Below are 56021 nucleotides of genomic sequence, written 5' to 3'. Positions count from 1 at the left end.
ATCCCGTCCGAGAGCGGCGACGAGGCACACCTCGCCGACGCCGTGGAGGCCGCCCTGCGCGCGTGCGCGCATCTGACGGTCGAACGCATCGGCAACTCCGTCGTGGCCCGCACCGAATCGGGCCGTGCCGAGCGGGTGGTCATCGCCGGCCACCTGGACACCGTCCCGGCCGCCGGGAACCTGCCGTCCCGGCTGGACGGGGAGCTGCTGTACGGGCTCGGGACGTGCGACATGAAGGGCGGCGTCGCCGTCGCCCTGCGCCTTGCGGCCACCCTCACCGCACCGGTACGCGACGTCAGTTACGTGTTCTACGAGTGCGAGGAGGTCTCCGGCGACCGCAACGGCCTGAACCGTATCGCCGCCGAACGCCCCGATCTGCTCGAGGCGGACCTCGCGATCCTCATGGAGCCGTCCGACGCGGGCGTCGAGGCGGGCTGCCAGGGCGTCCTGAACGCGGACATCACGGTGCGCGGCGAGCGGGCGCACACCGCCCGCTCCTGGATGGGCGTCAACGCCGCGCACCGAGCGGCCACCGTGCTCCAGCGTCTCGACGACCACACCGCCGAGCGGATCGTCATCGACGGCCTGGAGTACCGCGAGGGGCTGAACGCGGTCGCCGTCCGCGCAGGAGTGGCCGAGAACGTCGTCCCCGACACCTGCGTGATCACGGTCAACCTGCGCTTTGCACCGAGCCGTTCGGCCGGGCAGGCCGAGGCGTATCTGCGCGGCCTCTTTCCCGAGTACGAGGTCGAGGTCACCGAGGTCGTGCCGGGCGCGCTGCCGGGGCTCGGCCAGGGCCCGGTCGCCTCGCTCGTCGAGTTCCTGGGCGCGGCCCCCCGTCCCAAGCTGGGCTGGACCGACGTCGCCCGCTTCGCCGCGCTCGGCACGCCCGCGCTCAACTACGGACCCGGTGACCCGACCCTCGCGCACACCGCCGGGGAGTACGTGCCCGTCGGTCAGCTGCGCGAGTGCGAGGCCCGGCTCGCGGCCTGGCTGAGCGGCTGAGGGCCCGCGGGTCAGGCCCGGTCCGCGCCCCGCAGCCCGGCGAGGGTGCGCAGCTGCAGCCACAGCACCAACCGCTCGTCCGGGTCGTCCAGGTCGATACCGAGGTGCTGCTGTGCCTGCCTGAGGCGGTACCGGCAGGTGTTGGGGTGCACGGCGAGCAGCTTCGCCGCCCGCGCCATGTCGCATCCGGCGTCCAGCCAGCACACCAGGGTCCTGGCGTAGTCGGTGCCGTGCTCGGCGTCGTACGCCAGGACCTCCCGCCAGGCACCCGCCCTCAACTCCCGCTGCTCGCCGATGAGTTCACGCAGCCGAAGCAGGGTGACACGGGCGCGCACCTCGGTCACGGCGGCGACGTCCTCGTCCGGGCCGAGCACCCGCAGGACGAGGTCGGCGTCGTCCCGTGAGCCGCGCACGGCCGCCAGGTCCGGGACGATGTCGCCCAGCCCGGCCCGCACCGGCACCCGCAGTGCCCGGCCCGCACGCCGCACGATGTCCTCGGCGAGCCGCTTGTGCCGCTTCCCACCGTGTTCACCGGTCACCGGCAGCAGCGCGTACACGCTCCCGTCCACCAGCACGCACGCGTGCCGCCCGTACCGCGCCTCGCACTGGAGCCGTACCAGGTCGAGCAGCCGCAAGGCGGTCTGTTCCCCGTCGGGCGTTGACGCCGCGCCGTCGAGGGCGAAGGCCACGACACGGACCGGGGCGTCGGCGGCGAGGCCGAGGCGGTGCGCGGCGCCGGCGGGATCGGCGGTGCCGTCGAGGAGGCGGCGCAGCAAGTCGCTCGTCAGATGCCGGGACAGTTCCTCGCTCGCCCGGGCCCGCAGCAGGAGCAGGGCGGCCGTGGACGCGCCCTGCCGGAGGGCGTCCTCGGCGTCGGGGCCGAGGTGCCCGTCGTCGACGACCCACACCGACCCGAGCGTCTCGCCGCCCGCGCGGATCGCGACGGCGAGCCGCGGCAGCTCGTCGCCGTCGAGTGCGGCGAGGCGTACGGGTCCGGGGGCGGCGAACAGGAGGCGGTACTGCTCGGTGTTCTCGGGGCTGCTCGGCACCTGGCGGCCCAGGATGCCCTGCCGCCGGGCCTCGTCGACGACCTGCCCGGTGACGGTGGAGTAGGCCAGGATCCGCTGGCGGGCGTCCTCGACGACGGTCGCGCCGCCCACGGCCGCGGCCACCGCGTTGGCGAGCGCGAACAGGTCGCCGAAGGCGGCCCCGCCGGCCGCCGGGCCGGGCCGGGAACCGATCGCGGAGGCCAGCAGCAGATGGACGTGATGCCAGGCGGCGTCCTCGTCGACGGCGAGCAGCGCGAGGCCGTGGGCCTTCGCCGCCGCCACTGTGTCGGGCTGCCCGTCGCCGGCCCGTACGACGAGTCCGGCCATCCCGGCCGCCGCAGCATCGCGTGCCAAGGGCCCGACCTCGCCGGCTCGCGCCCCGACCGTCAGCAGCAGGGCACCGGGCGCGCTGCGCGGGAACGGGGCCCCGGCGTCGTACAGCAGGATCTCGGAGACGGGCGCGGTGAGGCCCGCCGGGGCGGTGAGCACACGGAGCATGGGCTCGCCGAGGGTGTCGAGAAGTTCCTCGAGGGTGCAGGCGTCCATGGGCGGGTCGGGCTCTCCGGTGGGGGACGGTCACATGGGGACGATCGGCGTTTTTACGGGACGGTGACCACGGTGGTCCTTGGCCGATCGCAACAGGACCGCGGTATCTCATTGTGCCTGACGACAATGGCCGCCGGGCTGTGGCCCTGGAGACTCAAGGCATGACAGCTGTGACGATCTCCGCCGCCGGTTCCGGGGCGGCGGCCGGTACGCCGAACGTGGGCGCCCTCGCCGACGCTGCGGCCCGTACCGCCGGGGTGACGGTCCGTACCGTGCACGACGTGGCCGGTATCCGTGCCGTGGCCGACTTCTTCGCCGATGTGTGGCAGACACCGCGCGCCACCCCGCCCTACCCCTCGGAGGTGCTGCACAGCCTGGTGCACTCCGGAGGCGCGGTGCACGCCGCGTACTCCACCGGGCCGTCGGGCGAACGGCTCGCAGGGGCGGCGGTGGCCGTGTTCGGGCCACCCGCCGAGCGGGACGTGTACTCGTTCGTGGCGGCGGCGACCGCCTCCGGCCGGGGCGTCGGCTTCGCGGTCAAGCAGGCGCAGCGGCTGTGGGCGCTGGAGCGGGGCGCCACCACCATGCGCTGGACCTTCGACCCGCTGGTCAGCCGCAACGCCCGCTTCAACCTGGTCAAGCTGGGCGCCGTCGGCAGCGAGTACCTGGTCGACTTCTACGGGCCGATGAGCGACGGCGTGAACAACGGTGACGAAAGCGACCGGCTCACCGTCGTGTGGGACCTGGTGACAGCGACCACCCGGACGGACGACCCCGCCGACGGCCGCTCCGCCGCCGACGTCGTTCGCCGGGCACCGGACGGCGGCCCGCTCGCCCTGCGCGACGCGGACAGGCTGTGGTGCCGCGTGCCCGAGGACATCGTCGCGCTGCGTGCCGCCGACCCGGCGCTCGCACTCGACTGGCGGCACGCCGTGCGCGAGGTGTTCACCGAGGCGTACCCAGAGGGCCTGCGCGCGACGGCCATGTCCCGCGACGGCTGGTACCTGCTGACCCGCCCGTCCCCCGAGGAGCAGGCATGAAGCTCGAACGCGTCGAACTGCTCCACGTCGCCATCCCGCTCGTCACCCCCTTCCGCACCTCCTTCGGGACGATGACCAGCAAGGACACCTTCCTGCTGCACGTGGTGACCGACGAGGCCGAGGGCTGGTCGGAGTTCGCTGCCGACCCGGAGCCGCTGTACTGCTCGGAGTTCGTCGCCGGCGCCGAGATCGTCATCCGGGACTTCCTGCTGCCGCGCGTCGCCGCCCTGCCCGAGCCGACGACCGCGGCCGTCGCCCCCGCCATGGCCTCCGTCAAGGGCCACGAACTGGCCAAGGCCGCCCTGGAAACCGCCCTCCTGGACGCCGAACTGCGCGCCTACGGCATGTCATTCGCGACCTTTCTCGGCTCGGTCCACGAACGGGTGCCCGCCGGGGTCTCGGTCGGCATCAAGAACTCCGTACCCGAACTGCTCGACGACGTCGAGCGGTACCTCGCCGAGGGCTACATCCGCATCAAGCTGAAGATCGAGCCGGGCTGGGACGTCGAGCCGGTGCGCGCCGTACGCGAACGCTTCGGCGACCGACTCCCGCTCCAGGTCGACGCCAACACCGCCTACACGCTCGCCGACGCCGAACACCTGCGCAAGCTCGACGACTTCGGGCTGCTGCTGATCGAGGAGCCGCTGGAGGAGAACAACCTCCACGCCCATGCCCAGTTGCAGAAGCGTCTGGCCACCCCGGTCTGTCTCGACGAGTCGATCCACTCCGCGCGCGACGCGGCGTCCGCGATCGCGATGGACGCCTGCCGGGTCGTCAACGTCAAACCGGCCCGCGTCGGCGGCTATCCGGAAGCCCGTCGCATCCACGACGTGGCCGCTGCCCACGGCGTGCCGGTGTGGTGCGGCGGAATGCTGGAGACGGGCATCGGCCGCGCCCCCAACCTGGCGCTCGCCGCCCTCCCGGGCTTCACCCTCCCCGGCGACACCTCCGCCTCCAGCCGCTACTTCGCCGAGGACATCACCGAACCGTTCGTCCTCCAGGACGGCCACCTGCCCGTACCCACCGCCCCGGGCATCGGCATCGACCCGCTGCCGGACGCGCTGGCCCGGTTCACGACGGCGACCCGGGAGTTGTACGCGGGACGGTGGTGACGGGGGTGTCGGCGTGTGACGCCGCAGAAGGCAGGATGTGACATGGCCTGCCCGGCAGGCCGGTCAGACCCGGTCCAGGGGCCGGTGCGGACCGCTGGGAAGTTCCGCTTCGATCGTGTCGCCAGGGCGCACCACGCCACCTTCCCTCACGATGCTCATGATTCCGGCTTTGCGTACGATGTTCCCCGCCTCGTCTCGGCCGACGACCTGCTTCAGCAGCCCGTCCTGGAAGGTGTCGATCTGCAGGCAGGGATTGCGGAGGCCGGTGACCTCCAGGACCGCCAAGTCGCCGATGCGCAGCAATGTGCCGACCGGCAGACCGAGCAGATCGATGCCGCGCGTGGTGATGTTCTCGCCGAGTGCGCCGGGCGCCACCTTGAACCCCTCTTCGCCGACCTCGGCAAAGAGCTCTTCATGAATGAGGTGGACCTGGCGCAGATTCGGCTGGGTGGGATCCTGCGCGACGCGCGAACGGTGCTTGACCGTCACACCGGCGTGCACGTCCCCCTCCACACCGAGCCCGGCGAGCAGTCTGATGCTGTCCCGGTTCGGCTTGGTGAACGAGTACTCCCCGTTGCTGCTCACCGCCGCCACTCTCCCGCTCATACCTCGGAACCCCCCTCTTCAGTAACGATGATCAGCCACGAGCCTAACCCTCGCCCCTCAAGGCGCAGGCAGCCACGACCAGTCGTGGGTGGGACCGTTGGCGCGGGGCCTCGTCTGTTCGCAGTCGCCTGGGGCCGGGTAGGTCTCAGCGTCCTCGGCGCCGGGCTCCAGATGCAGGGCCACCGGCTTGGCCGTCGTCTCCGCCCTGAGGTTGGTACAGCGCCTCGATCTGCTGCGCGTACGCTGCCAGCGCCACCTGGCGTTTCACTTTCATGGACGGGGTCAGCAGCCCGTTCTCCTCGGTGAACTCGCCTTCGACCAGGGTGAAGGCGCGGATCGACTCGGCGCGTGAGACGGCCTGGTTGGCGTGGTCGACGGCCTTCTGGACGTCGGCGCGCATCCGCGGGTCGCGGACGATCTCGGACATCGGGGTGTCGGCGGGCAGTTTGCGAACCGCGAGCCAGTGGGTGACGGCCTCGGGGTCGAGGGTGATGAGGGCGGCGACGAAGGGGCGGTTGTCGCCGACGACGAGGCACTGGCCGACGGGCGGGCGGCTGCGCAGGCGGTCCTCCAGGACGGCGGGGGAGACGTTCTTGCCGCCGGAGGTGACGATGATGTCCTTCTTGCGGCCGGTGATGGTGAGGTAGCCGTCCTCGTCGAGGGCGCCGAGGTCACCGGTGGCGAACCAGCCGTCGGTCAGGACGGCGTCCGTGGCGGCCGGGTTGTTGAGGTAGGAGCCGAAGACGATGCCGCCCTTGATGAGGACCTCGCCGTCGTCGGCGATGCGGACGGCGGTGCCGGGGACGGGGAGGCCCACCGTGCCGGGGCGGGGTCCGAGGGGCGGGACGATGGTGGCGGCGGCGGTGGTCTCGGTCAGGCCGTAGCCCTCGTAGACGATGATTCCGGCAGCGTAGAAGAACAGGTTGAGGTCGCGGTCGAGCGGGGAGCCGCCGCTGATGGCGTAGCGCATGCGGCCGCCGAGTTCCTTGCGGACGCGGCGGTAGACCAGCAGGTCGTACAGGGCCCAGGCGGCGTACAGGCCGGGGCCGGGTCCCTTGCCCTTGCCGAGGAACCTGTCGAGGTACGCCTCGCCGAAGCACACTGCGATCCGGTGCGCACGGTCGAAGGAGGCGCCGCGGCCGAGCTTCTCCGCGGTGGCGCGGCCGGTGTCGTGGATTTTCTCGAAGAGGTAGGGGACGCCGACCAGGAAGGTCGGGCGGAACTCCTTGAACGCCGGGCGGAGGTCGTCGGGCTTGATGCTCGGGCAGTGGCCGATCTCGATGCGGGCCATCAGACAGGCGATCTGGAGGGTGCGGCCGAGGATGTGGGCGAGTGGGAGGAAGAGCAGGGTGGAGGCGGTCCGACCGGTGAGATCCCTGAACATGGGGTGCAGCAGCTCGACCGTGTTGGCGGCCTCGGCATGCAGGTTGGCGTGGGTGAGGACGCAGCCCTTCGGCCGGCCGGTGGTGCCGGAGGTGTAGCAGACGGTCGCGGGGGTGTCGGGGGTCAGGGCCGTACGGCGCTTGGTGACCTCCTCGTCGGGGACGTCCTGGCCGAGAGCGGTGAGGTCGTTGAGGGCGGCCGCGTCCAGTTGCCAGATGCGCGGCGGCTGGTGGTGACCTGCCGTGCCGGTCGTGACGGTCGTGGCGTTCTCGGCGGTTTCCGTGATGACGAAGCGGGTGCCCGAGTCGCGGATGATCCACTCCACCTGTTCGGCGGAGGAGGTGGCGTAGACCGGGACGGTCTGGCCGCCGGCGGCCCAGATCGCGAAGTCCAGGACCGTCCACTCGTAGCGGGTGCGGGACATCACCGCGACGCGCCCGCCCGGTTCGAGACCGGCGGCGATCAACCCCTTGGCCACGGCGGTGACCTCACGGGCGAAGGCCGCCGCGGTCACGGGCTGCCAGGCCCCGTGCTGCTTGCGGCGCAGGACCACGGTGTCGGGGGCCTGGGCGGCGTTGGTGAACGGGATGTCGGCGGTGCTGCCGGTCGCCGCCCTCGGCGCGAGGGGCGCCGCACGGACCTCGCGTACGACCCCGTGCTCGTCCCTGATGATCTCGGCCTTCGTGCGGGTCGCCAGGTCGGTGCGCTGCTTCGCCCGCTTCAGATCCCTGCGTACGCCCATGACGGCTCCCGGTCGCGGCTGAGGACGACGTGCTGTCGTCCGTACTTACTCCAGGGTCAACTTACTCGTGCGTAAGGGAAGGTCAATGGGTCGGTCCGGTTCAGCTCATGTGGCTCGCCGTCTCTATCGCGTCGGCCAGTTGCCGCACGTCCTCGTCCTCCGTCCTGTACGCCAACGTGTGCGCCCGCTCTGAGAGTTCGTCCAGATACGGGGCGCCGGGCAGGGAGCCGTAGCGGTGGTCGGAGGAGCGGCGGAGAGCGTCGGCGAAGTAGGCGGCCGTGGCCGTGACCTGGAGGCCCCGGCCGGCGCTCCAGACGGAGTCGTTGAGGGCGCCGGCCTCCAGGTCGCCGGACTCCTCGTGCGGAGCGCGTGTGTCGGGGTCGAGCCAGCGGACGGTGGCGGTGGCGAGGTGGCCGTCGGCGCCGGACTTGGTGCGCACCGCGTACAGGGCGGTGACGGTGTGGCCGGGGCCGACTTCGCCGCCGTCCACGCTGTCGTCGCGGAAGTCGTCGTCGGCGACGTGGCGGTTGTCGTAGCCGACGAGACGGAACTCGGCGACCGTCTCGGGGTCGAAGGCGACCTGGGCCTTGGCGTCGCGGGCCGTCAGTTCGATGTTCTGCGGGAGCTGTTCGCAGAACACCTCGCGGGCGTCCTCGGTGTTCGACACATAGACCGTGTGGCCGTCTCCCCGGTCGGCGAGGCGTTCCATCAGGGCGTCGCCGTAGTCGCTGCCGACTCCGACGCCGAAGAAGGTGATGCCGTGCTCGCGGCGTTCAGTGGCGATCTGCTCGAGGATCGCGTCGGGGTCGGTGTCGCCGGTGTTGGCGAGCGCGTCGGAGACCAGGACGACCCGGTTGGTGGCGCCCTCGCGCAGACCCTCGACCGCGGTGGCGTATCCGGTCTCGACGCCCGCACCGAGGTTGGTGGACTCGGCGGGCTCCAGACTGTCGATGACCTCGTGGATCTCGCCGCGGTGGCCGTCCAGGCGCGTCATGGGGAGGACGGTCTCGGCCTCGTCGCTGAAGGTGACGATCGCGACCGAGTCGTCGTCGCGCAGCCGGTCCGTCATCACCGACAGGGACTGTTGGGCGAGGTCGAGGCGGCCCGGTTCGGCCATGGAGCCCGAGATGTCGATGACGAAGGTCAGGGCGGCGGGCGGGCGTTCACCGGTCTGTTCGGCATGGCGCGTGGCGAGGCCCACGCGGATCAGGGACCAGTCCTCCTCGTCGGTGCGGGCGCCGTCGACGGTGACCGTGAAGCCGTCGCCGTCGGGGCGTTCGTAGTCCTGGCGGAAGCTGTTGACGAACTCCTCGGGGCGGACAGTCGACGGGTCGGGCAGCCTGCCCTCGGCGAGGGCGCGGCGGGCGTATCCGTAGGAGGCGGTGTCCACGTCGAGGGCGAAGGTGGAGAGGTAGTCGGGGGAGGGGGCGACCTCACGGGAGCTGGTGTCGTCCTGCTGTTTGCCGGTCCCCTGGCTGCGGTCGGGGGCGGGCAGCGGGGCGGGGAAGCCGGAGTTGTGCCCGCTCGCGTCCGAGGCGCGGCTGTTGTCGCCGGTGCCGCTCGCGCCGCAGCCGGTGAGCAGCAGGCCGCCCGCCGCCGTGAGCGCGAGCAGCGTGCCGCGCAGCCGCCGTGTCCGGTGGCGCTCGTACCACTCCATCATCCGTGCCCCCTCGGTCCGTTGACGTCGACGTCTGTCGACGTGGCCTTCTGTGACTGTGACGGCACAGGGCACCGGAACGTGCGACACGGGGTGTTGCAGATGCGTCTCGAAGCGGCCACGGAGGCGGCCCGTCCTACGCCGGGGCACGGGCCCGATGCACCGACCGCCGGTCGCCGTCAGGTGAGGGAGGGGGAGGCGGCCAGGTTCTGGTCGGCGGCCCAGGAGGCGAGGATGCGCAGCCGTTCGTGGGTGGGGGAGCCGGGCGCGGCGGTCCAGACGGTCAGGTGCTGGTCGGGATCGGTGTTGGCGGTGAGGGTGTCCCAGTCCAGCACGAGTTCGCCGACGACCGGATGGTTGAGGGTCTTCGTGCCCACGGTGCGGGCGGCGACACGGTGATCACCCCACCACCGGGCGAACTGCTCGTCGCGCATGGACAGTTCACCGACCAGTTCGATCAGGCGGGGGTCCTCGGGATACTGCGCGGCCTCCATCCGCAGCTGCGCCACGGAAATCTGCGCGGAGGCCTCCCAGTCGGCGTACAGGGTGCGCATGGCCGGATCGGTGAAGATGAGCCGCGGGTAGTTGCGGTGCTTTTCCGGGATGCGGGAGAAATCGGTGACCAGGGCGGCGGCCAGCGCGTTCCAGGCCAGGATGTCCCCGCGCCGGCCCTGCACGATGGCCGGGGTGGCGGTGAGGTCGTCCAGGACCCGCTGCAGTTGCGGCTGGACCTGCTGCCGGCCGCGGCGCCGGGTGCGGGTGGTGGTCTTGCCCGCGAGCTGGAAGAGATAGGCCCGCTCGTCGTCGTCCAGGTGCAGTACCCGGGCCAGCGTGTCCAGCACGGGCGCGGATGCCTGCATACGGCCCTGCTCGAGCCGGGTGTAGTAGTCGATGCTGATGCTGGCGAGCTGGGCGACCTCCTCGCGGCGCAGTCCGGCCACCCGGCGGGGCCCGCCGGTCTCGGGCAGTCCGACGGTGCGCGGGCTCAGCTCCGAGCGGCGCTTCTTGAGGAATTCTCCCAGCTCGTTGAGGGGAACATTGCCGGTCATGTTCCCCAGCATGACACCGATCCCACCCGGGAAAGGGGGGAGAGTTTTCTCCCAGGATGTTTCCCTCCCCGGATGCATTTCTCCGCTTTTCGTACCTGCCTTCAGGTGTGAGTCTCGACCGTGAGCAGCCATTCCTGACACCGGCCGCGGCACGCCGACCCTCGCACTGAAAGAAGCACCATCATGCGCGGAGCAGTCATCCACGCCCCTGGCGACGTACGTTTCGAGAATCTCGACGACCCGCAGATCATCCAGCCGACCGACGCGGTCATCCGCACGGTCGCCACCTGCGTGTGCGGCTCGGACCTGTGGCCGTACCGCGGCCTGGAACCCATCGGCGACCCACACCCGATGGGGCACGAGTACGTCGGCATCGTCGAGGAGGTCGGCAGCGAGGTCACCTCCGTCAAGCCGGGCCAGTTCGTGGTCGGCTCCTTCGCCACCTCGGACAACACCTGCGCGAACTGCCGTAACGGCTGGCAGTCCAACTGCCTGCACCGCGAGTTCATGAGCACCTGCCAGGCCGACTACGTCCGCATCCCCAACGCCCACGGCACCCTCGTCGCCACGGACGACCACCCGGCCGACGAGTTCGTGCCCGGTCTGCTCGCCGTTTCCGACGTGATGGGCACCGGCTGGTACGCCGCCCTCGCCGCCGAGGTCAAGCCCGGCTCGACCGCCGTCGTGGTCGGCGACGGAGCGGTCGGCCTGTGCGGCGTCATCGCCGCGCGCGAGCTCGGCGCCGAGCGGATCATCGCCATGAGCCGCCACGCCTCCCGTCGGCAGCTGGCCCTCGAGTTCGGTGCCACCGACATCATCAGCGAACGCGGCGAGGAAGGCATCGCCCGCGTCAAGGACCTCACCGAAGGGATCGGCGCCGACTCGGTGCTGGAGTGCGTCGGCACCCCGGAGGCCATGCGGCAGGCCCTGTACTCCGCCCGGCCCGGCGGCAACGTCGGCTTCGTCGGCGTCCCGCACGATGTGGCGATCGACGGCGAGGAGCTGTTCTTCTCCCACGTCGGCCTGCGCGGCGGCCCCGCACCCGTGCGCCGCTACCTGCCCGACCTGATCGACCGGGTCCTGTCCGGCCGGATCAACCCGGGCAAGGTCTTCGACCTCACCCTGCCCCTGGAGCAGGTCGCCGAGGGCTACAAGGCGATGGACGAGCGACGCGCCATCAAGGCTCTTCTGACCCCCTGATCGCACACGAATCCCCTCCAACGGAAAGAATCACCGTGACCACCTTCGCTCTCGTCGGCGCCGGGCCCGGCCTCGGGCTGGCCACCGCCCGCCGCTTCGGAGCCGCCGGCCACACCGTCGCCCTCGTCTCCCGCAGCGCCGCGCACCTGGAGGAGCTGGCGGCCGAGCTGGCCCGCGACAACGTCCAGGCCCAGGGCTTCGCCGCCGACGTCCTGGACCCCGCATCCCTCACCGCGGCCCTGAGGACGGCGTCCGACGCCCTCGGACTCATCGAGATCCTCCAGTACAGCCCCGTGCCCCGCCCCGACTTCATGCAGCCGGTCCTCGACACGAGCGCCGACGACCTCGAGGCGCCCCTGGCCTTCTCCGTCAAGGGCCCCGTCACCTGTGTGAACGCCGTCCTCCCCGGCATGCGCGCCCTCGGCCGCGGCACGCTGCTGTTCGTCAACGGCGGCAGCGCCGTACGCCCCCACCCCGACCGGGCCGGCACCTCGATCGCGTTCGCCGCCGAAAGCGCCTACGCCCGTATGCTCCACGACGCCCTCGCCCCGGAGAACATCCACGCCGCCCAGCTGATCATCCCGGGCGCCATCCGGCCGGACGCCGAGCACGGCAGCCCCGACGTCCTGGCCCGGCGCCTGTACGACATCCACCACAAGCGGGACGGCTTCCGGCACTACGCCGAGCCCATGCCCGACTGACCTCTGGACGTCCCATGACCCCGGCCGCCCTCGCCCGTGCGGTCCCGGCCGCCGCCCTGCTGCTGGCCGTGACCGCCTGCACTCACGACTCGCCGCCGCCCTCAGCGCCTGCACCACGTGGGACATCGTCAGCCCCGGAACCCACTGCACCCTCCGGCAGGACCAACGCCATGAACATCCGCCTGGCCATCGACGGCCACCCCGTCGACGCCACCCTGAACGACAGCGCCACCGCCCGCGACTTCGCCGCTCTGCTTCCGCTCACGCTGAATCTGAGCGACTTCCACCAGACCGAGAGGATTGCTGATCTGCCTCGCCGGCTGTCCACCTCCGGCGCGCCGGAAGCAGCCGCAGCCAAGGCCGGTGACCTGGCGTATTACGCGCCCTGGGGCAACCTGGCCATCTACTACCGTGACGGCGGCTCCAGCGACTCCGGCCTGGTCATCCTCGGCCACGTGGCCGCCGGTGACACCGAGCGGCTCGCCACCGCCGACAAGGTCACCATCGAAGCCGCCTCCTGAGTCGGCCGATCCGACATGGTCGCCTTCCGCTCCGCCTGGGCCGCCGTCCCCGCAGCCGGTCTGGCACTCGAAGTCGTAGAGGGCGCAGCCAGGTTGCGGGGTCGGATCGCTCGTCGGGTCGTTGGTGGCCGCGGGCGGTAGACACCGACGAGGAGAGGTGAGCCCGGCGGGGTTCAGCCGGCGGCGGCTTGGAGCAGCGGATGTACGCGCAGCGGCGAGTCGTAGTTCGCCCGCGCCTCCGTCGGCACCTTCACCTGCTGAGCCACGTACTCCATCGCGGCGGCCGGTGCCTCCTTGGTCCGTATATGGCGTCGTCAGAGAGATGCTGAAGCGATCAACACCCGTGGCCGCTGCCGCCGCAGCGCCGGGACGGCACTCGTGCTCTTGGTGACCGCCGTGACACTGGGGTTACGAGGCACAGTGGAGGAAGGCCCGCTCAGGGAGCGTCTCTAACCGGCTTGGGTTTCCTGGATGATCCCGGGTGTTCGGGAGTGTTCAGGGGGTGGGTGACTCGTTCCGGCCCGCTGTCGGGCGGGGGTGGCGTGGGCGTGGCGGTGGAAGCCTGCCCCGAGTCCGGCCCCGTCCGGCTGATGCCGTGCGGGGGTGCCGATCGCGTTCGGTCCCTGCTGCCGTGAACACCGCCGGCTGCGGTGGGTCGGGTGCGTGGGGGTCCGCCCCGCCGGACGCTTGCCACCCGGCCGCGCCCTTGTTGGGGCACGGGTCTCGGGTGGGGCGGGGACCCTGCGCCGCTTCCCGGGCACGGGGCGGTTGTTCGTAGGGCCGCTCTTGGTGCGGTCCCGGGTCTGCTGCCGGACCGCGCTGGCGCGGTCCAGGGCCTCAACTACCGCGCGGATCACGAAGACTCTGGCGGCCCGGTCGAGACAGGTCTGGTGCTGGTGGGTCAGGCCGCGGGCACCGATCCGCTGCCAGGCGGCGATATCCCGGCCGGTGCTGTATCCGCAGGCCTGGTTCGGGCAGGTCGCCCAGGCCCAGCCGGTGGCCGGATCGTTGGGGGCTTTGTGGTGGCGGAACGCGGTCAGGCATCGAGGGCAGTACTTCGACGTGCCCCGCGGCGGGACGATGACCACCGCGATCCCCCGGGTGGCGGCCCGGTGGCGGGTATGGGCGGTGAGCGCGCCGCGCACCGTCTGCGACAGCCGGGTGTTCAGCGTGCGGCCCCTGCCCCGCGCCTCCATGTCGCGGAGGTTTTCCAGGTAGATGACCGAGGCCCCGGCCGCGATCGCGTGATCGACCATGAAGCGGGCCGCTGCCCGGGCCAGCGCCGCGTTCAGCCGGGTACGCCGCCGGGCCACCCGCTCCCGCTCGGCTTGAAGGGCGGCGAGCTTCGCCACCAGATGCGGGTCCGGGCGCATCCCGCGCTCTTGCCGGGAGGTGATCAGGGTGCGGAGTTGGTCGATGCGGGCGCCGATGTGCTCACCGTGGATGCGCAGCCGGTCGGCCTTGGCCAGCACCCCTGCCGCGCGGAAGTACACCGGGCGCCCGTCGGTCACCACCCGGGGGTGGGTCTCGTCGGTGAGGCGGAGGGTGCCGCCGGTGAGCAGGGTGTTCAGTCCCCGGTCGAAGGCCACCGCGGTGCGGTGGCCGGCCCGCTGCGGCTTCGGGGCGGCGAGCGCGTAGGGCAGGTCGATCAGGAGCCGGCCCTGGCGGATGCGCAAGGTCGGCGGACACAGGGCGGCAGTGGCGGGCAAGTGGGGTGGCAGCCGGAAGCGGATGCGGACCGGATGCCAGTCGGCACGCGAGGCGGGGGCGGGCCGCACGGGCAGGCGCAGGGTCAGCACCGCGTAGCGGAACGGGTCGTCCGGGCAGCGTTCCAGGGTGGCGAGCTGCTGGTCGGCCGCCGCGAGCACCACCTGCCCGCCCGCGCCCGGAGCCGACTCGCACTCCGTCACGTCCACCGGCAGCCGCCCGTGGTGGGCGTGGAAGGCGGCGATCTGCCGGGTGCGGGCCAGCAGTACCCCGCTCGCCACCGCCTCGCCCTCGGGCAGGGCGGTGCGCAGGGCGTCCCACTCGGCCTCGGTGCGGCGGGTGGGGTCGGCGGGCCAGGTCGCCAGGAGCGCGGCGGTGATCTGGGCGCGCCACCAGGCCGAGCGCAGCACCCGCCCGGCCTGTTCCTGCGCGATCCGCACCACCCGGTCCGGCACATACACCCCCTCCGGCACCTGCACTGCCCAGCCCAGGCGGCGTAGTGCCATCCACCCCTGCGACGGCAACCGGGCCCCCGACCGGTCGGCGCCGGAGGCGAGCCGGGCCAGATCGGCTCCGTTCCAGTGCTCCTCGACCACGCCCGCCGCCAGCGATCCGACCAGAGCGGCCAGCCAGCCGGCCCGCTCCACCAGAGCCGCCTCGCCGAGCTGCTCCCCGCTCACCGCATCCACACCCCCGCAGCGCACGGGCGCAGGCCGCCGCGACCTGCTGCACCTCCCCCTCACCCACCACGACCCTGCGCCGCACCCCACCCACCCCTCACGCGCCTCACCCTGCTCCCGGCCCGACGACCAAACCCCCGTACGGGTCACGCACTCCCGTGCACCCCATCCGCGAAGCGCAGGAAAACCCAGGACGACCAGGCCGACCGGTCAACTGTTAAACACCCTCCGCAGTCCGGTGCTCCTCGTCCGGCGCCACCAGCGACTGGGTGAGTGGAATCCGCGACAGCGCGAGGACTCCCGTGGCGATCAGCGCGACACCGAACAGCTGGGGCAGAAGCCACCACCCGGAGCGGATCTCCTCCTCGTACAGCGTGATGCCGAGTGCGAGGCTCACCATCGCGTCCCCGAGGGTGAGGGCAGGCTGCGAGGCGACCAGCGGACCGGCCTGCATCGCATTCTCCAGGAGGAACAGCGCGCACACGCCGGTGGCGGCGAATGCGTAGGTCTGCCAGGCGGAGAAGAAGCCCACGAGCCCCTGCTCGTCGAGGATGTGCGTGGAGGCCTTCATCAGCGCCGCGGTCACCGCGTAACTGATCGCTGTCGCGGCCCCCAGACAGGCGGCCCGGGCGCGGCCCTCCGGGCGCCGGAGGGCCGCGAGAGCGAGCGCGACGACCGTCCCCATGCACACGGCGAGGGCGGGAATCCAGCGGTCCAGCGTCACATGGGTGCGATTGCCGGTGGGGGACGCGGCGGCGAGCGCGACCGCCAGCCCGGCCACCACCAACGTCACGGCCAGCCAGCCCGTGCCCGGCAGATGCCGGTGCATCAGGAACGAGGCGACGATGAGGGTGAGCGGCAGCTCCAGCACGAACAGCGGCTGCACGATCGTCAGCGGCCCGGTCGCCAGCGCCAGCGCCTGGCAGACACCGGCGGCGATCACCGCGAGGATGCCGGACAGCCAGACGGGCCGCCGCAGCAGATCGAGCATCAGCCCGGCCCGGAACCCTTGGGAGCGCGGCACGGTGAGCGCCGCCTTGCGCTGCAGCACCGTCGCGACGGCGTTGCTGAAGGCCGCGCAGAGAGCGAAGACGATGGGGAGCAGGGTGTGCAGCGTGGCCACCTCCCGGATCGGCGGGCCTGTGACGCCGGCTGTGCCTCCTCCTGCCATGGTCGCCTCGATGCGGTCACGAGCGCGATCGGAGCACCGGGGCTGGGGACCATTGATCACCGGCCGACAACGGACGCGGGCGTGCGGAGTCGTGCACGGGCCCCGTCGGCGCTGCTGCGGCTGAGAGGACCGTGCCCATGCGCGTGCCGAGGCCCGAGCGCACGAGGATCGTGCACCGCGCCATCCGGGTGACGGCGGTGGCTCCGACGCTGTGATCACACCAGCCACACCATGATGACAACGTTGCCGAACACTGCACCGCCAACCTGGTTCCGTCAAGACCTTCAGCTCGCCACACGACATGTTTCTTTAAATTAGTAATAAATATTGACAGGGTTTCGGCCTCGGGACACAGTCTTCGCCGTGACGCCGTCGGCCCCAGGCATCCGCGCGGCCCGCGTCACCTCCTCCTGCTTCCCAACCTCCGGGAGAGGCACGTGACTTCACGCCCACCCGCACAACGAACCCGACACCGGCAGGCCGCCCGGCTCGCCCTCGCGGCGGCGATCGCCGTGGTCCTGACCGCGTCGGCCGTCCCCGCCGCCACCGCGGACACCGCCGTGGACCAGGGAGCGCCCGCGTACTACGACAGCGGTCTCGCGCCGACGCCGTACATGGGCTGGAACACCTACTACGGGCTCGGCGCGCCCACCGAGAAGGAGGTCCGCGCCGTCGCCGACAAACTCGTCAGCAGCGGGCTGCGTGACAGCGGCTACGACATCGTGTGGCTGGACGGCGGCTGGCAGGCCGACAACCCCCGTGACGCGCAGGGGCGGTTGGCGGCCCACCCCGACCGCTTCCCCTCCGGCATCCCGGCCCTGGTCTCCTACCTCCACCGGCGCGGACTGAAGGCCGGCATCTACACCGACGCCGGCACCTACGACGGCGGCAAGATGTGCGGACTCGGCAGTCGCGGCCACTACCTGGAGGACGCGCGGCAGTTCGCCGAGTGGAAGATCGACGCCATCAAGGTCGACTTCCTGTGCGGCATCAGCGAGAAGCTCGATCCGGGGCCCGCGTTCAAGGAGTTCAGCGACGCCGTCGCCAAGTCCGGGCGCAGGATGCTGCTCAACCTGTGCAACCCGCTCACCGACGACTGGGGCCTGCCGCACACGCCCGAGCAGGACGCGCACAACACCTACGCCTACGCCCCGACGATCGCGGACTCCTGGCGCACCGGCACGGACATCGCCTGGGGCACCCCGAGCCCGGGCCAGTGGCCCAACGTGCTGCGCAACATGGACGCCAACGCCTGGCACCCCGAGGCGCAGGGCCCCGGCCACTACAACGACCCCGACTACCTCATCCCCATGCGCCGTATGACGGACGGCGCCCTGGAGCTGACGGAGGAGGAGTCGACCACGCAGTTCGTGATGTGGGCCGAGATGGCTTCGCCGCTCGTCCTCGGCTCCGACCCCCGCACCCTGCCCGCGTCGATGATCGAGACGCTGCGCAACCCGGAGATCATCGCCGTGAACCAGGACCCGCTCGCCGTCCAGGGCGTCCGGGTGGCCACCGACTCCGTCGGCGACGTCTACAGCAAGGTTCTCGCGGGGGACGGCCGGCGCGCGGTCGTCCTGCTCAACCGCTCCGACCGGCCGGCCCTTCGCACCGTGAACTTCGCCGATGCGGCGCTGGGCGGGGCGGTCAGGGTGCGCGACCTGCGGGCCCGTGCCGATCGCGGCACGCACACCGGGTCGTACACCGTGGAGGTGCCCGCCCACGGCACCGCGTTCCTCAAGCTCACCGGCGAGGACACCCTTCCCGGCACGAGCCTGGGCGAGAAGGCCACCGCGAGCCCGGCCGTCGTGCGCGACGGTGACACGCTGACCACGTTCTTCCGCGGGCCGCGCGGAAACCTCGTCCAGCACACGGCGGCCGCCGACGGCAGCGTGCGTACGAAGGACCTCGGAGGCCCGGCCAGGGGGAAGATCCTCGGCCAGCCGGCCGCCTATGCCTCCGCCGGTGGCCGGATCGACGTCTTCGTGCGCGGCGCCGACTCCCGGGTGTACCGGCGGGTGTTCGCCGGCGGACGCTGGGGCGACTGGCAGAGCCTGGGCGGGCAGGTGACCGACGCGCCGTCGGTGGCGTTCACCGACCCCGCGCACTGGACCCTCGTGGCGCGCGGGGCGGACGGGCGGATCGTGCAGCGTGGGCCGTCGACCGGCTGGTCGTCGCTGGGTGCGCCGGGCGACCGTGCGACGTACGGCAGGCCGTCCGCCGCCGTCGACGCGCAGGGGCGCGTCCATGTCGCCGTACGCACCTCGGCGGACGACATCTGGACGCGGTCGCGGGACGCCTCGGGGGAGTGGTCGCAGTGGTCCTCCCTCGGCGGGACCGTGAGCGGAAGTCCGACCCTCGTCACCGCGGGAGACGCCGTGGTGCTGTACGCGCGGGCCGGCGACTACACGCTCTGGCAGCGACGCTACGAAGGCGGTGCCTGGCAGGGCTGGACGAAGCGGCAGGAATTCCCCAGCGCAGCCTTCGAGGGCGCGCTCGGGGCGGTGGCGGGGCCCGACGGTGCGGTCGACGCCGTGTTCCGCGGGGTGGACGGAGCCGTCCACCGGACCCAGTTCCAATAAATTAGTAATTAATCTTGACGTGGCGGAAGCGCCACGCGAACCTGGATCCGCCGCGAGCGGGCCCGGCCGTCAGGAGGGCCGGGCCCGCCGCGCGGATCCACAGGGAGCCCTCCATGACGAACCCTCAGCCCAGCCGACGGCGCTTCCTCGCCGGGCTCGGCGCCGCCGGGACGACGGCGCTGCTCAGCGGCTGCGTCACCGCCACCTCTTCCTCGAAGTCGTCCTCCAAGGGCGCGGTCACCCTCCAGTCCAACCTGTCCGCACCGCAGGCCAAGGCGGCCATGGAGGACATCGTCGCCGCCTACAGCAGGAAGGAGGGAGCCGGGCGCGTCAGCCTCAACACGGTCGCCGCGGAGACCTTCCGCACCCAGCTGCCGACGTATCTGACCTCCGCCAACCCGCCTGACGTGTACACCTGGTACCCCGGCTCGGTGGCGGACGCCTACGCCAGGAAGGACCTGCTGCTCGACCTCGACGAGCTCTGGGGCTCGTCCGACCTCAAGCGCTACTCCAAGGCGCTGAACACGCTGTGCACCGCAAGCTCCGGCAAGAAGGTCTTCGTCCCCACCAGCTACTACTGGTGGGGCATGTTCTACCGGAAGTCCAACTTCGCCAAGTGGGACGTGAGCGAACCCAGGACCTGGGACGAATTCCTCGACCTGTGCGACAAGCTCAAGTCCAAGGGCGTCGCCCCCATCGGCCTGGGCGCCGGCGGCAACACCGCCTGGGTGGCCTCCGCATGGTTCGACTACCTGGACATCCGCGTCAACGGTGCGATCTACCACCGCGAACTGCTCGCCGGAAAGCACCGCTTCGACGACCCCGAGGTCCGCAAGGTCTTCGACCGCTGGCAGGAAGTGCTGCCGTACTTCGACCCGAACGGCACCGCGGGCGCCTTCCAGGACGCCACGACCGCCCTGCTCAACGGCCGCAGCGGCATGATGCTGATCGGCACGTTCTTCGCCGACGCGGCGCCCAAGGACGCCCTCGACGACATCGACTTCTTCCGCTTCCCGGTCATCGACGCGAAGGTCCCGCTCGCCGAGGAGGCCCCCACCGACGGCTACTTCGCCGGCGCCCGCACCGGACGCCGCGACGGGGTGCTCGATCTGCTGGGCTACCTCGCCACCGCCGAGTCGCAGGAGATCTACATCAAGGGATCGTCCGGCACCGTCCTGCCCTGTCACCCCGACGCCAAGGACGCCGGCACCCCGCTGGTGAAGAAGGGCCGCGCACACATCGAGGAGGCGGCCGAGATCACCCAGTTCTTCAACCGCGACTCCAGCGACGCCCTCCAGCCCACCGCCGACACCGCGCTGACCAAGTTCCTCGCCAAGCCCAAGGAGATCGGCAGCATCCTCACCGACTGGCAGCGCGACGCCGAGAAGATCTGGGACGCCTGACATGGCCGTTCTGACCGCCCCCCACCGCAAGCTCCCGGTTCCGGCGCCGTCCCGTGGCGGCCGGGGCCGGGGCCCTGGGCGCACCCCGCCGCTGGTGGTCGCCTTCGTCCTCGTCCCGCTGCTCGCCGAGGCCGTGTGGGTGTTCTGGCCCGCGCTCCAGGGCTTCTACCTCGCCCTGACCAGCTGGGACGGCGTGTCGACGCCGAAGTTCATCGGACTGGACAACTTCCGGGAGATGGCGAGCGACGACATCTTCCGCGGCGCCGTCGGCCACACCGTGCTGTGGCTGGCGCTGTTCGGCGGCCTGTCCGCCCTGCTGGGCCTCGCCGCCGCGCTGCTGCTCCAGCAGGAGCGGCGCGGCGTCGGCTTCTACCGTGCCGCCCTGTTCCTGCCCGTCGTCTTCTCCCTGGTCGCCACCGCCCTGGTCTGGCAGGCCATCTACCAGCCCGACGGCGTCCTCAACCAGCTCCTGGAATCGGTCGGCCTCGGCAGCCTGCGGCACGCCTGGCTCGCCGACCAGGACACCGCCCTGTACGCGGTCATCGTGCCCGCGCTGTGGCGGCAGATCGGCTATGTGATGGTCCTGTACCTCGCCGGCCTCAAAGGCATCGACCCGGCCCTGTACGAGGCCGCCAAGGTCGACGGCGCCGGACCCTGGCAGCGCTTCCGCCACGTCACCCTGCCCCAACTGCGCAGCGTCAACGCGGTCGTTGTATCCGTCATCATCATCGACTCGCTGCGCTCCTTCGACGTCGTGTGGTCGCTGACCCGCGGCGGCCCCTACCACTCGTCCGAACTGCTGAGCACCTACATGTACTCGACCGCCTTCCAGTCCCTGCGGCTCGGATACGGCTCCGCCCTGGCCGTCGTCATCTTCCTGCTGGCGTTCGGCGTCATCGCCTCCTACCTCGTGCGCGCCTTCCGGGAGGCCGACTGATGTCCACCGCCCTTCGGCGCAAGCGCGCTGCGACCGCCGGATTCCATCTGAGCGCTGGCGCGCTGGCCGTCCTGTGGCTGCTGCCCATCGCCCTGGTTCTGGTGACCAGCCTGCGCTCCTTCGACGACATCGCCGCGAACGGGCTGGGCAGTTGGCCCCGCTCCTTCACCCTGGACAACTTCCGTCTGGCCTGGGTCGACGGCGGCCAGCAGCGCGCCCTGATCAACAGCCTGATCGTCACCGTCCCGTGCGTCCTGGTGACGCTGGCCCTGGCGGCCATGGCCGCGTTCGCCCTCAGCCGCTACGAACTTCCCCTGCGCCGCTTTGTGTTGCTGCTCATGCTCGGCGGCAACCTGCTCCCGCCGCAGATCCTGCTCATCCCCGTCTCCAAGCTGAGCGAGATGATGGGCGTCCACGACACCCTGTTCGCCCTGATCGGCGTGCAGATCGGCTTCGGCGTCGGCTTCTACGTCTTCGTCCTGCACGGCTTCATGCGGGCCATCCCCATCGAGATCCAGCAGGCGGCCGTCGTCGACGGCGCCGGGCCCTGGCAGATCTTCTGGCGGATCATCCTGCCGCTGACCCGGCCCGCCCTCGCCGCGCTCAGCGCCCTGTCGTTCACCTGGATCTTCAACGACCTGCTGTGGGCGATCACCGTGCTGCGCAGCGACACCAAGATGCCGATCACCGCCGCCCTCATCGGACTCCAGGGACAGTACGTGTCGATGTGGAACGTGATCGCCGCCGGTTCCGTCATCGCCGCCGCGCCCACCGTGGCCGTGTTCCTCCGCTTCCAGCGCCACTTCGTGGCGGGCCTCAACCTCGGAGCAGTGAAGTGACGCCGTACCAGCGCTGGACCCTGCGCACCGAGCACACCAGCTACACCGTCCGCCTGTCCCCGGACGGCCCCTGGGCCGAACTGGACGCCTGGGGACCGCACGGCGTCGAGAACGGGCCGTCGGCGCTCGACTGGTCGCACCGCACCCACTTCATCACGCCCGCCGACGTCGCCCCCGCCGAGTACCTGCCGCACGGGCTGCGGCCGTTCAACGGAGCCGACCTCGTCGCGAGCCGCCCCGGCCACGAACGCGGCACCTGGTGGACCTTCGCCGGAGCACAGGCGGAGGAACACAACTTGCGGCTGACCTTCATCGACGACGTCCTCGGACTGCGCACCACCCTGTGCTACGCCACCGTGCCGGGCACCGACGTCCTGCACCGCTGGACCGAACTCACCTGCACCGGAACCCAGGAGCTGCGCCTCGAGCGCATCGACTCGGCCGCCGTGAACGTCCCCGTCACCGCGGGAGCACGCCTCACCTACCTCACCGGCCAGTGGTCCCAGGAGTTCCAGCGCACCCAACTCGACCTGGCCAGGGGCATGTTCACCATGGGCAGCACTCAGGGCGCGCCCGGTCACGCCTACGCACCCTGGCTCGCCGTGCAGGACGGCACGACGGACGCCGCCCCCGCCTACGGTGTGGCCCTGGAGTGGCCCGGCAACTGGCACATCACCGCCGAAGCCGAACCCGGCGGCGCGATCCGGGTCCGTGCCGGGCGGGTGCCGCACGAGGGAGCGGTCGTACTGGCACCCGGCGCCACCCTCACCACACCCCGCCTCGCCTGCGCGTTCAGCCCGGACGGACTCGACGGCCTGTCCCGCGTCTGGCACCGCTACGACCGCCACCTCGCCGGCGACCGCCTGCGGCGCACCCGCAAGGTCCTCTACAACTCCTGGGAAGCCACCGGCTTCGACGTCGACGCCGCCGGACAGCTCGAACTGGCCAAGGCGGCCGCGGACATCGGCGCCGAGCTGTTCGTGGTGGACGACGGCTGGTTCACCGGCCGCAGCGACGACACCGGTGGACTCGGCGACTGGTATCCGGACCCGGAGGCATTTCCACAGGGCTTCGACCGGTTCGTCGGAGAGGTGCGCGGCCTGGGCCTGGACTTCGGTCTGTGGATCGAGCCCGAGGCGGTCAGCCCCGGAAGCAGCCTCCACGCCGCACACCCCGACTGGGTCTACCGCATCGACGGCCGCCCCGCCCGCCTGGTCCGCAACCAGCTCCTGCTCGACCTCGGCCGCACCGACGTCCAGGACTTCGTGATCGGCACCCTGGACCGGCTCCTCGGCACGTATGACATCGGCTACCTGAAGTGGGACATGAACCGCCCGCCCACCGAACGCGGCCGCCCCGGCGCCGCCGGCCCCGTCGACCTGGACGCGGAGCACGTCGCCGGATACCTGCGCGTGCTGGACCACCTGCGCACCGCCCACCCCGACGTCACCGTCGAAGGCTGCGCGGGCGGCGGCGGTCGCATCGACCACGCGACGCTGGCCCGCACCGACGTCGTCTGGCCCAGCGACAACACCGCCCCGCTGGACCGGCTGACTGTCCAGCACGGCTTCCTGCACGCCCACGCACCGCACGTGATGAGCTCCTGGGTCACCGACGCCCCGGGCGTCTTCGACCCGCGCCCGCGCAGCCTCGCGTTCCGCTTCGTGAACGCCATGTGCGGAGTACTGGGAGTAGGGGCCGACCTGCGTGCATGGACACCGGACCAGCGGGCCGAGGCGGCTCGGTGGATCGCCCGCTACAAGGAGGTGCGCGAGGTCCTCCACCACGGAGAGGTCCGGCTGCTCGGCACCCCGGCGGACACCACCTGCGGTGTGCAGTACGACTTCGGCGACCGCACGGTCGTCGCCGCGCTGGGCACCGGGCGCCTCGACGGTGCCCCGCTCGTGCCCGGAAGCCCCGACCGGCTCCGGCTGCGGGCGCTGGACCCGGCGGCGCGCTATCGGGACACGGCGACGGGGACGACGTACAGCGGAGCCCATCTGCTGCACTACGGGCTGCCTTTCACCTGGAGGGCCGATCATGATGCCGACCTGGTGGTACTGACACATCAGTGAGCCGCATATGTTTCCCGCACGGCCTGTCCCAGCTCACGAAGCTCACGAAGGACGCTCACAAAGGAGTCGACCCCACGATGGACCGCTTCACCGGCCGTACGGCCGTGGTCACCGGCGCGGCCTCCGGCATCGGCGCCGCCACCGCCGTACGCCTGGCCGAGGAGGGAGCCGCCGTCGTGCTCGCCGATGTGGCGGAGGAGCGTGGCGCGGCGGTGGCGGAACGGATCGCGAAGGACGGCGGCCGGGCCCGGTTCGTGCGGGCCGACGTGGCGGCGGAGGAGGACTGGCGCCGGATCGTGGCCGCCGCCCACGACTTCGGGCCCGTGGACGTCCTCGTCAGCAACGCCTACACCGTGGACGTGGCACCGGCGCACGAGCTGGACCTGGAGTCGTGGCAGCGGCAGCTCTCCGTCAATCTCACCGCGAGTTTCCTCGGCTTCCGGGCGGTGCTGCCCGATCTGCGGGACCGGCGAGGAGCGGCGGTGCTGACCTCGTCCGTCCACGCGCGCGTGGGCATCCCCGGGCACCCCGCCTACGCCGCGTCCAAGGGAGCCCTGCTGTCCCTGTGCGGCCAACTCGCCGTCGAGTACGGCCCCGAGGTCCGCGTCAACGCCGTCCTGCCGGGCCCGATCCTCACCGCCGCCTGGGACAGGGTGCCGCCCGAGGAGCGGCAGCGCAGCATCGCCGAGACCGCGGTCCGCCGCTTCGGCACCCCCGAGGAAGTGGCCGCGGCCATCGCGTTCCTCAGCGCCGACGAAGCCTCCTTCATCACCGGCTCCAGCCTCCTCGTCGACGGAGGCTGGAGCGTCGTGAAGGCCTCCGCATGACCACCGCCACGCCCCCACACCAGCAGAAAGGCTGTACGACATGACGCCCTACGCCCGCCGCGGCGTGCACGGCCAGACCGTGGAAGCCCTCGCCCGCCGCATCCTGGGCGGCGAGATTCCCGAAGGGGCCACGCTCGACCTGGTGGCACTGCAGAGCGAACTGGACGTCAGCCTCACCGCCCTGCGCGAGTCCCTCAAGGTACTGGCCGCCAAGGGCATGGTCGACGCCCGCCAGAAACGCGGCACCTTCGTCCGGGCCCGCGCCGACTGGAACCTGCTCGACGCCGACGTGCTGCGCTGGCAGTTCGAGGGCGGCCGCACCACCGACACCGACCGCGCACTCCTGCGCAACCTCGCCGAGGTCCGCGCCATCATCGAACCGGCCGCCGTACGCCTGGCCGCCGAGCGCCGCACCGACGCCGACCTGGCGGCGCTGGAGAGCGCCGTGGACGCGATGCGGGAGCAGGGCACCGACCCGGCCCACGCCGTGGAGGCCGACCTCGCCTTCCACCGCGCCTTGCTCGCCGCCACCCACAACGAACTGCTCGAACGCATGGAGGTGGTCATCGAGCCCGGCCTGGCCCACCGCGACCGCATCGTGCACAGCCACCCGCACAGCGAGGACCCCGTACCGGCCCACCGCGCCGTCCTGGACGCCGTGCGCGACCAGGACCCGCAGGCCGCCGAGGCCGCCATGCGTGCCCTGCTCGACCAGGCCGGCCGCGACCTGGACCGGATCGAGAGCCCCGACGACACGAAAGGCGGCAAGTGAAGATCGCCCGCATAGAAACCTTCCTGGTCCCGCCGCGCTGGCTGTTCTGTCGGATCGAGACCGACGACGGCGTGGTCGGCTGGGGCGAACCCGTCGTCGAGGGACGCGCGGAGGTCGTCCGCGCCGCCGTCGACGTCCTCGCCGAGTACCTGACCGGCCAGGACCCGCTGCGCATCCAGGACCACTGGCAGGTGCTGACCAAGGGCGGCTTCTACCGCGGCGGCCCCGTCCTGTCCAGCGCCGTCGCCGGCCTCGACCAGGCGTTGTGGGACATCGCGGGCAAGACCTACGGCGCCCCGGTGCACGCCCTGCTGGGCGGCCCCGTGCGCGACCGCGTCCGTGTCTACGCCTGGGTCGGCGGCGACGAACCCGCCGAGCTGTCCGAACAGATCACCGCCCAGGTGGAGGCCGGTTTCACCGCGGTGAAGATGAACGCCGCCGGCGCCACCTCACCGGTCGTCACCGCGGCCGAGACGGCCGAGGTCGTCGCCCGCGTGGCCGCCGCCCGGGACCTCCTCGGCCCGCACCGCGACGTCGCCGTCGACTTCCACGGCCGCTTCACCGCCGCCTCCGCCCGCCGCGTCCTGGCCGAACTCGCCCCGCTGCACCCGTTGTTCGTGGAGGAACCGGTCGTCCCCGACCACGGCCACCTGCTGCCCGGCCTGGTCGCCGCGAGCCCGGTACCCCTGGCCACCGGCGAACGCCTCTACTCGCGCACCGACTTCCTGCCCGCGCTCACCGCCGGCATCGCCGTCGCCCAACCCGACCTCTCCCACGCCGGCGGCATCTCCGAGGTGCACCGCATCGCCTCGCTCGCCGAGACCTACGGCGCCCAGCTCGCCCCGCACTGCCCGCTCGGCCCGATCGCACTGGCGGCCAGCCTGCAGGTCGCCTTCGCCACCCCCAACTTCCTCATCCAGGAGCAGAGCCGCGGCATCCACTACAACAAGGATGCCGACCTGCTGTCCTACCTGGTCGACCCCGAACCGTTCCGGTTCGTCGACGGCCACGCGTCCCGCGGCCACGCCCCCGGCCTGGGCATCACCGTCGACGAGGCCGCCGTACGCGCCGCCGACCGCACCGGTCACGCCTGGCGCAACCCGGTGTGGCGGCACCCCGACGGTTCCTTCGCGGAGTGGTGAGCGTGCCGCTGGACATCGTCACCGACCCTGCCCACGGCGGCCGTTGGACCTCACTGCGCACGGCCGGGCGCGAATGGCTGTGGCGGCGTCAGGCACCCGAGCGGGAGAGCGTGTCACCCGGCGACCCGTTCGTGGACGCGGGCGGACTGGAGGAATGCATCCCCACCGTCCGCGGCACCCCCGACCACGGTGACGCCTGGTCACGCCCCTGGACCCGAGACGCGGACAGGGACGTCGTCCACTGCGACCGGTTCACGCTGACCCGCGCCATCCGCAGCACCCACGACGGAGCCGAGGCCGACTACGTACTGACAGCCGACGCCGGTTTCCGCTTCGTATGGGCCGCCCACGCCCTGCTCGACCTCTCCGACCGTGCGACGGTGCACTCCCGCGACGGAGCGAGCACCCGCCTCTTCCCCGAGGCGGCCCCGCTGGTGGACCGGGCGTGGCCGAAGGGCGCCGCGTGGCTGGCAGGGAGCTGGCCCGTCCCCTGCGGACTGCGCCTGGACCGGTTCGGTCCGGACGACGGCAGCGCGGTCGGAGCCGTCGTGGACGCATCCCGCTGCTGCGTCCACGATCACACCGACCGTCTGTCGTTGGCTCTCGAAGCCGACGGACAGCCGTTGTCCGTCGCCCTGTGGCGCAACCTGGGCGGCTTCCCCGCCGCGCACCCCTACCGCAGTACGGGTGTCGAGCCGATGCTCGGCCGCGTCTTCGACCTCGCCGAAGCAGGCCCCGGTGACGCAGCCCGGGTCCCCGCGTCCGGCGAGGTGCGGTGGCGGTTGACGCTGACCGCCAACTGCCGCTGCCCGTGAACCGACCTGTCCGACAAGGAGCTCGTCCATGAATCTTCGAGCGGCCCTGGCCGCCCACCGCCTGCTCGCCATCGTGCGCGGAGACGACCCGGAGGGAGCGTTGCGCACCGTGCTGACCCTGGCCGACGAGGGCGTCGAGCTGATCGAGGTGTCGCTGAGCGGCAAGGACGCCCTGTCCGTCATCGAGCGGGCGCGCGAAGCACTCGGCCCCGACCGGCCCCTGGGCGCCGGTACCGTCCTGACCACCGACGATGCTCGTGCCGCCCAGCGGGCCGGTGCGAACTTCGCCGTCACCCCTGCGCTCGGGGACGGCATCGACGCGGCGCACGGGCTCGGCCTGCCGGTCCTGGCCGGGGTGATGACCCCGACCGAGATCCTGGCCGCACGTACGTGTGGCGCCGCCGCACTGAAGATCTTCCCGGCTGCCCAAGCCGGGGGCCCCACCTACCTGAAGGCACTGCAGGGACCGTTCCCGCACGAGCCGTTCGTGCCGGTGGGCGGTGTCGACGCGACGGCCGCCCGGGAGTATCTGGCTGCCGGAGCCATCGCCGTCGGGGTGGGCTCGCCTCTGGTCGGCGACGCCGCGGACGGCGGCAGCACGGCCGCACTGCGTGAACGCGCCCGCGTCTTCCGCACCGTCGTACAGGACGCCACGCCGTGACCGAAGCCGAAGCCCTCCGTCCCGACCGCCTCGAGCTCGGTGAGGGCATCCGCTGGACGGACCGCGGCATCGTCCTCGTGGACATCCTCGCGGGCCGTCTGCTCACCGCCGTCGGCGATCCCACCGACCCCCTGCAGCAGCTGACCCAACTGCCCGTCCCCTTGGGCGCGGTGGCCCCCGTGGCGGGCGCTCCGGGCACCTGGATCGCCGCTGCGGGCACCGGGATCTGCCTGCTCGCTCCCGACGGGGCGACACGGTGGCTGGCACGGCCCGAAGCGGCCGCCGCACGGCCCATGCGCATGAACGACGCGACCGCCGATCCCTCCGGCCGCTTCTGGGCGGGCAGCATGGCCTACGACGCCCACGAGGGGGCCGGCTCCCTCTACCGGATCGACCACGACGGCACGGTGGCCCGCCTCCTCGACGGCATCACGGTCCCGAACGGGCCGGCGTTCACGGACGACGGCGCCACCATGTACCTGGCCGACAGCGCACGGGGAATCATCCGGCGCTACCCCGTGGACCCGGTCACCGCCGACCTCGGGGCACCGGAGGCGTTCGTCACCGTCGCGGACGGCAGCCCCGACGGCATGGTGGTGGACGTCCAAGGCGCCGTGTGGGTTGCGGTGTGGGGCACTGGCACCGTACGCCGGTATCTGCCGGACGGCCGCCTCGACCGCACGCTACGCCTGCCCGCACGACAGCCCGCCGGCGTATGCCTGCAGGAGGACCGCCTCCACATCACCACCGCCCGTGTGGGACTCACCGCGCCCGGCCCTCACGACGGCGCGGTCTTCACCGCCCGGGTCGACGTACCAGGCCGACCGGCGGCCTCCTACCGTCACCGTCCGTCCGCTTCACCCCCCTGAGAGGTGTCATGAACAACGTCTGGCGGCCTGCCGAAGGAGCGGTGGTCTGCATCGGCGAAACCATGGCCGCCCTGGCCCCCGCCCCGTCCGAGTCGCTGGAGACCGCCGAATACCTGCGGATATCGGTGGCCGGGGCGGAGTCGAACGTGGCGATGTACCTTGCGGACCTGGGCGTCCCCGTCTCCTGGCTCTCGGCACTGGGCGACGACGCGCTGGGACGGCGAGTGCGCGCCGCGGTTGCCGCGGCGGGCGTCGACGTCAGCGGCGTACGCTGCGACCCCGAGCGACCCACGGGCCTGCTCGTGAAGGAGCCAGCCGGCACCCGTACCCGCGTCCACTACTACCGCAGCAACTCGGCGGCTTCGGCCCTCGGCCCCGACGTACTGGACGACGACAAACTCCGGTCAGCCTCCCTCGTACATCTCACGGGCGTGACCCCGGCACTGTCCCCGTCCTGCCGGAGCCTGGTGACCCAGGCGCTCACCACCCCGCCGAGCGAGCGTCCCTACACCATCAGCTTCGACGTCAACCACCGCCCAGCGCTCTGGCCGCCCGGAACGGCCGCCGCCGCGCTACGCGATCTGGCCGACCGCGCCGACATCACGTTCGTGGGCCTCGACGAGGCACAGGGACTCTGGAACACCGGCCCCGAAGCGGCCGACGTGCGCAAGCTGTTGCCGCACCCGCGCCTCCTCGTCGTCAAGAACGGCGGCCACACGGCCACTGCCTTCAGCGACGAAGACACGTGGACCGTGCCCGCACTACGCACGGACGTGGTGGAACCCGTCGGCGCGGGCGATGCCTTCGCCGCCGGATTCCTGGCCGGCCTGCTGCAGGACGGGGACATACCGCGCGCGCTGCGGCTCGGGCACATCACGGCAGCGTCGGCTCTCGAAGTGACGGACGATCACGGCCGGTTGCCGGATTGGGACCGGATCCAGCGGCTCCTCGACCTTCCGGCGCAGGAATGGGAAACACAGGGATGACACGCGCCCGCAGCCGAACCGGCCGGCACCTCGGGCAGGAAGGCGGGCGTCTGTGACATGCACTGGCCCGGCACAGGCTGATGACGATGAAGCGAGGCCGAGTCGAGAGCGATCCCGAGTGCTGCCTCCCTCATCCTGCCGGTTCGAGGGAGGCAGCCTGCCGTCTCGCCTCGTGTCGGTTGCGGTAAGTGCGGGGTGAGGTGCCGGTGACCCGCTTGAATGCGGAGCTGAGGGCACTTTCGGAGCCGTAGCCGACAGCGCGGGCGATCGTGGCGAGTGTTTCGGTCCCCTTGCGCAGGCGTTCGGAGGCCAGTTCGATGCGCCATCCGGTGAGGTAGTCGAGTGGCCCTTGACCGACCGTGTCCTTGAACCGTGCCGCGAGGGTGGAGCGGGAGACAGCGCTGGCGCGCGCCAACTCGGCCACCGTCCATGGACGTTCAGGTGTGGTGTGCATCGACGTCAAGGCCGTGGCCACGACCGGGTCCGCGAGGCCGGCCAGCCACCCCGACACCGCGTGCGGCCCGCGGGTGAGGTGCAGGCGCAGCGCATGGATGAGCATGACGACGGCGAGATGCTGGGCCACCAGCGTCGACGCCATCGGCCTGTGCTGCAGCTCCTGGTCGATCTGGGTGAGCGCCCACTGCAAGGTGCCGGCTTCGCCGGATCCGGCCGGTATGTGGATGACCGGGGGGAGCGCATCGAGCAGCAACGCACGCGCTCGATCGCCGAACGAGAAACGTCCCCCGATGAGAAGAACGTCATTGCCTTCTCCCGTACGTGCGACCCCGCTTTCGGCCGCTGCGAAGATCGGGCCGGCTTCGACCGGAACCGCGTCGGCGTCGCTGTAGAGCGTGAACTCCAGCGGCCGGGTGAGGAGATAGCAGTCCCCCTCGACCAAGGGAATCGGCTCGCCGGCTCCCGCGACTCGAAGAAAGCACGTTCCGCGCCGGACGGCGTTGAACTTCACGCCATGCGGGGCTTCGAAGCGCACTGCCCACCTGCCGCCGGCCACCAGACTCGCCGACAGGTGGCTTCTCGTGTCGAGGAGTGCGAGGACGTCTTCGAGCGGATCCATCGCTGCCTCTCTGGACGATGGAGCAAGTTACCTGGACTTTCCAGCATAGCCAGTCCAGATATGTGCTCGTACGTTAGTGGGGTGAGCACACTCCCCAACAGGAAAGATCCGACCGTGAGCCACGCTGTTCGCCTGACCACACCGTTCCACTCGCACTCCACCACCACCGAAGTCATCGACGGTGTGGATCTCGCCGGACGCCGCATGATCGTCACCGGCGGCGCTTCCGGTATCGGCGTCGAAACCGTCCGCGCCCTGGCCACCGCTGGGGCGGAGGTCACCATCGCCACCCGGAACCCGGCGATGGCCGAACCGCTCATCCGTGACATCGCTGCCGTGCCCGGAGCGGGTGTGGTGCGGGTGGAGGCGATCGACCTGGCCGACCTCTCATCGGTGGCTTCCTTCGTACGGGCATGGCAAGGGCCACTCGACGCCCTCGTGGCCAACGCCGGCATCATGGCGATTCCGCACCGGCAGGTCACCGCCGAAGGCTGGGAACTGCAGCTGGCGACCAACTACCTCGGTCACTTCGCCCTCACTCTGGGACTGCATGACCACCTGCGTGCGGCCGGCACCGCCCGCATCGTCATCGTCAGCTCCGGCGCCCACCGGAACGCAGCGCTCGACTTCGACGATCCGCACTTCGTACGCCGCCCGTACGACCGCTGGGCGGCGTACGCGCAGTCCAAGACCGCTGACGTCCTGTTCGCCGTGGGCGCCCGCCGGTGGGTCGCCGACGGCATCACCGCCAACGCACTCAACCCCGGCTGGATCAGCACCAACCTTCAGCGCCACGTCGATGACGCCACGATGCGGGCGCTGGGGGCGATGGACGACGACGGGAACATCATCGAGCAGCCCTACTACAAGACGCCCGTCCAAGGCGCCGCGACTTCCGTAATGCTGGCGGCATCCCCCCTCGTGAACGGCGTCACCGGGCGCTACTTCGAAGACAATCAAGAGGCGGAGACCGTTGCCCACGACGATGAGGGGCAGGCCGGCGGTGTCGCGGCCCACGCCCTCGACCCGCAGGCTGCGGACCGCCTCTGGGATTACGCCACCAACGCCATCCGCTGATGGCGCATGCCGGATCAGTTCACGAACTTCGAGAGGCCGACTACATCACTGACATGTTCCGTGACAGCGGCGACCTTTCCTTCCCGCAGGGTGAACTGGAGCCGCATGCTGCTGCCGGGCGGTGCCCGCGTCGCCACCCGCATCACGAAGTGCCCGTGGGACGCGACCCAGTCGGCTCGAGCAGCCTCCGGTCCGCGCACAGCCGGACCAATGCGAGGGCAGGGGGGAGGAGTCGGCCGACGACCGGCAGCAGATCTCGCGTCGTCCAGTTGAATCAGGCGGAACTTGGCGGTCATGACCCACGGGTCGCAGCCGTCCGCTGGCACAGCAGACCGGCTGCGGCGGGGAAGTGCTCACGCAGGATCTGTGCCATGTCGAAAAGGCTGATCGACGATCCGCTGACGGCGATGAAGCGCTCGCCCGCCGCTTTCGGGTGCGCATCGTGTGCATGTTTCGGACGTTGTGCCCAGAATTAGTCTCATGATGTGTTCCCTCATGAAGGTGAAGGGTTATGCCGACGTACGTCACGTTGCTGAACTGGACCGATCAAGGGATCCGGAACTACAAGGACACCGCGAAGCGCGCCGAGGCCTTCGCCTCGGCGGTACAGAAGCTCGGGGCGAAGCTCCTGAACGTCTACTGGACCATCGGCCCGTACGACCTCGTGGCCATTGTTGAGGCTCCCGACGACGAAACCGCCACCGCGGCGCTCCTGCAGCTCGGCGGGGTGGGCAACGTCCGCACAACGACCTTGCGGGCCTTTGGCCAAGAGGAGATGGATCGCATCATCGCCAAGACCACTGGCTGAGGGCATGACAGACCTGGAGACCGAAGGATCGGGACGTGATCGGCCCGGGCCCTTTTCGCTGTGCTCCCGGCAGGATTCGAAGCCGCGACACCTGTTTTGGGAGAGAGGCCGGGCGGCAGGGCAGGTGACCTGCGGCTTCGTCGGCCGAGCCAGCGGGCAAGGATGCGGCCGGTAGCCCACCCCTCCGGACCGTGGCTGACCCCTGTTTCTGGCACGGCTGTGGGACCGCCTCACCCGCGGCCGCCAGCAGGCTGGCCGGAGGTCGGCGGCTGGGAGGCGGTCACTGCCGACCTGCTCCGGCTCATCCGGGACCGTGAATGCGATGCGTCGTCGAGGTCGGCAAGCAGCCGGCCTGGGCGGAAGCGGGGCGCACTCTGTGGCCGGGCGACGCGGCCTGCCGGCGCCCCGATCAGTCCCGAGGAAGCCTGGTGATGTCCGGCCACGAGCCGTACGCAGGTCTGGCGGACCTTTGGCGGCTGCTGGCCCGGTGCCCACGCGCCCAGCGCCGCGGTCGCCGGCGATCAGCCGGGGCCGAAGCAGGCGCCGGGCCTGTCGCCGTGTCCGGGAACGACGACAGCAGGGATTTCAGGTCCACAGCTGCGAGATCAAATACGTTTCGGCACGGGCAACGGCATCCAAGAGCGCTTCCTTGCGCAGCGCGGCCCGCCACTCCGTTTTGGCTTCGGCCGCGCCACGGACCTTCGGTCGTGCCGGGTTGTAACTCGCGGGCCTTGCTGAACGTGGGGAGAATAGGACGTACTCATCGACCCCAGACGCCCAGCGAGCGGCCGGGCCGGAAGGATCGGTATGAGACAGCGAAGACTGGTGACCGCCGTGCTGTGCACAGCCGCATCGCTGGGTCCGGCTGTGCCACAGGTCGCCGCAGCCGTCCCCAGCCAGTGCTCCCACATTCCATCGACGTATCGGCCCACGCTTGCGTACGGTGACACCACGGTGGCGGTGAAGCAGGCGGAATGCCTGAGCAACATGTGGGGAGGTCAGCCGCCCAAACTGGCTCTCGACGGCGTCTTCGACTCTGTCATGCTGAAGAAGATCGAGTGGATCCAGGGGTGCCACGGCCTGCCGGAGAGCGGCGTCATCGATGTGCGCACCTGGCAGGTGCTGTACCACCCCGCCCTGGACTGCTACAACCCCTATCCGGCTTGAGCAACCGGTCACCAGCCCGGTCAGCACGAGCAGGACATCGGCGGGCCTGCTGGAGGTGCTGCCGCAGCAGACCAAGCGCGAACGCCGCTTGGCCTTCGCCGACTTCCTGAACTGCTGCAACCGCGAGCGCCCACGCTCCGCGCTCGAGGCCGGTCAGGGCTCCCGCAGGCCCTGCTCCTTGGTCTGACCGGGCATCCGCGCGCCCGGCGCCTCCCTTCTCGGCGGGGCGCCGGGCCCAGCTGCCAAGTGGCCTGCCATGACCACCCGCACCGCTCGCCGGCAGATCAGGGGCTGCAGGTGGGGGACCCGGTCAAAGGCCCGAGGAAGGGCTGGTGAGTATCTGCCAGGAGAGTACTTGGAGGTTGCGCGGCGGTCCGACGTCTGACCGCCAGACCGCTGGTTGCCGGTCGTCTCCGCCAGGCGACGGCGCTCGGCGCGCCGACGGACTGAGTGAAAGGAGACCGCGGCGGAGAATGTCCTGTACAGCAGGCAGGCCGGGATGGTGACGGCGGACCACCGCGTGTGGGATACGGGAAGGGCGATGGCGTGTGCTGGTCCGAACGCCCCGGGATGCGGGAGGGTCTAGCCGGTTCCGCGGTCCAGGACGCGGCGGGCCGCCTCGGCTTCTGCCGCCGGCGGGGACAACTCGTCGAGGGTGTCGAGCTCGGTGTCGGCTTCCAGCTCCCGCTCCCAGGCTGCCGCGAGCTGTTCCTGTTCCTCGCGCGGTTTGGCGCTGACGGCCTTGCGGTGGTCCGGGTCCAAAGCCGCCAGGAATCGTCCGACCGGGTCCGTGGGCATGCTGTGCTCCTTGTCGCTGGGAAGGCGCTGCTCCCGGCCCAGCATTCCCAGCCGGGCCTGAGTCGGCTGCCCGACACGGCCTGTGACCACCCTGATGGCCCCCGCCGCCCAGCTCCGCTCTGCTGCGCACTGCACAGGGCCCTGCCCGACCACGGCGCCGGGTCAGGGTGCCAGATGAGGCCGACGGAGCGGGTAAGGGCCATGTCCCATTGCTCCTATGTCAAGCGGCCGTTGCGAGAGTGATCGCGTAGTCGTTGCGTACCGCTTGGAGTGGTGCAGCCGGGCGTCCTCCGTGGCTTCGCAAGGCCGAGGCGATGATCGCCGCGGCAACCGGGTGCCGGGCGGATGATGTACTGCGCAGGTCAAGCAGCGGCCCGCTGGCAGTACCCACGCCGGCACCCCGCAGTGACCGCCGGGTGAGCCGTCTGGTCATGTGGGTGATCGCGGGCCCCGGTGATGTGGGCCTCGGAGTGCTGGGGCAGGCGTGTTCAGGGTCGCGGACGTTGCGGCGGGCGCGCATGATCCACGACGGAAGTGTTCCACTCGGGTTCGGGAACCGGCACGGCCTGGCCGCGCGTTGCCAGGAGCATGACGACTAATGCGCCGCGGCCCGAGGTGCTGCGATACACCGCCTTCTCCAGCGCCCCCGACGGCGGGAACCCCGCCGGCGTCGTTCTGGACGCCGCCGCCCTGGACGAGGGCGACATGCTGGCCATCGCCGCCGACCTCGGGTACTCGGAGTCCGCGTTCCTGACTGCGCCTCCGCAGGGCCTCGGCGGCCCGGAGCAACGGGCCTACAGCATCCGTTACTTCAGCCCCAAGGCCGAGGTGCCGTTCTGCGGGCACGCCACCGTCGCGACCGCCGTCGCGCTCGCCGAGCGGATGGGCCCCGGAGAGCTGGTGTTCGCAACGCGCGCCGGCACCGTGCCGGTCGAGGTGACCGACGAGGGCGGGACGCTGCGGGCCACGCTCACCAGTGTCGAGCCGCACATCGAGGAGATCGCCGGCGCTGACCTTGCGGAGGCGCTCGCCGCGCTCGGCTGGCCGCCCGCCGATCTCGACCCGGCCTTCCCACCCCGCATCGCCTTCGCCGGCGCCCGCCATCTCGTCCTCGCTGCGGCGACGCGCGCCCGCCTGGCGGATCTCGCGTACGACTTCGCGCGCCTCGAAGCCCTGATGCACCGCTTGGATCTGACGACGCTGCAGCTGGTATGGCGGGAGTCGGCCACCGTCTTCCATGTCCGTGACCCGTTCCCCGTCGGCGGCGTCGTCGAGGACCCGGCGACCGGCGCCGCAGCCGCCGCGTTCGGTGCCTACGTCCGCGAGCTCGGCCTGGTCCCCGAGGACGCCGTCCTCACCCTGCACCAGGGGGAGGACCTGGGCCGCCCCGGCGAGCTCACCGTGACCCTGCGCGCGGGGGACCCGCGCGTCCGTGTCAGCGGCACAGGAGCTCGTATCATTCCGAGCTCCTGACCCGGTCGGGCGGTCAGGAGGCGGCCACCAGGCCCTCGCCGGCCTGAATCCCTTGTGGAGCGCACGGTCAGCGTGGGATCAGCGATCCCTCACCCGTGACCCTCAGGTGCGCCTGGTGGCCGCCCGGCGAGCACTTTCGGCCGTTGGGATACGTGGGTTGCGGGGTGACAGTGATCTGTCGGTCGAACACGGTGGCGCCCCGCTCGTTCTTGAACACCAGCGTGACGCGTACCGGCTTTCCCGGCAGGTCACGTACTTCCGCGAAACCAGGCCAGACAAAGCGCTCGGGGGCGTGGGGGGCCGCCGCCGGGTCTTCTGTGGCGGTGGCGGATTCCGTGGTCATCACGGGATTCCCCGGGGCGGCCGGTTCATCCGACCGCGTCTGCCGCAGCTGCAGCGTGGGCTTCCGGCATGTGCCGTCCCAGCAGGCCGTAAGGGTCGCGGCGACCACCCGGCTCGCCAGATCCGGGTCGATCTCGACCCGGATCCCGGCGGGCGAGTCCGTCAGGGTGCACGGATGGGTGTCACCCGCGAAACCGCACGCAGTCACCAGCGCCAGAGCCGCCAGGGGCACCGCCAGCGCGACGCTCTGTCTCACGTCGGCTCCTTGGCCATCGTCTGTGTCTTGATCACGGCCACCCATGCTCGCACGGCAGCTGCACCGGGTATGTCTGAGGTCAACCAGCGCGACCAGGCACTCCCGGGCGGGGGAGGTCGGTGGGCCGCGGCAGCAGCGTGCCGTCTACGTACAGGTCGACGTGCTCGTTGTAGAACGCGACCATGCCCGCGATGCGGTTGGCGAGGACCGTCGGGAAGTCGTACGCCCAGAGAATGTCCTCGTGGGTGGCGACGTCGCTGTCGAACGACCAGTAGCCGCTCGTCGTGCCCTTGTACGCGCAGCGGGTCACCGTGTCGGAGTGGCGCAGCCGGGTCCAGTCGACGTGCATGCGGTCGAGGTAGTAGCGGGTCGGCAGGCCGGTCTCGAACAGCTTCATGCAGTTCGGCGCGTCCGCCAGCACGACCCCGTCCAGCTCCACACGGACGCTGCTGGACGAACGCAGGGCGTCCACCCGGGAGTAGGGGCTCCTCGGATGTACGAAGACCGGCTCGTCCTCCTCCAGCCAGGACTCCAGCGCGTCCCACTCGAAACGGACGGTGCCGTGCAGCGGCGCCGGGGCGCCGTCGTCCCAGACCCACGCCGCACCCTCGCGGACCTCGGACCCGACGTGCAGGGAGTGGCGCCGCGCGGGCCCGGCGCCCAGCAGTTCGGCGTGGCCGTCGTCGGTCAGCACACCCTCGACCAAGTCCTCGACCGGGATGCTGAACTGGGGATAGGCGGGCCACTCCCACACGTACAGGGCACGCCGGGTGTCGAAGACGACCCGGCCGCCGATCAGCCCCCGGATGCGCCGCGGCACGGGCTCGACGTGCCCGACCGGGGCGATCAGACTCGGGTGCAACACGCTCTCGTCCGCCATCGGGGTCACCTCGGTTCACTCGTTCCACGTGCGCCCCCGTACGCCTGGCATCTCCGGCGCCCGTCAGAACGGCCGCATCTGCCCGGACTTGGGGCTCTTACCTTTTCGCCCGAAATGCTACCGACCGCGCAAGTGACGGCCCGTCGGGGCCGGTCCCTCGTCGGCACCGGTCAGTTTCGTCTTCATCAGCAAGACAAGGCGGACACGGAATTTGTGACAGCGCGACCCTGAAAAGCGCGATTCTCGGCGAGTGTGCGGCCTGGTACCCGTACGTGGTCGCAGCCGGCCTGCGCTATCTCGGTTCGAGGTCGACCTTGCCGTGCGTGCGGCGTTCACCGAGAGCCCGGTGGGCGGCTGCGGCGTCCTTCGGCGGGCTGGAGCGTCGCTCCTCGCTCAAGGAGCGGGTGGTGAGCCGGGGGCAGCGCAGTGTCGGCGTGCCGCTCCTGCGCTGGGTGGTGCGGCGCTGCTGTGTTCGGCGGCAAGGCGCTTGGCCTTGCGCCGGATTCGTTCGCCGGAGGCCTCCAGGTCGGTGGCCGCCGGCGGTGGCTGCGGCCTCCGTCCAGGTGGTGGAAGGGCATGTGATCTTGCCTATCCGTCAGCCCGGGAATAGGCTCCCAGTTAGTCATCGTTGGTGACTATCACAAGATTGACTAACGTGGCGGGCGACCGCCCTACCCGGGCGGACGACCGCCCCCAGACAGGAGAAGCATCATGAGCGAGCACACCTCCCGAACCGGCCGCTTCCACGAGCCGCTGACCCGCGACAACGCCGCCCTGCTGCTCGTCGACCACCAGATCGGTCTGTTCACCGGCGTGCGTGACATCGACGTCGCCACGCTCAAGCACAATGTGGCGGCTCTGGCGAAGGCGGCTCAGGTGCTCGACATTCCCACCGTGGTGACCACCACCATGGCGGACGGCATGTGGGGCCCGCTCGTACCGGAGCTGGCCGAGGTCCTTCCTGCGGGTCTCGAGGTGATCGACCGCAGCACCGTCAACGCCTGGGGCGAGCCTCGTGTCCGTCAGGCCGTGGAGGCCACCGGCCGCAGGAAGTTGATCATCGCGGGTATCTCCATCGAGGTGTGCGTCGCCTTCCCGGCGATCTCCACAACGGCCGCCGGCTATGACGTGTACGCGGTCATCGACGCCTCGGGCACCTTCAGCGAGGCCAAGCGCACGGCGGGTCTGCTGCGGATGCAGCAGGCGGGTGTCATCGTCACCGACTACGCCACCACGATGGTCGAGATCCTTGCCGACAATGCGGACCCGAAGGCATACGAGGTCTACGGGGCGGTGGACATGCCGTTCGCCGCGCTGGTGGGCCAACTGTCCGCCGCTTACTCCAAGAACGGCTGACCCGTCCCGCCGCCGAGCCGCTCCCGCGGGGCACCACCCCGTTAACTGCCCCGCGGGAGCCCCCGGGTGCCGGGCCCTGTCCCCTGCAGGGCCCGGCACCGCCCAGCGCTCGGCCGGGCGACGCCGTCGGCCGGCAGTTGATCCGGCCACTGTCCTACCGCCGCCAACTGGCCTTCACGAAGCCCTCGAACAGGAGCAGTAACAGCCATGACCTTGTGGAACGTCACGGCCCCGACCGTGCGCACCGTGGGCGAGGAGGAAGTGCACGGCACCCAGACATGGGTGGTCCAGGCGCGGTGCAGTGTCGAGGCGGTGCGGCAAGTGGTCGCCCGCGCCGTCGGTGAGGACGCCGTCCGGCACCGCCGGGGTGCCGCCATCGATCTCACCGCGCTCGCCGTCACCCGCTGGGCGAGTCCACACGGGCTGTTGGGGCCCACGGTTCCCTGCCCACTCCATCCGCGGGCCGGGCACGGCCGGCCGGGCCAAGGTGCGGACACTTCCTCGTCCGCACCCCGCCCGGTCGGGTGCGGGACTACTGCTGCTTGACCACCTCGATCTCGAGTGTGATCTCGACGCTGTCCCCGATCAACGCGCGCCCGCCGGACAGGGGCACATTGCCCGTCACGCCGAAGTCGGAGCGGCTGATCCGGGTGGACGCCCGGAATCCGGCTCGCGTGCCGCCCCACGGGTCCTCGGCGACGCCGAGGAGCACCAGGTCGAGGGTGACCGGACGGCTCTCGCCCCTGATGGTCATGAATCCCTCGACGTGGTATCCACCGTTGTCCTGTACCCGTACGGTGGCGGACTCGAAGTGTGCCGTCGGGTGCGTGTCGGTGTCGAAGTAGTCGGCGCTGCGCAGGTGCTTGTCCCGGTCGGCGTTGCGTGTGTCGACCGACGCGGTGTCGATCTCCGCGCGGACGCTGGACCGTGTCGGATCGTCCCCGACCGTGATGGTCCCTCCGAAGGAGGCGAAGCTGCCGCGCACGCGGGCCATGAGGTGGCGCACGGTGAAGCTCACTTCGGAATGGGCGGGGTCTATCTGCCAGACACCGGTGAGCTGGTCGGTCTCGGCGGGCGGCGCTGTGTTCATGGTGATCTCCTGAGTGTGTAGGCGCAGGTGAGCCGCCCACTCAGTCTATGGTCATAATCTTGACGGTCAAGATTTATTACTAATAGCCTGTGGGCCGCCGCAGGAGCGCCGAAGGAGTTGCCATGCCGAAGCTGATCCGAGCCGCCGTCGTACCGGAGCCGGGCGCCGACTTCGAGACCATGGACGTGCTGCTCGACGACCCCCGCGCCGGTGAGGTGCGGGTACGTGTCGAGGCGGTCGGCATCTGCCATGCCGACATCGCCGCCCGGGAGGGGACGACCCCCTTCCCGCATCCGGCCGTACTGGGGCATGAGGGTGCCGGGGTGGTGGAGACGGTCGGAGCGGGCGTCACCTCGCTGCGCCCCGGTGACAGGGTGGTGCTGACGTTCGCCTCCTGCGGTGCCTGTGCGAGCTGCCGCTCCGGTCTGCCGAGCCAGTGCGTGGATTTCCTGTCGCTCAACTTCGCCGCCGGCGCGCGCCCAGACGGCAGCCCGACGCTGTGGCACGGTGACACACCGCTGCACGGGCATTTCTTCGGGCAGTCGTCCTTCGCCACCCATGCGCTGGTCACCGAGCGGAACGCCGTGAAGCTCCCCGACGACGCGCCGCCGGCCACGCTCGCACCGCTCGGCTGCGGCATCCAGACCGGCGCGGGTGCGGTGCTGAACGTGCTGCGCCCGGCGCCCGGCGGTTCGGTCGCGGTGTTCGGGGCCGGTGCTGTGGGGCTCGCGGCTGTCATGGCGGCCCGGCTCACCCAGGCCGCGCAGGTCATCGCCGTCGACGTGAACCCCGGCCGGCTGGCCCTGGCCACCGAACTGGGTGCCACCGACATCATCGACGCCCGCACCGCCGACCCGGTGGCGGCCATCCGGAAGCTCACCGGCGGCGGAGCCGGTCATGTGCTCGAGAGCAGTGGCAATGTGCTGGTGTTCCGGCAGGCCGTCGACGCCGCGGCCATCGGCGGCGTCATCGGCATCGTGGGTGCGCCCTTCGGACGCGAGGCGGCGGTCGATGTTGCGGACATCGTCAACGCAAGCAAGCGGATCGTGGGAATCGTCGAAGGCGGAGGTGTGCCCCACGTGTTCATCCCCACCCTGGCCGCACTGCACGCAGCCGGCCGCCTTCCCGTCGAGCGCCTGGTCACCACGTTCCCCTTCGACCGGATCAACGACGCCGCCCGGGCCGCAGCCTCGGGCGAGGCCGTCAAGCCCGTCCTGCTTCTCTGACCCACCGGCGAACCGCGCCGGGCACCGTACGACTCCTGAGGATGATCATGACTACCGCAGAACTGACCCGCTTCCGGGTCCCCGCCGAGCGGGCCCAGGAACTTCTCGACGCACGGCCGGGGATGCTCGAAGCATTCCGCACGGACCGACACGGATTCCTCGGCGCCCAGTTGGTCCGCGTCGACGACGAGCAGTGGCTGGACATCGTGTGGTGGGACGCGGCCGACGACCTGGACGCGTCCAAGGCCAAGGGCGGCAACCTCCCCGCCATCCAGGCGTTCTTCGCGCCGATCAGCGAGCTGCTCAGCTCCGAGCGGGGCACCCTCGCCGACGCGACTGCTCAGCCGTGGTGACCGCCGGGTACGGGCCCGCGCCGTCCCAGGCGGGCGATCTGTATCGCCCACCGGGCGACGGCATCCACCCGGTCGTGGTGCTCATCCACGGCGGGTTCTGGACGGCGATGCTCGACCGCAGCCAACTCGTACCGCTGGCACAGGACTTGGTGGCCCGCGGCTACGCCGTCTGGAACATCGACTACCGCGGTCTGGGGGAGGACGGCGGCGGTTGGCCCGGAACGCTGGAGGACGCCGCCGCTGCCGTCGACGCTCTGGCCGGTCTCGCGGCGGGGGACCTGCCCGGCGGGCAGACCGCGGCCGATTCCGCCCGGGGCAGGCTGTGCCTGGACCGCGTCGTGGCGATCGGGCACTCCGCGGGAGGCCAGCTCGCCCTGTGGCTTGCGTCCCGGCCCGGGCTGCCCGCTGGGGCGCCGGGCAGCGGCAGCCCGGGCGTACCGCTCGCCGCCGCCGTATCACTGGCCGGCGTGCTGGACCTGCGCGCCGCGGACGCCGACGAGTTGGGGGCTCGCTTCGGTGACCCGACCGTACCACCGCCGGCGAAGGCTCCCGCCCCGGCCCGGCCGGAACTCGCCCCCGCCATCGCGGGCCTGACCGCCCATGGGGCGACCGCCGCACTGCTCGGTGGCCGCGCCGACGCCATACCGGACCGCTATGCGCTGGCCTCACCGCTCGAACGCCTGCCACTCGGTGTGCCTCAGCTCGTTGTCCACGGGGACACCGATACGGGGGTTCCTCCCAGTCAGAGCCGGACGTACGTCACTGCCGCCCGGGAACGAGGAGACCAGGTGGAGTACGTAGAGGTGCCGGGCGCGGACCACTTCGACGTCATCGACCCGGACCACCCGTCCTGGCAGGCAGTGGTGCGGCGACTGCCGGACCTGCTCAAGACCGCGGGGGACTGAGCGTGCGCGCAGCGTGGTACGAGTCGACAGGCCCCGCGTCCGCGGTGCTGCGGGTCGGCGAGATGGAAGATCCGCAGCCCGGCGCCGGAGAGGTGCGGATCCGTGTGCACGCCTCGGGCATCAACCACGGGGACGTGATCAAGAGGCAGGACTGGATCGGCTACGGCATGGCCTGGCCCCGGGTGATCCCGCACTCGGACGGCGCCGGCGTCATCGACGCCGTGGGCGAGGGCGTTCCCGCCGCCCGGGTGGGGGAGCGCGTGTGGTGCTACGACGCACAGTCGTACCGGCCTTTCGGTACGGCCGCCGGCTATGTGACCGTGCCCGCCGAGAAGGCGGTCCACCTGCCCGACGGCGTCTCCTTCGAGCAGGGCGCCTGTCTCGGGATCTCCGGGATCACCGCGCACCGCGCCCTGTTCATGGACGGTCCGCTGCGGGACACCTGGGTGCTTGTCACCGGTGCCACCGGTGCGGTCGGCCGCTCGGCGGTTGCCCTCGCCCGGCGTGGCGGGGCGCGGGTGATCGCCACCGTACGCCGGCCGGGCCCGGTGCCCGGCGCAGACCATGTGCTCCTGGCGGACGGCACGCTGCCTGCCCGGGTCAAGGAGTTGACCGCAGGGCGGGGGGTCGACCGGGTGCTCGAGGTGGCGTTCGGGGCCGATGCGGACACCGATCTGGAGCTCCTCGCCGTGGGAGGGGTGATCGCCGCCTACGCCACCGACGAGGCACGCCCGGCCATCCCCTTCTGGCAGCTGGGCTTCTCCAACGTCACCGTGCACTTCCTGGGAAGCGACGACTTCCCCGCCGCGGCCAAGCAGGCAGCGGCCGAGGAACTGAGCGCCGCGGCCGCCGCGAAGGCCTTGGTCCATCCCATCGCTCACCGCTACGCCCTGGAGGACATCGCCGCCGCTCATGAAGCAGTTGAAAGCGGTAGCGCCGGAGGGCGCATCGTGGTCGTTCCCGGCCTGTGACGACGCAGACCGTCCGCCCGAGCGAATGGGTTATAGTAAGAATCGTGACTGTCACTGAACATGACCACCGGTCGGATGCTGCGGCAGACCGCGCCGGGGGACTGGCGCCAAGGGCTCGCGCTGGTGGCGCACCTGGACGTCTGGAGTTCGGGGCCTCATCGGCGATGACCGGTGTGCCCCGAACAGCTCGACGAAGTGCGCCGACCGGAGTCCGGAGTGCGCTGCGCCATGTTCAACTCGTCACCGGAGGCAGACTCCTTCACCGATGTCACGGCGCACCTCGACGGGGGAGTGGACTCCTTGGCCGCACACGAGGCGTGCCTCGGCAAACTCGCGGGAGGATTCGCCCCGGAGCGGTTCCTGCGCCGTCAGGCCGTCGATGTCGGGCGCCGTGCGGGAGTACCTCCGGTGGTCGCCTGCGAAGTGGACCCGCTGTGGGCCGGGATCAGCGACCGGTGCCCTTCCGTGGCTCCCGCCTGCTGGCCGCCGCCTCGTCGAACTGCGCGAGCTGCCGGCCGGTGATCTCCCGGAAGGCGTCCTTGAAGGCCGCGTACTGCCGCTCGCCGATCGACTCCGCGTGCCGCTGCTCGATGGCGGCCATGATCGCGTCCGACTTCTTCATCTGGTCCCGCCCCCGGCGAGTGGGGACGATCAGCTTGGCCCGCCGGTCCCGGGGGTCGGGCCGACGCTCCACGTACTCCAGGGCTTCCAGCTCGTCGATCAGGTTGCCGATGACCTGCTTATGAGTGCCCGACTGCCGTGACAGCTCCGTCGCCCGGCTGCCCTCCTCGTCGAGAAAGCCCATCACGGCGCCGTGCTGCGGACGCAGGTCGGGATGCCCCTGCTCGGCCAGTGTGTCGAAGAGCTCCTTCTGGACCGAGAAGAGCAGTCGCGTGGACAGGATCCCGAGATCCGGATCCTTGAGCTTCCGTTCGCTGCGCCGCACTACGACACCCTCCTCGTCACCGTTATTGACTGTCACCATCAGTAATAATAATGGTCACGGAGGGCGTGGTCGGGGCTGCCGCCGCAGGTCTGGCGTGGATCCGCCCGTTCTCTTCTCTGTGCGGCGCCCACGTTGGCCCGCCGCCATGCCCCGCTGAATCCGACCGGCAGGCTGCGTCCGGCCCGATGTGTCGTCGAGCAAGCGGGGTGCTCGTCGGCGGGCTTCGCGCTGACCGGCTTCTGGTTCCTCCGGCGCTGGACGCCGCGCCTCGGACTGGAATACGATCAAGTTAGTCATGATTGTGACTATCAGGAATCTGACTAAGGTCGTGAAGGAGTCGACATGAATGCCATCCGGAGGGCGGCCGCACCCGTCGTCGGTGTGCTGGCGGGTGCGGTGGCGGCCACGAGCCTGCTGCTGGGCGGGAATGCCACCGCCACGGAGAGCAACGTTGCTGGTGACCGGTTCGCCATCCGCGAGGTGATAGACCGTCACCAGATGTACATCGATCTGCGGGACGCCGACAGCTACGCCAACCTGTACGCCAAGGACGGTCACTACCGGAGCCCCTTCGGCTCCGCCGACGGCCGCAGCGAGATCAAGGCCATGTTCATCGACCTGGCCGAGAAGGGCTTCACCAAGGGCAAGCGGCACATGACCGGCCCCGCCATGATCGAGGTCAACGGCACGACCGCCACCGCTCGTTCCTGGTACTGGGTCGCGGAGACCGAGGCGGAGCACGCCGTCTACGCCACCGGCACCTACACCGACAAGCTCCGCAAGGTGAACGGCAAGTGGGAGATCGTCCAGCGCGTACAGGCGCTGGACGAGCTTGCGCCCAACAGCCAGTAACTCCGCCGATCGGAGCGCTCCGCCAGTCGTTTGCTCCGCTCGCTCGTCGAGCTGACTGCCGTCACCGTGCCGCGCTCTCGCGGCGCGGCGCGGTGACGGTCCTGCCGGTCGCCCGCCCCACATCAGAGGTCGTCATGCCCCAGGAAGACCGAACCACCGCCCTTCCCCCCGTCCCGCCCGCGGGCGACCGCCCGGACACCGCCCCGCCCGCCGGTCGTGTGGTCGCCGCACTCGCCGTCGCGGTGCTGGCCTACGGGCTGTTGCAGACGCTGGTCGCTCCTGCCCTGCCCGCATTCCGGGACCATTTCGGGGTGAGCGGCGACTGGTCCGCGTGGGTGTTCACCCTCTACCTGCTGTCCGGCGCCGTACTGACGCCGGTGCTCGCCCGTCTCGGCGACCGGCGCGGCAAGCGCCGGGTACTGCTCGCCACGCTGGCCGTCTTCGGCGCCGGCACCGTGCTGGCCGCCCTCGCCTGGAACTTCCCCGTCCTGTTGCTGGCACGCGCGGCCCAGGGAGCTGGGGCGGCGGCACTTCCCCTGTCCTTCGCCCTCATCAGTGTGCTGCTTCCCAGGCAACGCATCGGCCAAGGCCTCGGCATCGTCTCCGCGATGATCGGAGCGGGTACCGCCCTGGGCTTCGTCATCGGCGGCCTCCTGGTCGACCACGCCTCCTGGAGGTGGATGTTCGCGGTGCTCGCCGGCGTCATCGCGGTCGCCTTCGTGCTGGTGGTCAGATGGATACCGGACGACGCATCGCGCCGGGACGAACCTCAGGACGTGCTGGGAACACTCCTGCTCTCCCTCGGTTTGGTGGCCCTGCTGCTCGCCATCACCCAGGGCTCGCACGCAGGGTGGCTTTCCGCCCCGGTGCTCGGCCTCTTCCTCGCCGCGGCCGTCTTCCTGGCCGCCTTGGCCGTGGCCGAACAGCGCACCCGGCACCCGCTGCTCGAACCGCGTGTCCTCCTCCAGCGGTCGATGCTGCTGACTCACTCGGCCGCCGCGCTCTTCTACGCCGCGGCACTGATCTTCTTCCTTCTCGTGCCGACGCTCGCCCAACTGCCCGCCCACGGGCCCGAAGGCGCCACAGGGGGATTCGGCTTCAGCATCACCGCCGCGGGCCTGCTGATGCTGCCCTCCGCACTGCTGCAGATCCTGGTGGCGCCGGTCGTGCCCCGCCTGGAGCGAGCCTTCGGCCACCGTGCCCCCCTGCTTGGAGGGCTGGTGCTGGTACTGGCGGGAAGCGCCGCGCTGGCGCTGTGGCACACAACGCCGGCGCAGATCCTCGCCGATTCCCTACTGCTGGGAGCCGGAGCCGCCGCGAGCTTCGCGGCGCTGCCCTCGCTCGTGGCCCGCTTCGCGCCGCACCACGCGATCGCGACCGCCAACGGCCTCAACACCGTCGTCAGGACAGTCGGCGGCGTCATCGGAACCCAGGTCGCGATCGCGATCCTGAGCAGCCACTCGGTCGCCGACTCCGAAGTCCCGGGCGAAGGCGCGTTCACCATCGTGTTCGCCCTCGGCGCCGTGTTCGCGGCGATCGGTGTCGTAGTGGTCCTCTTCCTGCCGCGCTCCGCCACCAGGTCGTGAGATGCGACGGTCGCGGGTCCCCGGGCACGGATTCGCACGGTCATCCGCAGGCCCCTGAACGCGCAGGGGGGCTGCCTCCGGGATGCCCGACGATTACCAGCCGTACCCCGCACACCGTGTACGGCTGTGGCGCACCAACGCTCGGGTGCGCCACACAACCTCCACGCCTCATGCACCGTGATCGGGCTGCGCCTCAGGCTGGTCCGCGGACTGCTTGCTGGACGGGTCCTTGGATGTCTGGTCGGGTGTGTCGGGGGCGGTGTAGAAGACGGAGGTGCCCTGCTTGCTGCGCTGGGCGTGGCCCTTGGCGACCAGGTTCTCCAACGTGGTGCGCACGACGGTGGCTTTGATGCGCCGTTCGGGGTGGGCCTGGCCGAGCGCGGTGGCGATCTCCGCGGCGGAGCGCGGTTCGCTCTGCTCACCGAGATGGCCGCGCACCAGGTCGATCAGCGTCGGCTGCGCCTGCTTCACGGCCGTGGCCGGGTCCTTGCCCGCCGTGCCCGCGGCCGGCTTGCCGGTCTTCGCCCGGCCGGAGGTGGCGGTGGCCTTCTTCCCTCGCGTCGCGCTACCCGCGCCGGAGGCGGCCTTCTTCCGGGGGGCCGGCACCGCAGCCGCGGGCGTGGGAGCAGGCCGGGCGGGCTGGGGGGCCTGGGCGGGGGAGGGGGTGATGCCGAGTGCCTGCTGCATGCTGACCAGCACGGTGTGGTCGCGTTGCAACGTGGTCAACTGATCCTGCAGGACGGCGATTTCCGTGCCGATACGCTCCTGCTCCTTGAGGTTGCGTTCCAGGTCACTGCTCACCTGGGCGGCGTACTGCGCTGCCAGGTCACTGGCGGCGGTGTTCTCGGACATGATGCTGACCTTTCTGCCGGTTGAACGGCCGACGAGTTGGCACGGGCCCGCTGACGAGTCGCGCAGAACCCATGCCGTACACGCGCAGGTTCGTCCGACGGTGCGGTAAAGGGCCGCACCTGCTGCCCGGCGTCTTGAGAACAGCGATAATACGGATGAGTGGAGCCAATTGTTCCCGTTGAGTTGTGTCATGTGCTCCAGGTGACGCTCCTGCCGGGCGTGCGACGGGACCGTCGGCACGCCAACGGGCCATGTCGGCCGTGCTTCGGTTGACCTTGAGCGTGCCGCCACAACTCTTGGCGCCTCAACACACGTTGGTGGTCCAACGGAACGGCCCCGCCCCGTTCGATCGATCCGCCGTCCGCATCCTGTGCTTCCTCACCGAAGAGGGCTTCCTCGAGTCCGACGGAGGCCTGCTGTTCGTCGGCCCCAAGGCCGAATCCCGCATCGGAAAGCGGCACTCCATCGAACTCACCGCCTCGTTCACCGCCCCACCGCAGTTCACCTGATTCTTGGGAGGAGGCCCCGGCGTTCACGCCGGGGAGGAATCGCATCCTGTGACGGCGACGCGGAGCGTCTCCGCGTCCGGTCTGCTGGGGCGCCGAGCGCCCGCATTGCCGCCGACGGAGGCCGGGCAAGCGAACGCGTGTGCTCATGTTCGCCGGTTGTGGTGACGGTGGCACGATGGGGGTACGGGTGTGCGGGTGTCGCACGTACGGTCTCGTCATGGGAGCCGGGACGCGCGGGCGGGGCGTGGGAGGGGTGATGTCGTGCCGGTGGTGAAGGAGGCCGGGGAGGGCGGGCATGCCCGGTATACGTACCGGCTGCGTGTGTCGTCGACCGCCCGCGCCGCGCTGCTCGCCGAGTGGGACCGGTGCCGGTGGGTGTGGAACGAGTGTGTGACCAAGTCCAAGGCCGTGCACGCGCGCAACACGGCGCATCCCGAGGACAAGCTGACGTGCGGCCCGGCCCGGCTCGACAAGATGCTGACCGAGGCCCGCGAGCGTACGCCGTGGCTGCGCGGGGGCAGTTCGGTGCCGCAACAGCAAATCATCCGGGACTTCGGCAAGTCGCGGGCAAAGGCGCAGAAGGACATCAAGGAGCGCCTGCCCCTTCGGCAGCGGGCCGGGAGCCCGGGTGGAAGAAGAAGCGCGAGGCCGACCCGACGCTGAACTACACCCGGCGCGGCTTCCGTCTCAGGGGCGGCCGCCTGCACCTCGCAGGCGGCATCGTGCTGACCGTGGTGTGGTCGCGGGACCTGCCCGCCGCCCCGTCCAGCGTGCGCGTGTACCGCGACAGCGTCGGCCACTGGTACGCCTCCTTCGTCGTACCCGCCGAAGTCCGGCCGCTCCCCACCACCGGCGCGGTGATCGGTATCGACTGGGGCGTCAATCAGACCGCGACCACCACCAGCGACGCCCACGATCTGCCCCACGCCCAGCACGGCCGGAAGGCCCAGCAGAAGCTGACCCGGTACGACCGGATGATGGCCCGCCGCAAACCCGCCAAGGGGCAGGCCGCGTCGAAGGGCTACCGCGCGGCCAAGCAGCTGCGCGCGAAGGCGTGCCAGAAGGTGGCCCGGCAGCGACAGGACACCGGCCGCAAGTGGGCCAAGCGCGTGGTGAGAGACCACGACGTGATCGCCGTGGAGGACTTCCGCCCGAAGTTCCTCGCCAGGACATCGATGGCGCGCAAGGCCGCGGACGCCGCGATCGGCGCCACCAAGAAGGCCCTGCTGGAGATGGGCCGCAAGCACGCACGGGACGTCCGTCTCGTGCACCCCGCGCACACCACCATGGACTGCGCACGTTGCGGAGCGAGAACCAAGCACGCACTGCCGCTGTCCGAACGTACCTACACCTGCACCGCGTGCGGAGCCGCCTCCCCCCGGGACAAGAACTCCGCCCGTGTGATGCTCGTCCGGGCAGGTCTGAACCCGGCTGGTGTCGAGGGCGTAAGACCTCCCGGAGCGCCGCTCCGGGAGGCAGCCTGAGCCAGGAATCCCCTCCCATCAGGGAGGGGAGCATTCAATTCCCGCCTGGGGCGAGATGGCGCTGCGACAAGCCGAGCCCAGGGCCCCAGCCATGCGCGTGCAGCGGGGCCCTGTTCGCTCGGTGACGCGCCCTCAGCGGCCGGGGAGCCGCTCCGTGATCTCCTGCAGGACCCAGCCGTTGCGGTCCGGGTCGCTGAAGGTGGCGTAGGAGGAGTAGCTGGCGCCTTCGGGATGCCGGCCGGGCAAGCGCTCCTGGCCCGCCAGCCGGTGGGTGACGTCTCCGCCCTCGTGACCGTGGAACAGCACTCCTCCGGCGTCGTGGAAAATGTCGCTCACATCGATACCCTGGTCGACCAGCTCCGCGCGGGCCGCCTCGATGTCGGAGACGATGAGATACAGCCCCTGCACCGAGCCGGGGGCGGCGGAGGTCAGTCCCTCGCCGAACAGGATCGAGCACCCGGAGCCGGGCGGCGTGAAGTGCACACCCCGGAAGTCGCCACCGGCCCCCGTGTCGAGGTCCAGGCGGAATCCCAGCTTCTCGTAGAAGGCCTTGGCCCGGTCGGTGTCGGAGACGGGCAGCACGATGACTTCGAGCTTCAGGTCCATGGGAACTGTCCTTGGGTGTGAGCGGTGGAGCTGTCCGTACCGTGTCCGTCCACCGCTCAAACAGACGTAGGGGGCATCTGGCGGAACGCCGGGTCCCTCCGCCGGCCGCGAGCCTCCATGGGCCGGTCTTTACCCGGAGCGGAGCGCGGCGTCGCCCTGCCTCGGGACACATCAGGCATCATCACTGTGACTCGCGGTTTCACTGAGAGTGATGACGAAAATGGACCTGAAAACGACCCGGCTTCCCGGCCCGTGACCAGACGTCGATCTGCCCCATCCCCCTCAGGTGCAGCCGTGGCCCTCCGCGGTCAGGCAGCCACCAGTCCTCCAGGCCCACCGCAACTGCTGTACACCGTCGGCCGCGCAGAGGCGAATCCGGACCACTACGCGCGACCTCCCCCAGGACGTAAGCCCGCGAAGCCCGAGAGACACAGGAGCAGCAATGAGCGACACCCACCGCACCTACGACGTCGTCGTCATCGGCGCCGGCCCCGTCGGCGAGAACGTGGCCGACAGGACCAGCGCTGCGGGGCTCAGTACCGTCATCGTGGAGAGCGAGCTGATCGGCGGCGAGTGTTCGTTCTGGGCGTGCGAGCCCAGCAAGGCGCTGCTGCGGCCGGTGCTGGCACGCGCCGACGCACGCCGGGTGCCAGGGTTGAGACAGGCGGTCGCCGGACCACTGGACGTGGCCGCGGTCCTCGCACACCGTGACGACATCGTGAACCACTGGCAGGACGACGACCAGGTCGACTGGCTGAACTCGGTCTCCGTCCACCTCGTACGCGGCCAGGGCCGCTTCGACGGCCCCCGCCAGGTCGTGGTGAGCACCCCCGACGGCGACACGGTACGGCTCACCGCCCGCCACGCGGTCGCCGTCTGTACCGGCACCGGCACGGCACTGCCGGACCTTCCCCATCTGGACGAGATTCGCCCCTGGACCAATCGTGAGGCAACCGGCGCCGACCGGGTACCTGGTCGTCTCGCCGTGGTCGGCGGCGGAGTGGTGGCCGTCGAAATGGCCACTGCCTGGCGCGCGCTCGGCGCCCAGGTGACCATGCTGGTCCGAGGCAGCCGCGGATTGCTGACGCGCATGGAGCCGTTCGCCGGGGAGATGGTCGCGGACGCATTGCGTGAGGCCGGCGTCGATGTGCGGTTCGGGGCCTCCGTCACGTCCGTGACGCGGGAGGAAGGTGCCGACGGCGAGGTACGCATCACCCTGGCAGACGGCGAGCAACTGGCCGCCGACGAGATCCTGTTCGCGACCGGACGAGCCCCGCGCACCGACGACATCGGCCTGGAAACCATCGGCCTCACGCCAGGCGACTGGCTGACCGTCGACGACACCTTCCAGGTCAGCGCCATCAACGACGGTTGGCTCTACGCGGTCGGCGATGTCAATCACCGAGTCCTGATGACCCATCAAGGCAAGTACCAGGCCCGCATCGCGGGCGCCGTGATCGGGGCCCGTGCCCACGGAGAACCGGTGGACGACAGCCGCTGGGGCCCACACGTCGCGACCGCTGACAGCGTGGCCGTACCGCAAGTGGTCTTCACCGACCCGGAAGTTGCGTCAGTCGGCCTGACCACACGGGAAGCCGAGCGCACCGGGCGCCGGATCAGGGTGGTGGACTACGACATCGGCGGCGTCGCCGGCGCGGTCCAGTACGCGAAGGGATATCGCGGCAAGGCTCGGATGCTGGTCGACCTCGACCGCGGCACCGTGGCCGGGGTCACCTTCGTCGGCCCCGGGGTCGCAGAGCTGCTGCACTCAGCGACCATCGCGGTCACCAGCGAGGTACCCGTCGAACGGCTCTGGCACGCCGTCCCCGCTTTTCCGACGATCAGCGAAGTCTGGCTGCGGCTGCTGGAAACCTACCGCGGGTAGCCAGGGCCAGGCGCTCGACGTCCTCGGCTCTGACTGGTAGGCCCGCGTGTTTGCTGTGCCCGCCGCGGAACCCTCCAGCGTTCTCAACCGACTTCCGGCGCGGCACCCGAGAAGTCGTACACGGCGAAGTCGGTGACCGGGACGTACCCGATTCGCTGGTAGAGGCTGTTACTGGTGGGGTTGGCCAAGTCCGCGAACAGCACGACCTCCGTCGCGCCTGCGGCCAGGGCGGCCCGGCTCACCTCGACGGTCACAGCGCCAGCGTAGCCGCGACCGCGTAGGTGGGGCGGGGTGTGGACGGGGGCCACCCGGATCTGGCCGGCGATCATCTCGGTCACACCCGCCATGGAGACGGGAGTGCCGTCCGGGATCTCCCAGAGCGTGACGCGTCTGTCGGAGAAGCGTGTGTCGGCCCAGGAGTCGGCGTCTGCGGAGGGGACTTCTCCGATGGCGGCGGCGAACTCGCGGTACCAGAATCTGAGTTGCTCGCGGGTCCGCTCGCCCGCGACTCGGCCCCGGCCTTCTGGGGGTGGCTCCGGTGGGGTGAGCGTGCCGAGGCGGTACAGGCGGTGCCGCTCGCGGAGGGTCGGCGTTGCGCCTGTGTACCGCTGCCAGGCCTCGGCGAAAGCGGTGGCGGTGTCGTGCTCCGCGCTGACGCCGGGGAGGGGATGGCCGAGGCCGGCCAGGCGGGCGGCGAGCGTGTCGGCATGCTCGGGGGGGGCAAGGGGGGTGAGGTTCAGGCGGCCGGGCGGGGTGCGGAAGAAGAAGGTGGCACAGACCTCGCCCGCTCGCTCCAGGCGGCCGAAGACGGGGGCTTCGGCGCCGTACGCGTCCGCCCCGCGTGTCCGCAGTGTCTCGGTCACCGTCAGCTGCATGGTGTGCAGGGCGGGGCGCGAGCGCAGGAAGTCTCCGGTTCGGGCGAGAAAGTCGTCGAGGTCTTCGGTGATGTGCCAGTCATCCGGGCGCATACTTCATGATTCCTCATCCAGGCAGCTCCTCGCCCGTCGTGCGCGCCAGCCCATTACCTGGTCGTTCACGAAGAAATGCGCCGCGCCGCGCACGGCCGACCGCATCATCAATGGGGGCGGTGACTTGTCCGGCCGCAGCGAGTTTCCCTGCGTCCGGGGTGGCAGCATGAATCGTCGAACCGGCCGTGGAGGGGCTGCGCGCCGACCTGCCCTCGGGAGGGCGGAGAACGGCACGCCGAGCTGATGGGGAATAGCTGCCGGGACGGACGGGGAAGACACCGGCCCCGGCCAAAAGCGAAGGGGAGAATGTGTCGCAGAGCGGTGACATCGAAACCGGCGGAGCGAGCAAGGCATCCGCTCTCGTGGTGGGTCAGGTACTCACCGCACAGCGCACCATTGCGGCCAAGGACATCGCCGCCTTCGCCGCTCTTGTGGGCGACGAGGGGCGTCACCATGTCTCGGCCGACGGGCCGGTCATGGCGCACGGTCTGCTGACCGCATCGTTGGCGACGCAGGTCGGCGGCCGACTGGACTACATCGCCCGCCGGATGACCTGGGAGTTCCTCAAGCCCGTCTGGGAAGGCGACACCATCACCGCACGCGTGACAGTACAGGCACTGGAGCGGAAGCGGTCCGGGATGGAGATCGAGTTCGGCATCGTGATCGTCAACCAGGACGGCCATGAGGTGCTGCGTGGCGACAGCACGGGCGTTGTACGTGATTCGGCAAGCGCGCAGCCCTGAGAGCCGGCTTGCCGCACTGGGCTTCTCCAGAGCCCGTAACGATGCCGCACCGGCTCGACGCGGACGTCATCCACAGCCATGCCCATGCTGTCCTCCGAGGTATCGCGAGTGCGAGTGCTGTCGCCAGGCGGGACTCGGGACGGTGTGGCAGGTGAGGGACACTCGACTTCCCAAAGGCGACGCCAGGGACCGCGCCCGCTGCTCATACTGACTGGCATGGCCACCTATGACACGCTCGGCGCAACGTATGCCCGGACACGACAGCCTGATCCGCGGATCGCCGCGCAGATCCACGCTACGCTCGGAAACGTCACCGATGTGATCAACGTCGGAGCGGGCACCGGCTCTTACGAACCGCCGCAGACGGTCCTCGCGGTCGAACCCAGCTGGGTCATGCTTGCCCAGCGCCCGCCGGGATCTGCGCCCGCCGTGCAGGCGGTCGCAGAAGACCTCCCGCTGCGTGACAACGCCGCCGACGCCGTCATGGCACGTACGCCGACGCCTCCCTTATCCCAAGGTCATCCGTTGGATCCTGGTCCTGCGGCGAAGCGTGCCGCGAGCACCCTGCCATGCGTTCGAGACGATCCGCGAGCACTTCGGATACCTCCCACAGCGACCGCCCGATCTGGTGAATTACCTGCGAAATTAGCTAGGTTGCCACTACCTCGCCCGACGTCCACAGGGGAGCGGCAGCCATGAGCCAGCAGCAGATGACCTTTCGTGCCATCGAGGTCGGTGACGGCAGCGACGGGCGCTGGGCCGCCCATACACAGGCTCTGTGGCCGCTCGCGGAGGATTGGATGACCGAGGAGGGCCAGACCCCGGAGGGCGCGGACCGTGCTCGGAAGCTGTTCGAGGCACACATGCCGGAGCTGGTTCCGGTGCTCGACCGGCTCGCCTATCAGCTCGACCGGCCCGAAGGGGAAACCTTCCTCACCCTCGCGACCCTGCGACCGTTCTTCTCGGGCTGCACCCAGATCGGCGGCAACGGCACCCTGCTGCGCAACTACGACTTCAGCCCCGACGACTGCGAGGGCACCGTTGTCTCCTCCCACTTCCTCCGCCCGGTGATCGGAATGCAGGATGCGGCCTGGGGCTTGCTGGACGGGATGAACGATGCCGGGCTCGCGGTCTCGCTCACCTTCGGCGGGCGATTCGTCCATGGTCCCGGATTCGCCATTCTCATCGTGTTGCGCTACCTGCTGGAGACGTGTGACACCGTTGACGAGGCACTCAGCAGACTGAAGTCCATACCGATCGCCATCCCGCAGAATGTCACCCTTGTCGACCCCGACCGGGCGGTGACCGTGTTCGTGGGACCGGACATCTCACTGACCGAGGCACCGGACGCCTGCGCTGCCAACCACCAGCACCTTCCGGTGCCCGACGAGCAGGAGCAGTTCTCCCGGACTCAGGAGCGGCTGAAGGCCATTCGCGCAGCGGGCGCGGATGTGGCGGCGATGCTGAAGCCGCCGCTGTATCAATCCGCATACGACGAAGGGCTGGGAACGGTCTACACCGCCCATTACCGGCCCTCCGAGGGCCGGGTGACCTACTACTGGCCTGACGAGTCCTGGGAACAGTCCTTCGATGACTTCGTTCCGGGATCCCGCACGGTAACCATCGGGCGAGCCGGCTGAGAGCGATTCCTAATGCCGTTTGTCAAGCAGCGAGGGCAGCGGGCGGCGTGAGCTCGTAGGGTCGTCCATCGCGCAAGAGGGCCCAGAGGACGTTGA

Annotated in this window: 49 protein-coding genes and 2 pseudogenes (1 of these 51 running past the window's edge); 35 read left to right on the top strand and 16 right to left on the bottom strand. The window is 70.8% G+C overall.

Going from position 1 to position 56021, the window contains the following annotated elements; translation table 11 throughout:
- Positions 1 to 1005, top strand: the 3' portion of a protein-coding gene (gene dapE, locus ACFVJQ_RS31460; RefSeq protein ID WP_385789023.1) for a succinyl-diaminopimelate desuccinylase. It extends 78 nt beyond the left edge of the window; only the last 1005 of its 1083 coding nucleotides appear in the window; its start codon lies off the left edge, out of view; the stop codon is at positions 1003 to 1005.
- An 11-nt stretch (positions 1006 to 1016) separates the two neighbouring features.
- Here the strand turns inward: dapE and ACFVJQ_RS31455 are convergent, their stop codons facing one another.
- On the bottom strand, positions 1017 to 2600 hold the full coding sequence (locus tag ACFVJQ_RS31455) for a PucR family transcriptional regulator (protein ID WP_385788931.1): 1584 nt from the start codon (positions 2598 to 2600) through the stop codon (positions 1017 to 1019).
- A 161-nt stretch (positions 2601 to 2761) separates the two neighbouring features.
- On the opposite strand from ACFVJQ_RS31455, the gene ACFVJQ_RS31450 reads away from it, so the two are divergent.
- Positions 2762 to 3640 carry a chorismate synthase gene (locus ACFVJQ_RS31450; protein ID WP_385788929.1) on the top strand — a complete coding sequence of 293 codons (879 nt, stop codon included), beginning with the start codon at positions 2762 to 2764 and terminating at the stop codon, positions 3638 to 3640.
- A complete protein-coding gene (menC, locus tag ACFVJQ_RS31445; RefSeq protein WP_385513889.1) occupies positions 3637 to 4752 on the top strand; it encodes an o-succinylbenzoate synthase in 1116 nt (371 codons plus the stop codon). The genes ACFVJQ_RS31450 and menC overlap by 4 nt, the downstream gene beginning before the upstream one ends.
- A 63-nt stretch (positions 4753 to 4815) precedes the next feature.
- On the opposite strand, the gene ACFVJQ_RS31440 is transcribed toward menC, so the two are convergent.
- The 4 genes from ACFVJQ_RS31440 to ACFVJQ_RS31425 form a co-directional block, all read right to left on the bottom strand.
- Entirely contained in the window at positions 4816 to 5358 is a 543-nt protein-coding gene (locus tag ACFVJQ_RS31440) for an MOSC domain-containing protein (protein ID WP_385513890.1), read from the bottom strand.
- A gap of 145 nt (positions 5359 to 5503) precedes the next feature.
- The gene (locus ACFVJQ_RS31435; RefSeq protein ID WP_385788927.1) at positions 5504 to 7483 is read right to left on the bottom strand and encodes an AMP-dependent synthetase/ligase; all 1980 of its coding nucleotides are present in this window, start codon (positions 7481 to 7483) and stop codon (positions 5504 to 5506) included.
- Positions 7484 to 7583: 100 nt separating this feature from the next.
- Positions 7584 to 9140: a von Willebrand factor type A domain-containing protein gene (locus ACFVJQ_RS31430; RefSeq protein ID WP_385789021.1), complete on the bottom strand. Its 1557-nt coding sequence runs from the start codon at positions 9138 to 9140 to the stop codon at positions 7584 to 7586.
- A gap of 179 nt (positions 9141 to 9319) precedes the next feature.
- Entirely contained in the window at positions 9320 to 10201 is an 882-nt protein-coding gene (locus ACFVJQ_RS31425; protein WP_385788925.1) for a helix-turn-helix transcriptional regulator, read from the bottom strand.
- A gap of 171 nt (positions 10202 to 10372) precedes the next feature.
- On the opposite strand from ACFVJQ_RS31425, the gene ACFVJQ_RS31420 reads away from it, so the two are divergent.
- From ACFVJQ_RS31420 to ACFVJQ_RS31410, 3 genes are all read left to right on the top strand, one after another.
- Entirely contained in the window at positions 10373 to 11389 is a 1017-nt protein-coding gene (locus ACFVJQ_RS31420) for a zinc-dependent alcohol dehydrogenase family protein (RefSeq protein ID WP_385788923.1), read from the top strand.
- 35 nt (positions 11390 to 11424) lie between these two features.
- Positions 11425 to 12090 carry an SDR family NAD(P)-dependent oxidoreductase gene (locus ACFVJQ_RS31415; protein WP_385513893.1) on the top strand — a complete coding sequence of 222 codons (666 nt, stop codon included), beginning with the start codon at positions 11425 to 11427 and terminating at the stop codon, positions 12088 to 12090.
- A 170-nt stretch (positions 12091 to 12260) separates the two neighbouring features.
- Complete coding sequence (locus ACFVJQ_RS31410; protein ID WP_385513894.1) at positions 12261 to 12611, top strand: cyclophilin-like fold protein; 351 nt, start codon at positions 12261 to 12263, stop codon at positions 12609 to 12611.
- Between the two features lie 449 nt (positions 12612 to 13060).
- Here the strand turns inward: ACFVJQ_RS31410 and ACFVJQ_RS31405 are convergent, their stop codons facing one another.
- Together ACFVJQ_RS31405 and ACFVJQ_RS31400 are read right to left on the bottom strand one after the other, a co-directional pair.
- Positions 13061 to 14998: a zinc ribbon domain-containing protein gene (locus tag ACFVJQ_RS31405; protein ID WP_385788920.1), complete on the bottom strand. Its 1938-nt coding sequence runs from the start codon at positions 14996 to 14998 to the stop codon at positions 13061 to 13063.
- 217 nt (positions 14999 to 15215) lie between these two features.
- Entirely contained in the window at positions 15216 to 16112 is an 897-nt protein-coding gene (locus tag ACFVJQ_RS31400) for a DMT family transporter (protein ID WP_385789019.1), read from the bottom strand.
- Positions 16113 to 16606: 494 nt separating this feature from the next.
- On the opposite strand from ACFVJQ_RS31400, the gene ACFVJQ_RS31395 reads away from it, so the two are divergent.
- From ACFVJQ_RS31395 to ACFVJQ_RS31340, 12 genes are all read left to right on the top strand, one after another.
- Positions 16607 to 18751, top strand: a complete 2145-nt coding sequence (locus ACFVJQ_RS31395) for a glycoside hydrolase family 27 protein (protein ID WP_385788918.1) — start codon at positions 16607 to 16609, stop codon at positions 18749 to 18751.
- A 113-nt stretch (positions 18752 to 18864) separates the two neighbouring features.
- Positions 18865 to 20154: an ABC transporter substrate-binding protein gene (locus ACFVJQ_RS31390; protein ID WP_385788916.1), complete on the top strand. Its 1290-nt coding sequence runs from the start codon at positions 18865 to 18867 to the stop codon at positions 20152 to 20154.
- Between the two features lies 1 nt (position 20155).
- On the top strand, positions 20156 to 21091 hold the full coding sequence (locus ACFVJQ_RS31385) for a carbohydrate ABC transporter permease (protein WP_385513899.1): 936 nt from the start codon (positions 20156 to 20158) through the stop codon (positions 21089 to 21091).
- Positions 21091 to 21930 (top strand): carbohydrate ABC transporter permease, encoded by an 840-nt coding sequence (locus ACFVJQ_RS31380; protein WP_385788914.1) that lies wholly within the window; start codon positions 21091 to 21093, stop codon positions 21928 to 21930. The genes ACFVJQ_RS31385 and ACFVJQ_RS31380 overlap by 1 nt, the downstream gene beginning before the upstream one ends.
- Positions 21927 to 24005 carry an alpha-galactosidase gene (locus tag ACFVJQ_RS31375; RefSeq protein WP_385788912.1) on the top strand — a complete coding sequence of 693 codons (2079 nt, stop codon included), beginning with the start codon at positions 21927 to 21929 and terminating at the stop codon, positions 24003 to 24005. Before ACFVJQ_RS31380 ends, ACFVJQ_RS31375 begins: the two co-directional genes overlap by 4 nt.
- A gap of 77 nt (positions 24006 to 24082) precedes the next feature.
- Positions 24083 to 24832, top strand: coding sequence for an SDR family NAD(P)-dependent oxidoreductase (locus tag ACFVJQ_RS31370; protein WP_385513902.1), 750 nt, complete (start codon positions 24083 to 24085; stop codon positions 24830 to 24832).
- A gap of 40 nt (positions 24833 to 24872) precedes the next feature.
- Positions 24873 to 25604, top strand: coding sequence for a FadR/GntR family transcriptional regulator (locus ACFVJQ_RS31365; RefSeq protein ID WP_224739628.1), 732 nt, complete (start codon positions 24873 to 24875; stop codon positions 25602 to 25604).
- The gene (gene dgoD, locus ACFVJQ_RS31360; RefSeq protein ID WP_385513903.1) at positions 25601 to 26746 is read left to right on the top strand and encodes a galactonate dehydratase; all 1146 of its coding nucleotides are present in this window, start codon (positions 25601 to 25603) and stop codon (positions 26744 to 26746) included. Before ACFVJQ_RS31365 ends, dgoD begins: the two co-directional genes overlap by 4 nt.
- On the top strand, positions 26743 to 27561 hold the full coding sequence (locus tag ACFVJQ_RS31355) for a hypothetical protein (protein WP_385513904.1): 819 nt from the start codon (positions 26743 to 26745) through the stop codon (positions 27559 to 27561). Before dgoD ends, ACFVJQ_RS31355 begins: the two co-directional genes overlap by 4 nt.
- 28 nt (positions 27562 to 27589) lie before the next feature.
- Positions 27590 to 28222: a bifunctional 4-hydroxy-2-oxoglutarate aldolase/2-dehydro-3-deoxy-phosphogluconate aldolase gene (locus tag ACFVJQ_RS31350; protein ID WP_385513905.1), complete on the top strand. Its 633-nt coding sequence runs from the start codon at positions 27590 to 27592 to the stop codon at positions 28220 to 28222.
- The gene (locus ACFVJQ_RS31345; RefSeq protein WP_385788908.1) at positions 28219 to 29091 is read left to right on the top strand and encodes an SMP-30/gluconolactonase/LRE family protein; all 873 of its coding nucleotides are present in this window, start codon (positions 28219 to 28221) and stop codon (positions 29089 to 29091) included. Before ACFVJQ_RS31350 ends, ACFVJQ_RS31345 begins: the two co-directional genes overlap by 4 nt.
- Before the next feature lie 8 nt (positions 29092 to 29099).
- Entirely contained in the window at positions 29100 to 30077 is a 978-nt protein-coding gene (locus ACFVJQ_RS31340) for a sugar kinase (RefSeq protein ID WP_385513907.1), read from the top strand.
- A gap of 130 nt (positions 30078 to 30207) precedes the next feature.
- Here ACFVJQ_RS31340 and ACFVJQ_RS31335 read toward each other — a convergent pair whose 3' ends face one another.
- Positions 30208 to 31152 carry an AraC family transcriptional regulator gene (locus tag ACFVJQ_RS31335; RefSeq protein ID WP_385513908.1) on the bottom strand — a complete coding sequence of 315 codons (945 nt, stop codon included), beginning with the start codon at positions 31150 to 31152 and terminating at the stop codon, positions 30208 to 30210.
- Between the two features lie 204 nt (positions 31153 to 31356).
- On the opposite strand from ACFVJQ_RS31335, the gene ACFVJQ_RS31330 reads away from it, so the two are divergent.
- From ACFVJQ_RS31330 to ACFVJQ_RS31320, 3 genes are all read left to right on the top strand, one after another.
- Positions 31357 to 32229, top strand: a complete 873-nt coding sequence (locus ACFVJQ_RS31330) for an SDR family NAD(P)-dependent oxidoreductase (RefSeq protein ID WP_385513934.1) — start codon at positions 31357 to 31359, stop codon at positions 32227 to 32229.
- A 511-nt stretch (positions 32230 to 32740) separates the two neighbouring features.
- Positions 32741 to 33037 (top strand): GYD domain-containing protein, encoded by a 297-nt coding sequence (locus ACFVJQ_RS31325; protein ID WP_385513909.1) that lies wholly within the window; start codon positions 32741 to 32743, stop codon positions 33035 to 33037.
- A gap of 807 nt (positions 33038 to 33844) precedes the next feature.
- The gene (locus ACFVJQ_RS31320) at positions 33845 to 34204 is read left to right on the top strand and encodes a peptidoglycan-binding protein (protein ID WP_385513910.1); all 360 of its coding nucleotides are present in this window, start codon (positions 33845 to 33847) and stop codon (positions 34202 to 34204) included.
- Between the two features lie 582 nt (positions 34205 to 34786).
- On the opposite strand, the gene ACFVJQ_RS31315 is transcribed toward ACFVJQ_RS31320, so the two are convergent.
- Complete coding sequence (locus ACFVJQ_RS31315; RefSeq protein ID WP_129798055.1) at positions 34787 to 35002, bottom strand: hypothetical protein; 216 nt, start codon at positions 35000 to 35002, stop codon at positions 34787 to 34789.
- A gap of 588 nt (positions 35003 to 35590) precedes the next feature.
- On the opposite strand from ACFVJQ_RS31315, the gene ACFVJQ_RS31310 reads away from it, so the two are divergent.
- Entirely contained in the window at positions 35591 to 36475 is an 885-nt protein-coding gene (locus ACFVJQ_RS31310) for a PhzF family phenazine biosynthesis protein (protein ID WP_385788904.1), read from the top strand.
- 67 nt (positions 36476 to 36542) lie between these two features.
- Here ACFVJQ_RS31310 and ACFVJQ_RS31305 read toward each other — a convergent pair whose 3' ends face one another.
- Entirely contained in the window at positions 36543 to 37073 is a 531-nt protein-coding gene (locus tag ACFVJQ_RS31305) for a hypothetical protein (RefSeq protein ID WP_385788902.1), read from the bottom strand.
- Between the two features lie 79 nt (positions 37074 to 37152).
- Positions 37153 to 37953: a DUF427 domain-containing protein gene (locus tag ACFVJQ_RS31300; RefSeq protein ID WP_385788900.1), complete on the bottom strand. Its 801-nt coding sequence runs from the start codon at positions 37951 to 37953 to the stop codon at positions 37153 to 37155.
- A gap of 711 nt (positions 37954 to 38664) precedes the next feature.
- Between ACFVJQ_RS31300 and ACFVJQ_RS31295 the strand changes: the two genes are divergently transcribed.
- Positions 38665 to 39309: an isochorismatase family protein gene (locus ACFVJQ_RS31295; protein ID WP_385788898.1), complete on the top strand. Its 645-nt coding sequence runs from the start codon at positions 38665 to 38667 to the stop codon at positions 39307 to 39309.
- Between the two features lie 207 nt (positions 39310 to 39516).
- Entirely contained in the window at positions 39517 to 39855 is a 339-nt protein-coding gene (locus ACFVJQ_RS31290) for a hypothetical protein (RefSeq protein ID WP_385788896.1), read from the top strand.
- On the opposite strand, the gene ACFVJQ_RS31285 is transcribed toward ACFVJQ_RS31290, so the two are convergent.
- Entirely contained in the window at positions 39842 to 40399 is a 558-nt protein-coding gene (locus tag ACFVJQ_RS31285; RefSeq protein ID WP_385788894.1) for a YceI family protein, read from the bottom strand. The genes ACFVJQ_RS31290 and ACFVJQ_RS31285 overlap by 14 nt on opposite strands.
- A gap of 122 nt (positions 40400 to 40521) precedes the next feature.
- Between ACFVJQ_RS31285 and ACFVJQ_RS31280 the strand changes: the two genes are divergently transcribed.
- The 4 genes from ACFVJQ_RS31280 to ACFVJQ_RS31265 are packed head-to-tail and all read left to right on the top strand — an operon-like array spanning position 40522 to position 43854.
- On the top strand, positions 40522 to 41625 hold the full coding sequence (locus ACFVJQ_RS31280) for an NAD(P)-dependent alcohol dehydrogenase (protein WP_385788892.1): 1104 nt from the start codon (positions 40522 to 40524) through the stop codon (positions 41623 to 41625).
- Between the two features lie 47 nt (positions 41626 to 41672).
- Entirely contained in the window at positions 41673 to 41978 is a 306-nt protein-coding gene (locus ACFVJQ_RS31275; RefSeq protein ID WP_385513917.1) for an antibiotic biosynthesis monooxygenase, read from the top strand.
- Complete coding sequence (locus ACFVJQ_RS31270) at positions 41972 to 42883, top strand: alpha/beta hydrolase family protein (RefSeq protein WP_385513918.1); 912 nt, start codon at positions 41972 to 41974, stop codon at positions 42881 to 42883. Before ACFVJQ_RS31275 ends, ACFVJQ_RS31270 begins: the two co-directional genes overlap by 7 nt.
- A gap of 2 nt (positions 42884 to 42885) precedes the next feature.
- Positions 42886 to 43854, top strand: coding sequence for an NADPH:quinone reductase (locus ACFVJQ_RS31265; RefSeq protein WP_385788889.1), 969 nt, complete (start codon positions 42886 to 42888; stop codon positions 43852 to 43854).
- A 445-nt stretch (positions 43855 to 44299) separates the two neighbouring features.
- Here the strand turns inward: ACFVJQ_RS31265 and ACFVJQ_RS31260 are convergent, their stop codons facing one another.
- On the bottom strand, positions 44300 to 44839 hold the full coding sequence (locus ACFVJQ_RS31260) for a MarR family winged helix-turn-helix transcriptional regulator (RefSeq protein WP_385513921.1): 540 nt from the start codon (positions 44837 to 44839) through the stop codon (positions 44300 to 44302).
- Positions 44840 to 45142: 303 nt separating this feature from the next.
- Between ACFVJQ_RS31260 and ACFVJQ_RS31255 the strand changes: the two genes are divergently transcribed.
- Both ACFVJQ_RS31255 and ACFVJQ_RS31250 read left to right on the top strand, forming a co-directional pair.
- The gene (locus tag ACFVJQ_RS31255) at positions 45143 to 45652 is read left to right on the top strand and encodes a nuclear transport factor 2 family protein (RefSeq protein ID WP_385513922.1); all 510 of its coding nucleotides are present in this window, start codon (positions 45143 to 45145) and stop codon (positions 45650 to 45652) included.
- 134 nt (positions 45653 to 45786) lie between these two features.
- A complete protein-coding gene (locus tag ACFVJQ_RS31250) occupies positions 45787 to 47238 on the top strand; it encodes an MFS transporter (RefSeq protein WP_385788887.1) in 1452 nt (483 codons plus the stop codon).
- Positions 47239 to 47406: 168 nt separating this feature from the next.
- Here ACFVJQ_RS31250 and ACFVJQ_RS31245 read toward each other — a convergent pair whose 3' ends face one another.
- A complete protein-coding gene (locus ACFVJQ_RS31245; protein ID WP_385788885.1) occupies positions 47407 to 48090 on the bottom strand; it encodes a hypothetical protein in 684 nt (227 codons plus the stop codon).
- Positions 48091 to 48413: 323 nt separating this feature from the next.
- Here ACFVJQ_RS31245 and ACFVJQ_RS31240 point away from each other — a divergent pair.
- Positions 48414 to 48596: pseudogene (locus ACFVJQ_RS31240) on the top strand (hypothetical protein); the annotation flags it as partial.
- Positions 48597 to 48869: 273 nt separating this feature from the next.
- Positions 48870 to 50083, top strand: a pseudogene (locus ACFVJQ_RS31235) (RNA-guided endonuclease InsQ/TnpB family protein).
- 132 nt (positions 50084 to 50215) lie between these two features.
- Here the strand turns inward: ACFVJQ_RS31235 and ACFVJQ_RS31230 are convergent.
- Positions 50216 to 50689 (bottom strand): VOC family protein, encoded by a 474-nt coding sequence (locus ACFVJQ_RS31230; RefSeq protein WP_385513925.1) that lies wholly within the window; start codon positions 50687 to 50689, stop codon positions 50216 to 50218.
- A 442-nt stretch (positions 50690 to 51131) separates the two neighbouring features.
- Here ACFVJQ_RS31230 and ACFVJQ_RS31225 point away from each other — a divergent pair, with 442 nt between their 5' ends.
- A complete protein-coding gene (locus ACFVJQ_RS31225) occupies positions 51132 to 52574 on the top strand; it encodes a dihydrolipoyl dehydrogenase family protein (protein ID WP_385513926.1) in 1443 nt (480 codons plus the stop codon).
- Positions 52575 to 52657: 83 nt separating this feature from the next.
- Here the strand turns inward: ACFVJQ_RS31225 and ACFVJQ_RS31220 are convergent, their stop codons facing one another.
- Positions 52658 to 53542 carry a GNAT family N-acetyltransferase gene (locus ACFVJQ_RS31220; RefSeq protein WP_385788882.1) on the bottom strand — a complete coding sequence of 295 codons (885 nt, stop codon included), beginning with the start codon at positions 53540 to 53542 and terminating at the stop codon, positions 52658 to 52660.
- Between the two features lie 308 nt (positions 53543 to 53850).
- Between ACFVJQ_RS31220 and ACFVJQ_RS31215 the strand changes: the two genes are divergently transcribed.
- Positions 53851 to 54285 (top strand): hypothetical protein, encoded by a 435-nt coding sequence (locus ACFVJQ_RS31215; protein ID WP_385513927.1) that lies wholly within the window; start codon positions 53851 to 53853, stop codon positions 54283 to 54285.
- A 695-nt stretch (positions 54286 to 54980) separates the two neighbouring features.
- Positions 54981 to 55925: a C45 family autoproteolytic acyltransferase/hydolase gene (locus ACFVJQ_RS31210; protein WP_385788880.1), complete on the top strand. Its 945-nt coding sequence runs from the start codon at positions 54981 to 54983 to the stop codon at positions 55923 to 55925.
- The last annotated feature ends 96 nt before the right edge of the window (positions 55926 to 56021 follow it).

The sequence above is a fragment of the Streptomyces sp. NPDC127197 genome, from assembly GCF_042672405.1.
In the GTDB taxonomy this organism is placed as follows: Bacteria; Actinomycetota; Actinomycetes; order Streptomycetales; family Streptomycetaceae; genus Streptomyces; species Streptomyces flavusporus.
This window is presented reverse-complemented; position numbering and strand designations above follow the sequence as displayed.

What these genes read in the sequence shown, in the direction of transcription:
- ACFVJQ_RS31455 (WP_385788931.1), bottom strand. Translation starts at nt 2,600, where the DNA reads ATGGACGCCTGCACCCTCGAGGAACTTCTCGACACCCTCGGCGAGCCC.
- ACFVJQ_RS31450 (WP_385788929.1), top strand. Translation starts at nt 2,762, where the DNA reads ATGACAGCTGTGACGATCTCCGCCGCCGGTTCCGGGGCGGCGGCCGGT.
- menC (WP_385513889.1), top strand. Translation starts at nt 3,637, where the DNA reads ATGAAGCTCGAACGCGTCGAACTGCTCCACGTCGCCATCCCGCTCGTC.
- ACFVJQ_RS31440 (WP_385513890.1), bottom strand. Translation starts at nt 5,358, where the DNA reads ATGAGCGGGAGAGTGGCGGCGGTGAGCAGCAACGGGGAGTACTCGTTC.
- ACFVJQ_RS31435 (WP_385788927.1), bottom strand. Translation starts at nt 7,483, where the DNA reads ATGGGCGTACGCAGGGATCTGAAGCGGGCGAAGCAGCGCACCGACCTG.
- ACFVJQ_RS31430 (WP_385789021.1), bottom strand. Translation starts at nt 9,140, where the DNA reads ATGGAGTGGTACGAGCGCCACCGGACACGGCGGCTGCGCGGCACGCTG.
- ACFVJQ_RS31425 (WP_385788925.1), bottom strand. Translation starts at nt 10,201, where the DNA reads ATGCTGGGGAACATGACCGGCAATGTTCCCCTCAACGAGCTGGGAGAA.
- ACFVJQ_RS31420 (WP_385788923.1), top strand. Translation starts at nt 10,373, where the DNA reads ATGCGCGGAGCAGTCATCCACGCCCCTGGCGACGTACGTTTCGAGAAT.
- ACFVJQ_RS31410 (WP_385513894.1), top strand. Translation starts at nt 12,261, where the DNA reads ATGAACATCCGCCTGGCCATCGACGGCCACCCCGTCGACGCCACCCTG.
- ACFVJQ_RS31390 (WP_385788916.1), top strand. Translation starts at nt 18,865, where the DNA reads ATGACGAACCCTCAGCCCAGCCGACGGCGCTTCCTCGCCGGGCTCGGC.
- ACFVJQ_RS31385 (WP_385513899.1), top strand. Translation starts at nt 20,156, where the DNA reads ATGGCCGTTCTGACCGCCCCCCACCGCAAGCTCCCGGTTCCGGCGCCG.
- ACFVJQ_RS31380 (WP_385788914.1), top strand. Translation starts at nt 21,091, where the DNA reads ATGTCCACCGCCCTTCGGCGCAAGCGCGCTGCGACCGCCGGATTCCAT.
- ACFVJQ_RS31370 (WP_385513902.1), top strand. Translation starts at nt 24,083, where the DNA reads ATGGACCGCTTCACCGGCCGTACGGCCGTGGTCACCGGCGCGGCCTCC.
- ACFVJQ_RS31365 (WP_224739628.1), top strand. Translation starts at nt 24,873, where the DNA reads ATGACGCCCTACGCCCGCCGCGGCGTGCACGGCCAGACCGTGGAAGCC.
- ACFVJQ_RS31350 (WP_385513905.1), top strand. Translation starts at nt 27,590, where the DNA reads ATGAATCTTCGAGCGGCCCTGGCCGCCCACCGCCTGCTCGCCATCGTG.
- ACFVJQ_RS31340 (WP_385513907.1), top strand. Translation starts at nt 29,100, where the DNA reads ATGAACAACGTCTGGCGGCCTGCCGAAGGAGCGGTGGTCTGCATCGGC.
- ACFVJQ_RS31335 (WP_385513908.1), bottom strand. Translation starts at nt 31,152, where the DNA reads ATGGATCCGCTCGAAGACGTCCTCGCACTCCTCGACACGAGAAGCCAC.
- ACFVJQ_RS31330 (WP_385513934.1), top strand. Translation starts at nt 31,357, where the DNA reads ATGATCGTCACCGGCGGCGCTTCCGGTATCGGCGTCGAAACCGTCCGC.
- ACFVJQ_RS31325 (WP_385513909.1), top strand. Translation starts at nt 32,741, where the DNA reads ATGCCGACGTACGTCACGTTGCTGAACTGGACCGATCAAGGGATCCGG.
- ACFVJQ_RS31320 (WP_385513910.1), top strand. Translation starts at nt 33,845, where the DNA reads ATGAGACAGCGAAGACTGGTGACCGCCGTGCTGTGCACAGCCGCATCG.
- ACFVJQ_RS31315 (WP_129798055.1), bottom strand. Translation starts at nt 35,002, where the DNA reads ATGCCCACGGACCCGGTCGGACGATTCCTGGCGGCTTTGGACCCGGAC.
- ACFVJQ_RS31310 (WP_385788904.1), top strand. Translation starts at nt 35,591, where the DNA reads ATGACGACTAATGCGCCGCGGCCCGAGGTGCTGCGATACACCGCCTTC.
- ACFVJQ_RS31300 (WP_385788900.1), bottom strand. Translation starts at nt 37,953, where the DNA reads ATGGCGGACGAGAGCGTGTTGCACCCGAGTCTGATCGCCCCGGTCGGG.
- ACFVJQ_RS31295 (WP_385788898.1), top strand. Translation starts at nt 38,665, where the DNA reads ATGAGCGAGCACACCTCCCGAACCGGCCGCTTCCACGAGCCGCTGACC.
- ACFVJQ_RS31290 (WP_385788896.1), top strand. Translation starts at nt 39,517, where the DNA reads ATGACCTTGTGGAACGTCACGGCCCCGACCGTGCGCACCGTGGGCGAG.
- ACFVJQ_RS31285 (WP_385788894.1), bottom strand. Translation starts at nt 40,399, where the DNA reads ATGAACACAGCGCCGCCCGCCGAGACCGACCAGCTCACCGGTGTCTGG.
- ACFVJQ_RS31280 (WP_385788892.1), top strand. Translation starts at nt 40,522, where the DNA reads ATGCCGAAGCTGATCCGAGCCGCCGTCGTACCGGAGCCGGGCGCCGAC.
- ACFVJQ_RS31275 (WP_385513917.1), top strand. Translation starts at nt 41,673, where the DNA reads ATGACTACCGCAGAACTGACCCGCTTCCGGGTCCCCGCCGAGCGGGCC.
- ACFVJQ_RS31260 (WP_385513921.1), bottom strand. Translation starts at nt 44,839, where the DNA reads ATGGTGACAGTCAATAACGGTGACGAGGAGGGTGTCGTAGTGCGGCGC.
- ACFVJQ_RS31255 (WP_385513922.1), top strand. Translation starts at nt 45,143, where the DNA reads ATGAATGCCATCCGGAGGGCGGCCGCACCCGTCGTCGGTGTGCTGGCG.
- ACFVJQ_RS31250 (WP_385788887.1), top strand. Translation starts at nt 45,787, where the DNA reads ATGCCCCAGGAAGACCGAACCACCGCCCTTCCCCCCGTCCCGCCCGCG.
- ACFVJQ_RS31245 (WP_385788885.1), bottom strand. Translation starts at nt 48,090, where the DNA reads ATGTCCGAGAACACCGCCGCCAGTGACCTGGCAGCGCAGTACGCCGCC.
- ACFVJQ_RS31230 (WP_385513925.1), bottom strand. Translation starts at nt 50,689, where the DNA reads ATGGACCTGAAGCTCGAAGTCATCGTGCTGCCCGTCTCCGACACCGAC.
- ACFVJQ_RS31225 (WP_385513926.1), top strand. Translation starts at nt 51,132, where the DNA reads ATGAGCGACACCCACCGCACCTACGACGTCGTCGTCATCGGCGCCGGC.
- ACFVJQ_RS31220 (WP_385788882.1), bottom strand. Translation starts at nt 53,542, where the DNA reads ATGCGCCCGGATGACTGGCACATCACCGAAGACCTCGACGACTTTCTC.
- ACFVJQ_RS31210 (WP_385788880.1), top strand. Translation starts at nt 54,981, where the DNA reads ATGAGCCAGCAGCAGATGACCTTTCGTGCCATCGAGGTCGGTGACGGC.